This is a genomic window from Chryseobacterium sp. POL2, from assembly GCF_011058315.1.
Classification (GTDB): domain Bacteria; phylum Bacteroidota; class Bacteroidia; order Flavobacteriales; family Weeksellaceae; genus Soonwooa.
Map to the genome: position 1 here is coordinate 980,416 of NZ_CP049298.1, position 57,671 is coordinate 1,038,086.

The 57,671-nt window shown below is 34.6% G+C and carries 49 protein-coding genes (2 of these 49 only partly in view); 15 read left to right on the forward strand and 34 right to left on the reverse strand.

Annotated features, from left to right (window positions below):
- Window positions 1-91: the final stretch of a site-specific recombinase gene (locus G6R40_RS04625; RefSeq protein WP_165132172.1), read on the forward strand. Its footprint begins 1,946 nt before the window's first position; only the last 91 of its 2,037 coding nucleotides appear in the window; its start codon lies off the left edge, out of view; the stop codon is at window positions 89-91.
- Here G6R40_RS04625 and G6R40_RS04630 read toward each other — a convergent pair.
- Window positions 69-368, reverse strand: coding sequence for a hypothetical protein (locus tag G6R40_RS04630; protein ID WP_165132175.1), 300 nt, complete (start codon window positions 366-368; stop codon window positions 69-71). The two genes, G6R40_RS04625 and G6R40_RS04630, sit on opposite strands and share 23 nt — an antisense overlap.
- Window positions 369-523: 155 nt before the next feature.
- Here G6R40_RS04630 and ychF point away from each other — a divergent pair, with 155 nt between their 5' ends.
- Both ychF and G6R40_RS04640 read left to right on the forward strand, forming a co-directional pair.
- The gene (gene ychF, locus G6R40_RS04635) at window positions 524-1,615 is read left to right on the forward strand and encodes a redox-regulated ATPase YchF (RefSeq protein WP_165132178.1); all 1,092 of its coding nucleotides are present in this window, start codon (window positions 524-526) and stop codon (window positions 1,613-1,615) included.
- Between the two features lie 89 nt (window positions 1,616-1,704).
- Window positions 1,705-2,502 (forward strand): T9SS-dependent choice-of-anchor J family protein, encoded by a 798-nt coding sequence (locus tag G6R40_RS04640; RefSeq protein WP_165132181.1) that lies wholly within the window; start codon window positions 1,705-1,707, stop codon window positions 2,500-2,502.
- A 126-nt stretch (window positions 2,503-2,628) separates the two neighbouring features.
- Here G6R40_RS04640 and G6R40_RS04645 read toward each other — a convergent pair whose 3' ends face one another.
- The 6 genes from G6R40_RS04645 to G6R40_RS04670 form a co-directional block, all read right to left on the reverse strand.
- A complete protein-coding gene (locus G6R40_RS04645; protein WP_165132184.1) occupies window positions 2,629-4,125 on the reverse strand; it encodes a carboxypeptidase regulatory-like domain-containing protein in 1,497 nt (498 codons plus the stop codon).
- A gap of 22 nt (window positions 4,126-4,147) precedes the next feature.
- On the reverse strand, window positions 4,148-5,554 hold the full coding sequence (locus G6R40_RS04650) for a CsgG/HfaB family protein (RefSeq protein ID WP_165132187.1): 1,407 nt from the start codon (window positions 5,552-5,554) through the stop codon (window positions 4,148-4,150).
- Between the two features lie 27 nt (window positions 5,555-5,581).
- Window positions 5,582-6,010 (reverse strand): curli assembly protein CsgF, encoded by a 429-nt coding sequence (locus G6R40_RS04655; protein WP_165132190.1) that lies wholly within the window; start codon window positions 6,008-6,010, stop codon window positions 5,582-5,584.
- A gap of 3 nt (window positions 6,011-6,013) precedes the next feature.
- A complete protein-coding gene (locus G6R40_RS04660) occupies window positions 6,014-6,778 on the reverse strand; it encodes a CsgE family curli-type amyloid fiber assembly protein (protein ID WP_165132193.1) in 765 nt (254 codons plus the stop codon).
- An 11-nt stretch (window positions 6,779-6,789) separates the two neighbouring features.
- Window positions 6,790-7,182, reverse strand: coding sequence for a hypothetical protein (locus tag G6R40_RS04665; RefSeq protein ID WP_165132196.1), 393 nt, complete (start codon window positions 7,180-7,182; stop codon window positions 6,790-6,792).
- Between the two features lie 79 nt (window positions 7,183-7,261).
- Window positions 7,262-8,014: a hypothetical protein gene (locus G6R40_RS04670; protein ID WP_165132199.1), complete on the reverse strand. Its 753-nt coding sequence runs from the start codon at window positions 8,012-8,014 to the stop codon at window positions 7,262-7,264.
- A 380-nt stretch (window positions 8,015-8,394) separates the two neighbouring features.
- Between G6R40_RS04670 and pheA the strand changes: the two genes are divergently transcribed.
- Window positions 8,395-9,246: a prephenate dehydratase gene (pheA, locus tag G6R40_RS04675; RefSeq protein WP_165132202.1), complete on the forward strand. Its 852-nt coding sequence runs from the start codon at window positions 8,395-8,397 to the stop codon at window positions 9,244-9,246.
- A 50-nt stretch (window positions 9,247-9,296) separates the two neighbouring features.
- Here the strand turns inward: pheA and G6R40_RS04680 are convergent, their stop codons facing one another.
- The 5 genes from G6R40_RS04680 to rlmN all read right to left on the reverse strand — a co-directional run bounded on the left by G6R40_RS04680 (window position 9,297) and on the right by rlmN (window position 14,642).
- Window positions 9,297-10,577 carry a replication-associated recombination protein A gene (locus G6R40_RS04680; protein WP_165132205.1) on the reverse strand — a complete coding sequence of 427 codons (1,281 nt, stop codon included), beginning with the start codon at window positions 10,575-10,577 and terminating at the stop codon, window positions 9,297-9,299.
- Window positions 10,578-10,724: 147 nt separating this feature from the next.
- Window positions 10,725-11,702, reverse strand: coding sequence for a polyprenyl synthetase family protein (locus G6R40_RS04685; protein WP_165132208.1), 978 nt, complete (start codon window positions 11,700-11,702; stop codon window positions 10,725-10,727).
- Between the two features lie 59 nt (window positions 11,703-11,761).
- Window positions 11,762-12,538: a hypothetical protein gene (locus G6R40_RS04690; RefSeq protein WP_228455917.1), complete on the reverse strand. Its 777-nt coding sequence runs from the start codon at window positions 12,536-12,538 to the stop codon at window positions 11,762-11,764.
- Window positions 12,539-12,643: 105 nt separating this feature from the next.
- The gene (locus tag G6R40_RS04695) at window positions 12,644-13,582 is read right to left on the reverse strand and encodes a sterol desaturase family protein (RefSeq protein ID WP_165132214.1); all 939 of its coding nucleotides are present in this window, start codon (window positions 13,580-13,582) and stop codon (window positions 12,644-12,646) included.
- A 28-nt stretch (window positions 13,583-13,610) separates the two neighbouring features.
- Window positions 13,611-14,642, reverse strand: coding sequence for a 23S rRNA (adenine(2503)-C(2))-methyltransferase RlmN (rlmN, locus tag G6R40_RS04700; RefSeq protein WP_165132217.1), 1,032 nt, complete (start codon window positions 14,640-14,642; stop codon window positions 13,611-13,613).
- Between the two features lie 149 nt (window positions 14,643-14,791).
- Between rlmN and G6R40_RS04705 the strand changes: the two genes are divergently transcribed.
- The gene (locus tag G6R40_RS04705; RefSeq protein ID WP_165132220.1) at window positions 14,792-17,125 is read left to right on the forward strand and encodes a GAF domain-containing protein; all 2,334 of its coding nucleotides are present in this window, start codon (window positions 14,792-14,794) and stop codon (window positions 17,123-17,125) included.
- A gap of 59 nt (window positions 17,126-17,184) precedes the next feature.
- On the opposite strand, the gene G6R40_RS04710 is transcribed toward G6R40_RS04705, so the two are convergent.
- Window positions 17,185-18,387, reverse strand: coding sequence for a Pycsar system effector family protein (locus tag G6R40_RS04710; RefSeq protein WP_165132223.1), 1,203 nt, complete (start codon window positions 18,385-18,387; stop codon window positions 17,185-17,187).
- Between the two features lie 23 nt (window positions 18,388-18,410).
- On the opposite strand from G6R40_RS04710, the gene G6R40_RS04715 reads away from it, so the two are divergent.
- Window positions 18,411-22,085, forward strand: coding sequence for a metallophosphoesterase (locus tag G6R40_RS04715; RefSeq protein WP_165132226.1), 3,675 nt, complete (start codon window positions 18,411-18,413; stop codon window positions 22,083-22,085).
- 50 nt (window positions 22,086-22,135) lie between these two features.
- Here G6R40_RS04715 and G6R40_RS04720 read toward each other — a convergent pair whose 3' ends face one another.
- The 8 genes from G6R40_RS04720 to G6R40_RS04755 all read right to left on the reverse strand — a co-directional run bounded on the left by G6R40_RS04720 (window position 22,136) and on the right by G6R40_RS04755 (window position 32,803).
- Window positions 22,136-24,067 (reverse strand): M1 family aminopeptidase, encoded by a 1,932-nt coding sequence (locus tag G6R40_RS04720; protein WP_165132229.1) that lies wholly within the window; start codon window positions 24,065-24,067, stop codon window positions 22,136-22,138.
- Window positions 24,068-24,119: 52 nt separating this feature from the next.
- A complete protein-coding gene (gene dacB, locus G6R40_RS04725) occupies window positions 24,120-25,571 on the reverse strand; it encodes a D-alanyl-D-alanine carboxypeptidase/D-alanyl-D-alanine-endopeptidase (RefSeq protein ID WP_165132232.1) in 1,452 nt (483 codons plus the stop codon).
- Between the two features lie 150 nt (window positions 25,572-25,721).
- Window positions 25,722-28,169, reverse strand: a complete 2,448-nt coding sequence (gene priA, locus G6R40_RS04730) for a primosomal protein N' (RefSeq protein WP_165132235.1) — start codon at window positions 28,167-28,169, stop codon at window positions 25,722-25,724.
- Window positions 28,170-28,271: 102 nt separating this feature from the next.
- Window positions 28,272-28,514 carry a hypothetical protein gene (locus G6R40_RS04735; protein ID WP_165132238.1) on the reverse strand — a complete coding sequence of 81 codons (243 nt, stop codon included), beginning with the start codon at window positions 28,512-28,514 and terminating at the stop codon, window positions 28,272-28,274.
- Between the two features lie 149 nt (window positions 28,515-28,663).
- Complete coding sequence (locus G6R40_RS04740) at window positions 28,664-29,572, reverse strand: AEC family transporter (protein WP_165132241.1); 909 nt, start codon at window positions 29,570-29,572, stop codon at window positions 28,664-28,666.
- A 157-nt stretch (window positions 29,573-29,729) separates the two neighbouring features.
- Window positions 29,730-30,392 carry a copper homeostasis protein CutC gene (locus G6R40_RS04745; protein WP_228455918.1) on the reverse strand — a complete coding sequence of 221 codons (663 nt, stop codon included), beginning with the start codon at window positions 30,390-30,392 and terminating at the stop codon, window positions 29,730-29,732.
- Between the two features lie 24 nt (window positions 30,393-30,416).
- A complete protein-coding gene (locus G6R40_RS04750) occupies window positions 30,417-31,409 on the reverse strand; it encodes an isoaspartyl peptidase/L-asparaginase family protein (RefSeq protein WP_165132244.1) in 993 nt (330 codons plus the stop codon).
- 224 nt (window positions 31,410-31,633) lie between these two features.
- On the reverse strand, window positions 31,634-32,803 hold the full coding sequence (locus G6R40_RS04755; RefSeq protein ID WP_165132247.1) for a proline dehydrogenase family protein: 1,170 nt from the start codon (window positions 32,801-32,803) through the stop codon (window positions 31,634-31,636).
- A 121-nt stretch (window positions 32,804-32,924) separates the two neighbouring features.
- On the opposite strand from G6R40_RS04755, the gene aroB reads away from it, so the two are divergent.
- Both aroB and G6R40_RS04765 read left to right on the forward strand, forming a co-directional pair.
- The gene (gene aroB / locus G6R40_RS04760; RefSeq protein ID WP_165132250.1) at window positions 32,925-33,968 is read left to right on the forward strand and encodes a 3-dehydroquinate synthase; all 1,044 of its coding nucleotides are present in this window, start codon (window positions 32,925-32,927) and stop codon (window positions 33,966-33,968) included.
- A gap of 210 nt (window positions 33,969-34,178) precedes the next feature.
- Window positions 34,179-34,778, forward strand: a complete 600-nt coding sequence (locus G6R40_RS04765) for a porin family protein (protein WP_165132253.1) — start codon at window positions 34,179-34,181, stop codon at window positions 34,776-34,778.
- A gap of 75 nt (window positions 34,779-34,853) precedes the next feature.
- Here the strand turns inward: G6R40_RS04765 and G6R40_RS04770 are convergent, their stop codons facing one another.
- The 4 genes from G6R40_RS04770 to G6R40_RS04785 form a co-directional block, all read right to left on the reverse strand.
- Window positions 34,854-35,618 carry a T9SS type A sorting domain-containing protein gene (locus G6R40_RS04770; protein WP_165132256.1) on the reverse strand — a complete coding sequence of 255 codons (765 nt, stop codon included), beginning with the start codon at window positions 35,616-35,618 and terminating at the stop codon, window positions 34,854-34,856.
- Window positions 35,619-35,725: 107 nt separating this feature from the next.
- A complete protein-coding gene (locus G6R40_RS04775; RefSeq protein ID WP_165132259.1) occupies window positions 35,726-36,688 on the reverse strand; it encodes an EamA family transporter in 963 nt (320 codons plus the stop codon).
- Between the two features lie 134 nt (window positions 36,689-36,822).
- Window positions 36,823-38,601 (reverse strand): 30S ribosomal protein S1, encoded by a 1,779-nt coding sequence (rpsA, locus tag G6R40_RS04780; protein ID WP_165132262.1) that lies wholly within the window; start codon window positions 38,599-38,601, stop codon window positions 36,823-36,825.
- 249 nt (window positions 38,602-38,850) lie between these two features.
- Window positions 38,851-41,253: a TonB-dependent receptor plug domain-containing protein gene (locus G6R40_RS04785; RefSeq protein ID WP_165132265.1), complete on the reverse strand. Its 2,403-nt coding sequence runs from the start codon at window positions 41,251-41,253 to the stop codon at window positions 38,851-38,853.
- A gap of 142 nt (window positions 41,254-41,395) precedes the next feature.
- Between G6R40_RS04785 and G6R40_RS04790 the strand changes: the two genes are divergently transcribed.
- Both G6R40_RS04790 and G6R40_RS04795 read left to right on the forward strand, forming a co-directional pair.
- The gene (locus G6R40_RS04790; RefSeq protein WP_165132268.1) at window positions 41,396-41,737 is read left to right on the forward strand and encodes a MerR family transcriptional regulator; all 342 of its coding nucleotides are present in this window, start codon (window positions 41,396-41,398) and stop codon (window positions 41,735-41,737) included.
- A 148-nt stretch (window positions 41,738-41,885) separates the two neighbouring features.
- Window positions 41,886-43,214: a helix-hairpin-helix domain-containing protein gene (locus G6R40_RS04795; protein ID WP_165132271.1), complete on the forward strand. Its 1,329-nt coding sequence runs from the start codon at window positions 41,886-41,888 to the stop codon at window positions 43,212-43,214.
- 48 nt (window positions 43,215-43,262) lie between these two features.
- On the opposite strand, the gene rluF is transcribed toward G6R40_RS04795, so the two are convergent.
- From rluF to G6R40_RS04820, 5 genes are all read right to left on the reverse strand, one after another.
- Window positions 43,263-43,982, reverse strand: coding sequence for a 23S rRNA pseudouridine(2604) synthase RluF (gene rluF / locus G6R40_RS04800; RefSeq protein WP_165132274.1), 720 nt, complete (start codon window positions 43,980-43,982; stop codon window positions 43,263-43,265).
- Between the two features lie 9 nt (window positions 43,983-43,991).
- Complete coding sequence (truB, locus tag G6R40_RS04805) at window positions 43,992-44,693, reverse strand: tRNA pseudouridine(55) synthase TruB (RefSeq protein WP_165132277.1); 702 nt, start codon at window positions 44,691-44,693, stop codon at window positions 43,992-43,994.
- A 221-nt stretch (window positions 44,694-44,914) separates the two neighbouring features.
- The gene (locus G6R40_RS04810) at window positions 44,915-45,736 is read right to left on the reverse strand and encodes an undecaprenyl-diphosphate phosphatase (RefSeq protein WP_165132280.1); all 822 of its coding nucleotides are present in this window, start codon (window positions 45,734-45,736) and stop codon (window positions 44,915-44,917) included.
- A gap of 85 nt (window positions 45,737-45,821) precedes the next feature.
- Window positions 45,822-46,133: a DUF3098 domain-containing protein gene (locus G6R40_RS04815; protein ID WP_165132283.1), complete on the reverse strand. Its 312-nt coding sequence runs from the start codon at window positions 46,131-46,133 to the stop codon at window positions 45,822-45,824.
- Between the two features lie 2 nt (window positions 46,134-46,135).
- Window positions 46,136-47,035: a cell division protein FtsX gene (locus G6R40_RS04820; RefSeq protein ID WP_165132286.1), complete on the reverse strand. Its 900-nt coding sequence runs from the start codon at window positions 47,033-47,035 to the stop codon at window positions 46,136-46,138.
- Window positions 47,036-47,377: 342 nt separating this feature from the next.
- Between G6R40_RS04820 and rsmA the strand changes: the two genes are divergently transcribed.
- From rsmA to G6R40_RS04830, 3 genes are all read left to right on the forward strand, one after another.
- On the forward strand, window positions 47,378-48,148 hold the full coding sequence (gene rsmA, locus G6R40_RS04825) for a 16S rRNA (adenine(1518)-N(6)/adenine(1519)-N(6))-dimethyltransferase RsmA (protein ID WP_165132289.1): 771 nt from the start codon (window positions 47,378-47,380) through the stop codon (window positions 48,146-48,148).
- Between the two features lie 108 nt (window positions 48,149-48,256).
- Window positions 48,257-48,685, forward strand: coding sequence for a hypothetical protein (locus G6R40_RS15110; RefSeq protein ID WP_228455919.1), 429 nt, complete (start codon window positions 48,257-48,259; stop codon window positions 48,683-48,685).
- Between the two features lie 14 nt (window positions 48,686-48,699).
- A complete protein-coding gene (locus G6R40_RS04830) occupies window positions 48,700-49,545 on the forward strand; it encodes an IS3 family transposase (RefSeq protein WP_262887664.1) in 846 nt (281 codons plus the stop codon).
- A 61-nt stretch (window positions 49,546-49,606) separates the two neighbouring features.
- Here the strand turns inward: G6R40_RS04830 and G6R40_RS04835 are convergent, their stop codons facing one another.
- From G6R40_RS04835 to G6R40_RS04850, 4 genes are all read right to left on the reverse strand, one after another.
- The gene (locus tag G6R40_RS04835) at window positions 49,607-51,865 is read right to left on the reverse strand and encodes a zinc-dependent metalloprotease (protein WP_165132292.1); all 2,259 of its coding nucleotides are present in this window, start codon (window positions 51,863-51,865) and stop codon (window positions 49,607-49,609) included.
- 19 nt (window positions 51,866-51,884) lie between these two features.
- A complete protein-coding gene (locus G6R40_RS04840; RefSeq protein ID WP_165132295.1) occupies window positions 51,885-52,349 on the reverse strand; it encodes a hypothetical protein in 465 nt (154 codons plus the stop codon).
- 162 nt (window positions 52,350-52,511) lie between these two features.
- Entirely contained in the window at window positions 52,512-53,579 is a 1,068-nt protein-coding gene (locus G6R40_RS04845) for a DUF2891 domain-containing protein (protein ID WP_165132298.1), read from the reverse strand.
- A gap of 80 nt (window positions 53,580-53,659) precedes the next feature.
- The gene (locus tag G6R40_RS04850; protein ID WP_165132301.1) at window positions 53,660-54,802 is read right to left on the reverse strand and encodes an acyl-CoA dehydrogenase; all 1,143 of its coding nucleotides are present in this window, start codon (window positions 54,800-54,802) and stop codon (window positions 53,660-53,662) included.
- 165 nt (window positions 54,803-54,967) lie between these two features.
- On the opposite strand from G6R40_RS04850, the gene G6R40_RS04855 reads away from it, so the two are divergent.
- Together G6R40_RS04855 and G6R40_RS04860 are read left to right on the forward strand one after the other, a co-directional pair.
- Window positions 54,968-56,740, forward strand: a complete 1,773-nt coding sequence (locus G6R40_RS04855) for an AMP-dependent synthetase/ligase (RefSeq protein WP_165132304.1) — start codon at window positions 54,968-54,970, stop codon at window positions 56,738-56,740.
- 184 nt (window positions 56,741-56,924) lie between these two features.
- Window positions 56,925-57,671, forward strand: partial view of an AMP-dependent synthetase/ligase gene (locus G6R40_RS04860; protein ID WP_165132307.1) — the 5' portion only. 1,014 nt of this gene lie beyond the right edge of the window; the window shows 747 of its 1,761 coding nt (coding positions 1-747); it begins with the start codon at window positions 56,925-56,927; its stop codon lies beyond the right edge, outside the window.

Sequence of the window (57,671 nt, forward strand, 5' to 3'; positions counted from 1 at the left end):
CTTTTTTATTCCGATTCGCTCAAGATTGGACGGAAAAGCACAAGAACTTATGGAAAAGTCTAAAGCTCCTACAAAACCAAAAGATCTTTAAAATCGAAATTTTCCCCAAGACTATTTTTAATTTTGCTTAAATAAAAACTTTTGCGAAGTCTAAAATCATTTTTAAGAAGTGGTGATTTTATTTTGATTAAAAGATTCCCTTGGTCGATATTAACAGACTCTATCTCATTGAACAAATCTGCAGAGAGATAATCTTCCAAAAAATCTTTAATCTCAAAAGCCTGAAGTTTGGATTCAAAACCATGAATTTTTGCAAAACTTTGTACCAATTCTGACGACAAAAACTCTCTTTTCTTTTTCTTTCCCATAATTATTAATCTCGCAAATACATCATTAGAATTAGTTTTGCTAAGTAAATGTAAAATTAAAATTTAAAAAACAAAATCACTATCTTTGCCCGCGATAATTTGGTAAAAAACACTTTATCGAAACTAATTAATAACAAAACAAATATCACGATATAATGAAATGTGGCATTGTAGGTTTACCTAATGTTGGAAAATCAACTCTTTTTAACTGTCTTAGTAACGCAAAAGCACAATCTGCAAACTATCCATTCTGTACGATAGAGCCCAATTTAGGGACTGTTTCTGTACCAGATCCACGTCTTTTTGAGCTGGAAAAAATAGTAAATCCAGAGCGCGTTTTGCCAGCTGTTGTAGAGATTGTTGACATCGCAGGCCTTGTAAAAGGGGCTAGCAAAGGCGAAGGTCTTGGCAACCAATTCTTAGCCAATATCCGCGAATGTGAAGCTATCATCCATGTTTTGAGATGTTTCGATAACGGTAACATCATCCATGTGGAAGGTTCTGTTGATCCAATGCGTGATAAAGAAATTATTGATATAGAACTTCAATTAAAAGATCTTGAAACGATAGGAAAAGCAGTTGACAAAGCAAAAAAATTCATCAAATCTGGTAAAAAAGAAGATATCTTAGCTTACGAAACTTTACAAAATCTTCAAAAATTTGTTGAAGACGGAAAGAATTCTAGAGAATTTCCTGTAAATGATTTGACAGCTCCAATTATAAATGAAGTGCAATTATTGACAAACAAACCTGTACTTTATGTTTGTAATGTCGATGAAAGCTCGATCAAAAATGGTAACCAATGGATTGCTAAGATTGAAGAAATGGCAAAAAATGAAGGTGCTGAAGTTGTGGTTTTAGCAGCTCAGATTGAGGCGGATATCAACGAGCTAGAATCTTATGAAGAACGCCAAATGTTTTTAGAAGAACTAGGTCTTGAAGAGCCAGGCGTTAATCGATTAATCCGTCAAGCTTATGCTTTATTAAAACTACAAACTTATTTCACAGCGGGTGTTAAAGAAGTGCGTGCATGGACAATTGGTAAAGGTTGGACAGCTCCACAAGCGGCTGGGGTTATCCATACAGATTTTGAAAAAGGATTTATCCGTGCAGAAGTTATCAAATATGATGACTATATGACCTATGGCTCCGAGGCTAAAGTGAAAGAAGCTGGAAAGCTTTCGGTAGAAGGTAAAGAATACATTGTACAAGATGGTGATATTATGCACTTTAGATTCAATGTTTAATTGAATTTAAGGCTTCTAAATAAATTTTAAAAACACTCCTAAAACGGGTGTTTTTTTTATTGTACATTTGACCAATTAAATATTTAAATATGATTAAAAAACTACTTCTTACAGCCTCTTTGGCGACTTGTATTTCTGGATTTTCTCAAACATCAATTTTTAAAGAAGATTTTGAAACAGAAGCTGGACGCAATTCTTGGATTAACACAGACAGAGATGGAGATGGAGAAAAATGGGAATTTGACAATTCCGAAATTGATAGTTTCACTGGTTTTTATGCCACATCTTGGTCTTGGTTTTTTGATGCTTTTACGCCAGATAATACATTAACAAGCCCTAGTATTATCTTACCAAATAATGCTGACAAAAAATTAACATTAAAATTCGATATCGGCGCTTTTGATGAAGAAGTATTTCAAGAACATTATGCAGTATATGTCATCCCTGCCAACACTGAATTTGCAGGAACCGAAATACCTATTTTTGAAGAAACACTAGATGCTGGCTATATGGACGAGGCAAAACATGTGAATATTGATATTAGCGAATATGCAGGACAAGATGTGAGATTGGTATTTAGACATTATGATTGTACAGATTTGTTGGTTTTACTATTAGATAATATTGAAGTTTTGGAAGAACCAAAGCTAGCCATTTCTGATATCAACAAAACGTCTGTTAAAATCTATCCTAATCCAACTTCTGATATTTTAAAAGTTTCTGGATTAAATAAAATTGAAAAAATAAGAATTTTTGATATGAATGGACACAAAGTTTTGGAAACTCAAAATTCTGAAACTAATCTTAAAAATCTACTTCCTGGCTCTTATATTGTGAATATCTATTCTGAAAACAATGTAATATCCAGAAAGATTATTAAAAAGTAATTTTAATAAATCCTTGGATTTAATTAGATTTAATACTATCTAAATTCAAAAGACTTTTAATAAAGGTTAGCATTATAAAAAAGCGAACCTCTTCATACGAAGAGGTTCCTCTGAAAAAAATGTAACCTATTCCCAGTCGGGCATCCAGGCGTTGCTGAAAAGCAACTTTCTAGAATCCTCGTCGGTAATAGAAAGTCTATAGACATCTTTCTGAGATATTCCATCGTTAGAAGTTTGGGTAAAAATAACCTCTGCTTCATTAGGTGAGAATCTAGGATCAATGTCAATATAGCCGGCTGGGATTTTCGTTTTAGTGGATACATCCAAAACTGTATCGTCTGTTAAATCGTATATAAAAATATGTGTATTGAGTTGTCTGTAGTCACTATTTTCAAAACCAGAGATATCTCGTGTATAGAGAATCTTAGTCCCTTCAACCGAGAAGTCTAAACCTCCAGCTGCTCCAGTAACATTTTCTAATATGGTTTTGAGAACATTTCCTAACATATCTATTACATAAATCTTAACATTGTAACCATTGATATTATTAGTTTTCAATGCAATTTTTGTCCCATCAGCAGACCATGCACATTCAGAAATAAAACTGCCATCTGTAGTTTGATAAACAAGCTGTGTGCCGCTACCATCTTTGTTGACACGGTATATTTTATCAAAGCTTGGGTATAATATTTCTTTTCCATTGGCACTCCATGAAAAATCAACTTCATTAATATTAAAGCCTGAAATCGGAATTGATGTTACTTTAAACAATTCTGAGCCATCTGGTTTTACTGTAAAAATATGAGGATTACCTTCTACAACTTTAATAAATGCAATAACACCAGCTGCATTGCTCTTACGAGGTCGTATTGCACTTGTATTATCTTTAGTAAGTTGAAAATTTTTGCCAAGTTCATCTGATGAGAGAATACCTAGGTTATCACCTATTTTTCTTACAAAATGATATCTATTTTCTGGTATTTTGATGGTTGTAAACTTATTAGTTTTACTAAAAACTTCCTCGTTAATGCCATCTGATGCCACGACCTGCCAAAAATAACTTGTTCCAAAAACCAAACTATCCAATGTCAAGGATTTTTCAGTTAGATTCTTATAGGTTTTAATATCATTATTCTTATTATTTTTAAGAATAACTCTATAAGTAATCGAATCCTCATCTGGATCTGTACAATTCCAACTTAGTTTAAGGGACAAAGCTTGATTTTCTGCATTATCAGCAGGTGTTACAAGCTCCGGAACAGATGGCGGAGAATTAAGTGTATTATCATCTTTCATTTCGAATACGACACTTACGGTCTGACCATCGTCTTTTAGGTTAGCACCTTTTATTTCCATAATGTAGCCTTCTAGCTCTGCTTTAACGGAGTAATCTCCAATAGGAACATCTTTTATTATAAAACTTCCATCCGCAGCCGTAAAAATTGTTTCTGTTGTAGGTGCCGTCGTTATTTTCACATTCTGAAGAGGCTCATTGGTTTTATACTTCACTGCTACGCCTTTGATGTTTGCTTTATAGGTTTTTTCCACCAGATCTTCGCTACATCCTGTCAATATTAATATCAAAAAAAGGAATAGAAACTTTATATATTTATATGAATTCATGATTTTAAAGTTTAAGGTTTGATTAGTTTTTAGGTTTTCCAAAATAATAATTAAGACTTAGTCCTATTCTAAAAAGGTTATCATTCCTTTTACCACTAACTAAATTGTCCCAATCATCATTCATTCCGAAATCATATTCACCATACAATCTTAGTCCAAATTTTGGCATTGGTAGATATTCTATACCTGCACCAGCATTTATTTTAGTTTTAATATTATTAAAAAATGAATGGCTAGAACCTATCATTCCAACACCTCCATACACATATGGCGAGACGTTGTCATTAGGCATTATCAGGTATTCAACATTAAAATCTAGACTATTAAACTTTCGCTTGAAAATATTAGAATTCACTAAATAGAAATCGGCAACATTAGCATCCAAGCTAATATTATTGCTGACATATATTTTCATTCCAAAATTATATCCAATTTTGGCTTTTCCATCAGGATAATCTCCTTTTATGGTATTGGACATCAATCCACCAAACAGTCCAAAGCTTCCGCGTTTAGGTGCTATCAATCTGTTATCAATTCTAAAGTCTTCATTAATTTGCTCTTCTGTTTTTTGCTTTGCAATAAGACTATCCACTACTTTTTTATTAGATTCATCAGATTCCCAAAGACCATCTTTAACACCTTCTAAAACCAATGAAAAGACTGCTTTTTCAATAGCTTCTTTCACTGCAAGGTGTACAGGTTCATTTTTTGTCACACCAATTTCTGCCTCCATAAGTCTTTCTGTGTCAACATATCGGAAGAAACTACCGCTAAGAGATTGTGATAAAATAGTTTTGGAAGTATAAATGGTTTTTAAAATTTTGCCATTATTGGTAGAAACAGCGCGCAGATATACCGAAATGCGATCTTGTCGATATTGCGAACTAGCACCGATTCCAAAATAGCGCGCCCCTGCACCACCTGTCATTATATTAGTATCATAGGAAATAATTCCGCCTTCGATAATTACTCCAGCGAATAAAAGAGGTGGTAATGGCGTAGCAGAACTTTTTTGACCATTTGCTTGGTTTTGTAAAGCTGCATACTCTTGTCTTGTAGATTTTATGATTTGTCTTTCATTGAGCAAATCACTAATATTTTCTCTTTCAATTGTAGTAAACCATTTTGAGTCTTCTAAAGCTTTTAGTAGAATAGAAGTAGTACCTTGAGGAATTGCGGTACTCCAGTTAGAAATATTCTCTGATGCTTTATACTGACCTGTTTGGTCTTTAAACTTATAGACTGCTACCACTGCTTTTTCTTTAGGTTCCGGCAAAGTTTTTAGCAACTTAGTATAAGGCGTTACTTCACCTAAAGTAGAACTTTGATAACCTGTAGGAGCTTTGAATAATGCACTACAGCTATTAAGTATTAATAAAGGAATTGAAAAGAGAAAATGTACTTTTTTTAGGTTACGTTTAAAATACATTTTTTCAGATTTTGGTTATGTTAATTTTTAGTTAGTATTAGGAAGATTAATATTGGTTTGTTCTCCAGTATTCATATCTATAATACCTATGTTAAGGCCTCCAAAATATTCAGAGATTGTAACATTTAGCGACCCCATATTGTAAACACCTGGCGTTAAGTTCGAATCTCCTAAGTCTCCACCAAATAAATTTCTCGAAATTTGATTAAGCAGTTGACGATTAAGATTTTCTTGAAAACTACCTATTGCTGTAGGTTGTTTGAAGCCTGGAGTTTTATTATCATCAAACTGGTTTTGCGCATTAGCTGAATTTAACAACCAACTGTAGTTAAAATAATCTCCTCCCAAAGCAGGGTTAATTGGTTTGTAAGCCATCTGTTGGGATTTTATGGAGGTATATCCTAAAATAAAAAGGATAACTAGCAAAACCTTTGGAACAGGACAAATTGTTTTCATGTTTCAGGGAGCTCTTAACTCCTTATCTAATAGTTTGCTTTCCCTATAATAATTATTAAGATACCGCATTGTTATCTGTGCTTGTGCAATGATGTAATCATCATTTGGAACCACACGAAAACTGTAGATATTTTTATCACTTGTATCAATATTTATTATACCATTTCTACCTATTGAAGGTAATTCGTTAATATTAATTACAAAAGCGAATTGATCAGTAGAATCTTTATATATATTATAAAATGCCTCAAAAAAATCTTTTCCAATTTTACTTTTGGTATTGTCCACTACAAGACCTTTCAATTCAAAATCTTCTTCTTTAACAATTTCATCTTTCTCATTACTAAAGTTATTTTTATGGCTTAGTAACTCGTCTGACTTTACATTAAAAAACAAAGAGTCTTTGGAAACTAATTGATTTTCTTTTTCATTTCTAATAAACAAATAAATTTTTACTTGATCATCATTGGCATAATTAATTGTTATTTGTGATAAATCTTTTCTCTCATCTGGACTGATAATAAACCGCCCTTCTTGCTTGTTATTTGAAATATTGCCGTTAGAAGAACGCTTGATACTTATCAAAAGATAATTAAGAGCATGCACAATGTCGTCATTATTAATGGCCTTAGCATGAATCGAAATCATATTCTCGGCATTTTTAACTTCTATAGCAGCTTTCACATCAATAGTATTTTCAATTTGAGAAAAAAATAGTATAGGGGAAAAAATTAATAAACAAGAAAACAAGTAAAACAAATTTTTCATTACATATTTTTTTATCTGTTTTCTATAAATATACTTTTATTACTTCCAATTATTTCAACACTCATTCCATTAGAAATAGAATTGCTACCATCTACTACAATGATATTATTATTACCAATTGTTCTTATCGTCATCTCTGACATTTGGTTTCTGTTATAATCAATATAATTTGCTACATTGTTATTACCCATCTGCAAACTATAAAGCTTATCATCTATTAAGCTTGCTTCTAGCAAATTATTATCACCTAGTTGGATAACATTGCTTAAACTACCAATATCTGCCGATTGTGATGATGTGAGAAACTGTAAAACATTTTGAGAATTAAGGTCTTTAAATGATTGTGTTTTAGCAATTATAAAAAAGCTAAAACTAAACATTATAAAAAGAAACTTTGTTCTCATTTTGATAGAAATAATAAAAGATAAAAAGGAGGAAGCAGCTTATTAATAAGTCTTCCTCCTTACATACTAAACTAATCCCCTAGTTACTTTGATTAACAACCATTGAGTTGCCTACTCCAACTTGAGTTCCCACATGACTATGTGCATCACCTAGTTGAGTTACAACAGAAGAGTTAAAAAGTCCTGTTTGCATATCAAGAGCACTATTGCCATTTCCATCTTGATATTGTTCTGCATAATTTGCCAAACCATCCTGCAGAACTATAGCAATATTATCATCTCCTAATTGGGTCTGTACTGACTCATTTAAAATTCCTGTTTGGCTAGCGAATGCAATATTGCCATCTCCTAATTGTCCTTGAGTTGCTGAATTACCCAGACCATCTTGTACAGCCCAAGCAATATTATCATTTCCCATAGAAACTTGTGTGCTTTCATTAAAAGCTCCAACTTGTGATACACGAGTATCATTATCATTTCCAATTTGTACTTGGAAACTAGAGTTGAATGCTCCTGATTGAGAAACCCAAGCATAATTAGAATTACCTAGTTGACCTGAATAATTTTCGTTACCAAGGCCTACTTGAGTTACATCGATTTCGTTATCGTTTCCATAACTTTCAGACTCATTCATATTACCAATACCTGTTTGAGTTGTACTAGCAATGTTATCATCACCTTGTTGGTGAATAGAGTTGTCGTTCATTAACCCTACTTGGTTTACTGTAGCTGAGTTCCCGTTACCTAATTGTGTAGTAACATCATTGTTAGCTTGAGCGAATGCAAAACTTGTTGCAAAAACTGCACATGCAGTTAAAATTAACTTTTTCATGATAAAACGTTTTTTTAATGGTTTAACAGTCCAAAGATATGTTTGTCAACCCCTTCAAAAAATCGCTTTTATATATGATTTTTGAATATCACTATTTTCCGTTACCCCATCATATCCCCCTTGTAATTTTTGATCTTATCATAAATATCTATAAATAAAAGATTTACACAAACCCAATAAGAAAACATTTATCTAGAAAGTATAACAAAAACTTAATCTAAGTTGAAAAATTTATCCAACTAGTTAGAATTAACAATGGCTATTTTATTCAAAATGGCTAAAAAAATTATTTTTTGACTATCATTAGTAGATGAAATTCAAACAAAAAACTTAACTATGCTTAAAATTAAACAAATTTAATTTCATTAATATAATATATAATGAAAATAGCATTTCTTGGACCAAAAGCTTCTTTCACCCAGCTAGCGACAACACAATTATTTCCTAACGAGTTACTAATTCCAGAAACTAGTATTCTGGATTGCTTCAAAGCTGTCGAAAATGATAAAGTCGAAAAAGCAGTTGTTCCACTCGAAAACTCAATAGAAGGCACCGTTTCCATGACTTTGGATTATCTTTATAAAACGCCAAATGTCAAAATCGAAGCCGAAGCTGTAATGCCCATTGCACATCACCTTATGGTTATTCCTGAAAACAGAAACGAAACTGATTTTGAAAAAATATACTCGCATCCACAAGCCCTTGCGCAAAGTTTTCATTTTCTGAATAGCCATTTTCCAAATATTGTCAAACAAGATTTTTCTTCTACAGCAGCCGCAGCAAAGTATGTTTCCGAAAACAAAAATCGAAAAATTGCTGCCGTAGCCAATCAGTTTACTGCCAAACTTTATGGTTTAGAAATCATACATCGTAACATTCATGATTTTGAGCAAAACCATACACGTTTCATTATTATATCAAAAAATCAAGATACTTATCATAATATTTCGTTAGAAAATATCGGTAAAAAATCTGGCCTTTTGGTCAGCTTACCCGAAGATTATGCTGGAGGATTGCATCAAGTTTTATCGGTTTTTGCGTGGCGCAATATGAACCTCAGCAAAATCGAGTCAAGAACTTTGAAAACAGGTCTTGGTAATTATTTTTTCTTCCTAAATATTGTTGGCGAATGGCATCCTATTTTGCATGAAAATGCACTTGAAGAGTTAAAAGCTTTAGGAACTAAAGTCGATTTTCTTGGAAATTATAACGAATATCTATTGGAAAGTTAACAGCAGTATTCTATTTTTTAAGGCTTAATAAATTTCACCCAAAATATTAACTACTCATACCGATTTCCCCATTTTTTTTGGAGCTGGTCTTTTATTTTTTGCTCAGTGGAATTTTGCCCAGGTTGGTACAAATGAACACCTGAAATCTCTTCTGGTAAAAACTCCTGTTCTATAAAATTACCTGCGTGTGCATGCGCATATTGGTAATCTTTTCCATAATCCATATCTTTCATAAGCTTGGTCGGTGCATTGCGCAAATGTAATGGTACAGGAAGATTTCCTGTTTTTTTAACTAAAGCTATTGCATCGTTTATAGCGACGTAAGCAGTGTTACTTTTAGGCGATACAGCCAGATAAATAGCAGTTTCACTAAGGATAATTCTAGCTTCTGGATTACCGATGATATTAATAGCTTGGAAACAATTATTTGCTACAACCAAGGCATTTGGATTTGCTAATCCAATGTCTTCAGAAGCAAGAATCACTAGACGTCGTGCAATAAATTTGATATCTTCACCACCAACTAACATTCGCGCCAACCAATACACAGCAGCATTGGGATCGCTACCCCGAATAGATTTGATAAAAGCCGAAATTATATCGTAATGTTGTTCGCCATTTTTATCATAAAGTGCCATATTTTCTTGTAAAACAGAAAGCACATCATCGTTATTAATATGTTCGGTTTTTGAATTTTTAAATTGATTAAGAACCAACTCTATTGAATTAATCAACTTACGTGCATCGCCTCCAGAATATTGAATAAACGCGGCCTTGTCATCCAAAACGAATTGGGAAAGATTGAGTTCGTTATATTTCTTGAGACTTGTATCAGCCAGGTCTTCCAACTTTTCAAACGTCAAAGCTTTAAGAACATAGACTTGACTTCTCGATAACAATGCAGAGACCACTTCAAAACTCGGATTTTCTGTTGTCGCACCTATCAAAACAATCCAGCCTTTTTCAACAGCATGCAACAACGAATCTTGTTGAGATTTATTAAACCGGTGTATCTCATCAATAAATAGAATCGGCGATTTTCCGGAGAATAAATTTTGTTTTTTAGCATCTTCAATAACATCACGAACATCTTTAACCCCAGAAGTTACGGCACTTAATTTGTAAAACTTTCGTTTGGATTGTTCCGAAATTATTTCTGCTAAAGTCGTTTTTCCTGTACCTGGAGGTCCCCAAAATATCAACGAATTGATAGTATCATTTTGCAACATACGACGTATTGGTCCTTGTGGACCTGTCAAATGTTCTTGTCCTACAACTTCATCTAGTGTTTTCGGGCGCAAAATTTCTGCTAAAGGCGAATTGCTATTCATAGCTCAAAATTACGAAATAGAATGATAAAGAAAAATGACGATTCTTAAATTAAAAGCTTTGTATGAACTTGAATTTCTAAAAGATTTAACTATTTTAAAGTCAATAAAAAAAACTTCTAAATTGAAGGCTTTTATATGTATGAACAATTAAAGTTTTCTACTAATAACGTAATCTAGCATTATTTGTAAAGATTTTTTCGCCTCTGAATCTGGAAACTCAGCAAGTATATCCAAAGCTTTTTGTTGATAGTCTTTCATCACTTTTATGGCGTAATCCATTCCACCAGAAGTTTTAACATATTCGACCAACTCACGAACTTTTTTAGTATCGTTATTATAGCGCTTTATGGTATTAAAATATTTTTTATAATTCTCTGGTGTCGAATTTTTTAAAGTATAAATTAAAGGTAGCGTCATCTTTTGCTCTTTGATATCGATGCCTACAGGTTTTCCAATAATATTACTACTTGTATAATCGAACAAATCATCTTTAATCTGAAAAGCCATTCCTGTATAGGTGCCAAAATCTTGCATTTTCTTAGCCAAAACCTCATCAGCATTGTTTGACAAAACACCAACTTCGCAACATGCTGCTATAAGTGTGGCTGTTTTTTGACGAATAATTTCGTAATAAACCTCTTCGGTAATATCTAGTTTTCTAGCTTTTTCCAATTGAAGCAGCTCTCCTTCCGCCATCTCGCGAATCGTTCTGGAAATCACCGAAAGCAAGTCGAAATCTTTGTTATCCGTAGAAAGCAACACCGATTTTGACAACAAATAATCGCCCACCAAAACAGCAATTTTGTTTTTCCAAAGCGCGTTGATGGAAAAGAAATTTCGTCTTTTAAAACTCTCATCAACAACATCGTCGTGTACCAAAGTCGCGGTGTGGATCAACTCAATCATAGAAGCGCCACGATAGGTTTTTTCATTAACATCCCCCACTAATTTTGCACATAGAAATACAAACATCGGACGCATCTGTTTTCCTTTGGTTGTCACGATAAAACGGGTAACTTTATCCAATAAGGACACATTACTTTTCATCGATTCATAAAACTTTTCTTCAAAAAGTTTCATTTCAGAATTTATAGGACGTTTGATTTCTTCTACGATATTAGCCAATGTAAGTTATATTATATGATAGCAAAGATAATTTTTTATTAGCGAGAAACGAAATTTCGTTATTCTAATTTTTCTTTTGGGATAAAATATAGTCTAGGTTTGACCGTTCCTAGTGGCGTTTTGAATAATTCACTTGAGAGATAAACGCCTTCAGTATTTACTGCAATTCCTTCTATCTGACCAACTGATAACGCGCTGCCCAAATGGTATTTTTTAGGTATTTTACTAAAAAACATCTGATTATCCGACTCATCGAAAATCATTAAATAGACCTGCGTCATCTTAGTATAGCCAACTAGATATAGTTTTTTTTCAAAATAAGCCGCATCTGTCACGACAAAACCCGTATTGTAAGATTCTATTTTTGTAGCTTCTTGAGAATTAAAATTATCGGGATCGATTTCGTAACGCGAGACACTTCTACTCGCCCATTCTTTCGTAAAAATCTGAATTTTTTGATTATAAAAAATCATAGCTTCAGCATCAAAATCGGTATTAAGATTATTAGATATAAAATCTTTTTGTTCAGGATATTGAAATGAAATAACTTTCGTCGAATCAGTTTTAAAGTCAAAATCCTGATACGGAATTTTATATATTTTTAAATCCTTTCGTGTACCATTATTATTCCCAAAGTCTCCAATATAGACAGAAGTAGAATCCTTTGTTACGGCTTCCCAATCGCGATTTGGAAGTTGCGTCGGGATAAATTTTTCAATCTTTCCGTCTTTTGGATTTAATAAAAATAAATCGCCTGAATGCCCGCTGTCATTAAAGCTTAAAAGTTGATCTCCCAAAAAGTCTAAACCAGAGCCTTCACGAAGCGAATCTGACAAATCCGCAATTTTAAAACTTCGAATTTTAAAAACATCTGTTTGTTGGGCAAAAACAAAATTTGCACAAAAAACAAACATAAACAAAACCCGAAATCTCATTTAATATTAAGCTGTTTTGGATTCTTTTTTAGCAGTCTGAGCATTTTTCTTTGCCCAATATTCGCGTTGGTAATCTTTCACGGTTTTTCCTTTTCCGTCATGTCGCCAACCTGGTGAATTAAAAATATAATTGAATCTATCTTTTATCGTAAGATTGGGTTGGCGGAGATCATTTGCAATTTTTCGCCATTCATATAACAAAGTCGTAACTGGCCCATCATCTGGCATTTTGGGATAAATCCCAAACTTTACGGGTACTTTTGGATCTTCGGGCTCGAACGTTCCAAAAATCTTGTCCCAGATAATAAATACCATTCCCATATTTCTGTCAAGATATTTGATATTACATCCATGATGAACACGGTGGTGAGATGGCGTTACCATAATATATTCTAAAAATCCCATTTTCTTAACCGTTTGTGTATGCACCCAAGTTCCATAGACTTGTCCTACAGCATAACACACCATAATTGACCAAGGATTAAATCCTAAAAATGCCAATGGGGAAAAGAATAAATATCGGTATAATGGCTGGAAAACTGGACTTCTAAATCCTGTTGTCAAATTAAAATATTCGGAATTGTGGTGTGTAATATGGACTGCCCAAAAGGCTCTGGATTTGTGATCGACAACGTGATGAAAATAATAAGCTAAATCGGTCATCAAAAAGCACAATACCCAATAATACCAAGTTCCCATATCGAAATCGATCAATCGGAAACTATAGAAGAAAAACATAACGCCCATGGCGAAAGCTTTCATAATTAAATCAAGGCTAAAGTTCATCAATCCAAGATAGACATTGGTAAACAAATCTTTTTTACTGTAGAGTTTAGCTTGTGCCACGCTACTGTATATCATTTCTGCCAAAATAACGGTTGCATGTAACGGAATCGACCATGCATACACACTTTCTAAAGCGTTTTCTCCAAATACAAAATCCATTTTAAGATAAATTTTTATTCAATAATTATTATGTTGCTTTATTTGCTAATTGTCCGCACGCCGCATCTATATCTCCTCCACGACTGCGTCTTACCATCACCGTAACGCCGGCTTTTTCCAATTCGCGGACATAGCGTTCTTCCGCTTCAATACTACGATGGTCAAACTTTCCTTCACCAATGGGGTTATATTGTATCAAATTAACTTTGCTGGGCACTTGGCGGGAATATCTTATCAAAGCTTTAATGTCTTCATCTTTATCATTAATGCCTTTCCAAACGCAATATTCAAATGTAATAACGGAACCTGTTTTTTGATACCAATATTGCATGGCTTCCATAATCTCGGTCAAAGGAAATTTTTCCGAAAATGGCATAATCTCATTTCTTGTTTTTTCTACCGCAGAATGTAGAGATAATGCTAATTTCACTTTTATATTTTCATCCGCCAACATTTTTATCATCTTCGGTATTCCCGATGTAGAAACGGTAATACGTCGTGGCGACATGCCCAATCCGTCTGGTTCTGTAATTTTACGGATGGCTTCTACAACATTTTTATAATTCATCATCGGCTCTCCCATTCCCATAAAAACAATATTGGAAAGTGGACGATCAAAATACATTTTGCTTTGGCTGTCGATAAGTGCCACTTGGTCAACAATCTCCGCCACTTCTAGATTTCGCATACGTTTTAACTTCGCTGTAGCACAGAACTCACAATTAAGCGAACATCCAACTTGTGATGATACGCAAGCCGTAGTACGTGTTTCCGTAGGAATCAGTACAGATTCCACCATCAATCCGTCATGAAGTTTGACACCGTTTTTAATAGTTCCGTCTTTTGACTTTTGAAGCAAATCAACAGCAATTGGATTAATTACAAAATCTCGGGTAAGATTTTCTCTCAGGTTTTTCGAGAGATTGGTCATATCTTCAAACGAATGTTGGTTTTTACTCCATAACCAATCGTAGACTTGCTTGGCACGAAATGATTTTTCACCAATGCTTTCGAAGTAGTCTTTAAGTTGATCCAGAGAAAGTGTACGAATATCTTTCAAATTCTATAAATTTTACGGTGCAAAGATAAGGCTTTTCGCATAGAGCCTATCTACCCTAATTATTGATTTATAGAAAATAATCCAAATTTATTACATATTATATCGCTACAAAGTTTGTGTATCTTTGCAAATACAAACATATTGGATATATGACCTTTGATCAACCTTTTGACACACCATTTCGTATAACGTTTACATTTGAAACTTTAATTGAAGAAATAAAATCTTTAGCTAAAACAGATGCTTTATACGCTGATCAGCACAAGTTTGTGTTAAATGAGATTGAAAAAAATCCTAATCTGTCAAAGCCTTTAACAGATCGTTTACTTAGCGAAAACGATGCTTTTTACAAACAACTTCTTAAAGAACTTTTTCCGCCATTACTTTCGAATAATGAGATAAAAGCAGTCGGAATACCGTTTGCTAATTTCATTTATAATCCGACAAAACGTTTTCAAAAAATCCTTGAGAATGCGGGCGAAGAGTTTTATTTACAGATTAGTGGTTTCACGGCAGAACAATTCTATGTCCTTAGTTGTTGCGTAATTTTGGAAGCCTACTTCAACGCACCTTTCAAAATGGAGACGCCTTTCGTGTACGATATCCCAAGTAAAGAAGGCTATGTTAATCATTATCGTGTGTTGACCAATGCAGAATTTATTAAAATTAACCCAACCGAAACTTCCAAAATTCTCACCCAAGAAGAAATCGAAGAACTGGTTGACAACTACGATAATATTGATCTTTGGAAAGAAAAATTCCCGCCCAGCTCATGGGAAATCCGAGGTTTTGGGATTATCAATATGTACGATGCGACTTCAGAAGTTGCGATTTCGAATCTTAAAAGTCAACTGATTCAGGCTAAAGATGATTTTCGAAATATTAAAAAAGATGTTACCAACATTTTTCGTTCTATTTTCCGAATCGCCGATTTAGAAATTGGCTATACCGCTATTAATTATAAAGAAAATAAGTTTGAGATAACACCCATCAACACTGTTATTGAAAGCAAAATACTATCAACGATTCCCAAACAATTCTTCTCTGACAAAATCCACGAAGCTTTACTACAAAATGTTAAAGACCGTCGAAAATATTTCAGTATTTCTGACATTGATAAAATTGAACATGATAAATCCGAAGGTTTTATTATTGTTAATTTTAAAAAATTGGGAATTAAAAGTGCTGTTTTTGTACCTCTTTATAAAGAAGGGAAATTGCTCGGCATCATAGAGTTAATTTCGGCATCGAAATCCCTCAACAGTATCAATGCCAATAAGATGGATGGTTTCGTTATTTACTTAGAAGATACAATCAATCAGTTATACGAATCTATCGAAAATCACGTTGCCGCGCTTATTCAGCAAGAGTACACCTCTATCCATCCAAGTGTTTATTGGAAATTCCATGACGAGGCGATGAAGCATATTAACATCATGCACGATCAACCGGACAGGCTGCCTTACAAGAATATTATTTTTGATAAGTTGATTCCTTTTTATGGCCAATCGGATGTTAAAAGCTCGAGTAATGTTCGTAACAATGCGATTTTAAAAGACATAAAATCCAATCTGGATATTCTTATCACTTTGCTAAAAAACTTAGAATGTTGTCAAGGTTTAGATGATATTATTTCTAAAGTTAAAACCAAAAGAAGTGAATTGAAAATTGGTCTAAAAGCCAATACAGAAAGCGAAATTCAGACTTTTCTTCAAGAGGAAATTTATCCCGTTCTTAACCGTTTAAAATTTGAAAGCCTTAGCAACAACGAAGAGATAACGACTTACTACAAACAATTCGAGAGAAATTCTAATGTTGTTTATCACCACAGAAAACAGTTTGACGATAGCATTTCTATGGTAAACAAAGAACTTAGTAATCTGCTAGACAAACGCCAAGACGAACAGCAAAAACGTTTTCCATTTTATTACGAACGTTTCAAAACCGACGGTGTGGAGCATAATTTCTACATGGGTGCCAGCATTGCACCGTGGCTAAGTTTTGATGATGTTTATCTCAAAAATCTTAGAATCTGGCAACTTCGAGTGATTACAGAAAGCGAAATTATTTTCCGAAATCTTAGCGAAAAACTTCCTATGAAGTTAGAAATTACGTCCTTAATTTTGGCTTATAGTGCGCCAATTAGTATAAGATTCCGAATGGATGAAAAACGCTTTGACGTTGATGGTAGTTATAATGCGCGCTACGAAATGATCAAAAAACGCATCGATAAAGCTTTAATAAAAAATTCTAACGAACGTCTTGTACAAACAGGGAAACTGAGTATTGTTTTTTCGCAAAAAAACGAAAAACACGAGTATCTGAAATTTATTAAAATTCTTCAAAACGAAGGCCACTTGAAAGATAATATTGAAATCGTTGATATCGAAGATCTACAAGGTATTGCAGGATTGCAAGCCATACGCGTCGGTATTAATTATGAATCAAAACAAATGAACTACGAGTTTTATCCAGAAATATAGTTTAAGATTGTAAATACAAAAAAGCTGCTCAATAATAAGTGGCTTTTATATTTAAATAATTAAATAACTTCTCGAAAAGCGAGGTAAAAAGTAATCACCGACACCAAAATCCCAATTGTAAAAACAGTATAAGTCGTTCTAAGAATTTTATACTTTCGGTTAAGCACAACGCCAAGATAATAAAGGTCTTTCGACATGCTATCGTAGAGATAATTGCGGTCTTTCATCATTTCCTTCATCGCCCACATATATTCATCAATAGGCATTTTATGAAAATTTCCAAAAAATAAAAGATTGACTTTTCGCTCCTCAATTTCTTTTCTCGTAAAAGTTCCGCTAGATACTTTTGGGCGTGTTGACATAATCGCCATAACAATACTTGCCACACTAAAACCTACCATTACAAAAGTCGGAATGATTAAATGTGCATTGTTCGGCGAGTCCAATTTTGGGATAATCGTCGACAAAGCCACCGAAATTATAATCGCATTAACAGACAACAAAATGTTGGCTTTGGTATCTGCTATTTGGCTCAATCTGGTATGATTGTTCATCGTTACCCGAAACATCGTTTCAATAGCACGTTCTGGCGTTTCTATTTTCTCAAGCTTTTTCTTATTCAGTAAAGCTTTTTCATCTTCTGTTTGATTTTTTTTGTCCTTGTCTTCGATAAGTTCCGCAATTAGCTCAAAAGTTTTTTCAATATTTTTTTGCTTCTGAGCTTCCCAATTTTTCTTAGCGTAATCGGTATAAAATTGATGTGTTTGACTCAAAAAGGTCAAATTGGTGTTAGCCCAATCCAGTTTGCTAATTTTCTTTTGATAAACTTGTTTGCACTCTTGGCGCAAAGCTTCTGTAATGGCAAAAAAATCTTCCGAACCAATATGCGAGCAGTCCGCATCTTTAATAATTTTTTCTAATAAATTCTGCGGAACATAGGTTAATGATGTGGCATGGATTAATTGCTTAACAGCGTTAATTTCTGCTTGCGAAACCTGTTCTTGTTTCAAAAACTTTTCGGCTTCCTGCATACCAACATTTTCGTGTACAGAACAAGATTGACAATAACCAACATCATGAAACCACGCTGCTAATGTTAAAATTTCTTTATCTGTTGCATTAACATTTTCCTCATCAGCTAACAATTCCGTAGCCGTAACAACTCTTTTGGTATGGTCAAGATTATGAAAAGAATAAACGGGAGAAAGCTTATCTTTGAAAAATTGAATAACGTATTGCTCTGCCTTGTTAACGATGTTCATTATTAAATGTTTGATTCAAATTTATGAAAATATTTACTGCAAAATATGGAATGCTTTCTGTCCTCGCAATAATAAGTATTTCTTGTGCTACAGAAAAAGCCCAATATGGAAAAGATATAAAAAACTTTAATACTACTCAACGTATAAAAGACCAAGATATTGCCCATACTTTCTATTTAGTTGGCGATGCCGGAAACGCAGACAAAGAGCACGCAAAGAAAATCCTCAATCAGTTTCAGCAAAAATTGGATTCTGCAGATGCTAACAGCACTCTTTTATTTTTAGGTGATAACATTTATCCATGTGGTTTGCCGACAAAAGATTCCAAAAATCGTAAGTTGGCAGAAGAAAAACTAGATGACCAAATTGCTTTGATGAAAAACTTTAAAGGCCAAGGAATTTTTGTCCCAGGAAATCACGATTGGTACAGCAAAGGCATCATTGGACTAAAAGAACAACAAGATTATGTCATCGAAAAAACGGGTAACAAAAAAGCCTTTTCTCCAAAAAATTCTTGTCCTCTCGAAACCCGAAAAATCGGAAAAGATATTGCCTTAATAACTGTTGACTCCGAATGGTTTTTGGCAGATTGGGACAAAAATCCAGGCATCAACGAGAAATGCGACATCAAAACCAGAGAAGATTTCTTTACCGAATTTGAAGATCAACTCGGCAAAAATCAAAACAAAACCATCGTTGTAGCAATACATCATCCATTAATAGACCATGGCTCTCATGGCGGTTATTATTCGATGGAGAAACAGATTTTTCCTTTAGAAAATAAATTCCCATTACCGATTTTAGGAACTGGAATTAATCTGATGCGCGCAACAGGCGGCATAACCCATCAGGATTTATCCAACGCCAATTACCGAAAATTAGCCAACAGATTGCTAACGCTTATCGCAGACAAAAACAATGTTATTGTTGTTTCGGGGCACGATCACAATTTGCAGTACATCGAAAAAGGAAAGATTCGACAAATTATTAGCGGTGCAGGCTCCAAATCGGAAGCGGCTGCTGCTATTTCTAAAAATGATTTTTCGTACGGAAATAATGGTTATGCGGTTTTAAAAATTTCAAAATCGGGCGATGCTGAAGTGTCGTATTACGGTCGCGAAAATGAGAAAGAGAAATTATTATTCCGCCGTTCTGTCTTACAGGCGGACAATTATACTGTCAAAAATTACGAGAAAAACTTCCCAACAACAACGACAACTAGTATTTATAATTCGAAAGAAACCGAAAAATCAAAACTTCACAAATTCCTTTGGGGCAATAATTATCGCGAAACTTACAGCACCCCAATTACAGTTCCCACATTGGATTTGGACACATTGTTTGGTGGCGCCAAAGCCACTCGCGCAGGCGGCGGACACCAAACCAACTCTCTACGACTGGACACGCCAAAAGGCGAATACGTGATACGAGCACTTCGTAAAAGCGGCGTCCGATTTTTACAGTCGGTTGCTTTTAAAGACCGTTATGTTGTTGACGATTTCGAAGGTGGTTTTGCCGATCAATTCTTATTAGATTTTTACACATCTTCCAATCCTTATACGCCTTTAGCCATCGGCGCTTTAGCAGAGTCTATCGGCATTAAACATACAGATCCAAGTTTATATTTTGTACCAAAGCAAAATGCGCTTGGAAATTACAATCAAACTTTTGGTAACGAATTGTATTATCTTGAAATTCGCCCCGCAGAAACAGAAGAAAATCCCAACAAAATCTTAAGTACAGAAGATGTTATAAAACTCTTGGCCAAAGACGAAAAATACAAAATAGACGAAGCCACCTACATCCGTGCAAGATTATTCGACATGTTAATTGGCGATTGGGACAGACATTATGACCAATGGAAATGGGAACAAAAAAATGTGGGAGACAAAATTTATATCGCTCCAATCCCAAAAGACCGCGACCAGGCTTTCGTTAAATACGATGGATTGGCTACGCAAATGTTTTTAAATTTTCCAGGGCTACGACACATGCAAAGTTTTGGACCAAAAATTAAAAAAATTAAATGGTTCAATATGGAGCCTTTCCCACTCGATTTGGCATTTACCAACCATGCAACCGAGGAAGATTGGAAACGCGAAGCCGATTTTATTAAAACCCATCTGACCAAAACAGTGATTGATGAGGCTTTTACAAAAATCCCAAAAGAAATCCAAAATCTAGATGTAGAAAACATCAAACAAAATCTGGAACATAGAAAACAGAATTTGCAAAAATACGCTTCTGACTATTACAAAGTTTTACGAAAAAATGTCATCTTAACCGGAACGAATAAAAAAGATAAATTCGTTATCACACGACTTCCCAACCAAGAAACAGAAGTCAAAATCTATCGAAACAAGCAAGATGGCGAAGAATTGACATTTCAAAAAACCTATCAGAAAAAAGAAACTTCAGAAATTTGGATTTACAGTTTGGGCGACGATGACGAACTTATTGTCAATGGAAAACAGAATAATCCAATAAAACTTCGGCTTCTCGGCGGTCTCAATCATGATACTTACAAAATTGAAAAAGACAATCGCGTCAGTATTTATGATTATAAATCCGAAAACAATACGATCCCCGCCAATACTTCTGCAAAACTCACAGACGATTACGAGCTCAACGAGTATAATTATAGGCGTCTGAAATACAGCTTTTGGAGTGGAATGCCAAATCTCGACTACAATCCGGATGACGAAATTGTGTTAGGCATGACAACAACTTTTACCAAAAAAGGATTTAAAAACAATCCATTTGCTGCAAAACACAGTTTAAAAACCAACTATTTCACTGGTTCTAAGGGTTACGAAATCGCCTACGAAGGCATTTTTCCAAGATTGGTTGGCCATTGGTATTATGGCTTGAATACAGGATTCACAGGTTCTCATTTTATTAGAAATTATTTTGGTCAAGGCAACTTAACAATTAATGAAGAAAAAATTTATAATGAAGATTTTTACCGTATCCGTGCAAAAGAATTCTATGTAAAACCATCGATTAACTGGCGAAAAAATGCAAGTTGGTTCTCAGCAAGCCTCGTCTATGAAGCTTTAAAAGTTGAACCAACGGCAAATCGTAGAGTTAATTTACCTGGCGTTGTGGACGCGCATCTTTTCAATACACAACATTTTGGAGGTTTGGATTTTGAATTCGATTTTGAAAATTTAAATAAAAAAGTAAATCCTAGTTTGGGAATGAAATTTAAGCTTGGTTTCAATTATCGCCAAAACCTCAACAATTCTGAAAAAAAATTGCCAAGTTTGGTAACTGGTTTAGGGTTTATTCATTATTTGACCAATAATGAGAAGCTAATTCTTAGCACTTATGCTGAAACAAAATGGTTGCTTTCTAATCATTATGAATTTTACCAAATGGCAACTTTGGGAGGCAACAATAATCTTCGAGGTTTTAGGTTTGATCGTTTTTATGGAAAGACAAGCTATTTCCAAACCACCGACTTGCGTTTGGATTTAGGAACTGTCAAAAACTCATTCGTGCCGATTAACATTGGAATTTTCGGTGGATTTGACTATGGACGCGTATGGATCCCGAATGAAATTACCGACAAATGGCACAAGTCTTATGGTTTAGGATTATGGCTCAATGCTTTGGACATGCTCGGCGTAGAAGCCAGCTATTTCCGATCTAGTGATGGCGGCAGAATTGCCATTGGTTTTGGTGTAGATTTTTAAATTTAATTATAAATAAAAAAGAGAAGTTTTTAGCTTCTCTTTTTTTGTATTTATTGTTTTAAGAATTTTTGTCTTTCTTCATCAAAACTCAAGATATATTCACCTTTTTCCAATCGCGAAATATTAATGGCTTTTCCATTATTAAAAGTTCCGTTTTCCAAAAGTCGTCCATCCAAAGAGAAAATTTGGTAGTTTGTATCTTTTGTTAAACCTGAAACAAAAAGTTCGGTCTTTGCAGGATTTGGATATAATTTAATTTTTGAAGTTTTAATATCGCTGGTTTGTAAGTTATTATCACGAATAACCGTCGAATTCCTAGTTAAAATCTGTAAATCTTGGTTGAAATAAACCGCCGTTACTGGAAAACCAACTTCTTTTGTGAAATACTGATTGTTAGAAGTATGATCTAAAACCAAATCTACCGATTGACCATTGGCTCCTGTAACTTTTATAGGCAAAGGCATTTCAAAAAAACTCACCGAATTATGGCTTTGGGTTTGCGAGATTTTGAAAGTCACAGTCGTTGTCGTTGCTCCAGGTTTCCAACGCACTGTATAGCTTGGATAACCTTGCCCATAAATCCAATCATTAAAAAAATCGGTATAATCTTGCCCCGAAAAGCTATTCACAAAATCAACAAACTCAGCAGTTTTCGCATAACTATTTGCAAATTGTGGCGCTGTATGATAAGCTTTTAGCATGTTATAAAAATTAGCTTCGCCCATTTTCCACTTTAACATTCTCAACACATAAGCGGCTTTTCCATAAGACATTCGACCATTAAAAATTTGTCCGAAAGTAGGTTCTGGATCATGGATATAGACACTGCCATCCGTCACACTTGTAATATAATCCATTTCATTTTGAAGATAGCTTTTAAAGTTTGATGCTGTCATTACTAATTTTTCGTAAACCAAATGTTCTCCAAACGTTGCAAAACCTTCATTAAGCCAGATATCGTTCCAAGTTCCACAAGTCACTTTATCACCAAACCACTGATGTGCCAACTCATGCGCAATAAGACCCTGCGAGAAATACCCCATACTGCTCATGGTAGTATGCTCCATCCCGCCACCGGCATTGAACTGCATGTGTCCATATTTTTCACTTCGAAAAGGATATTCGCCAAAATGCTCTTCAAAAGTTGCCATGCAGGTTTTGGTCCAATTAATCGCTGCCATTTGTCCACTATTATTAGCTGTAGACGGATATATGTAATTAACGAAGGGAAAAGCATTTGCCCCACTTCCGAAGCTGTCAGTAAGTTTAACGTAATTTGTAATTCCTAGGGCGACAAGATAAGCTGGCGTAGGAATATTGGATTTCCAAAAGGTCGTTTTTTTTCCTGATCCTATATTGGTTTCTGAAACTAAAACACCATTCGCTGCAACACTATACTGCGTTGATGTTGTAATTTTAATATCCAGTTTTTCAATTTTATCATTAAGACTTTGCTTGGTTGGCCACCATTCTTTAGCGCCGAAAGGTTCTGACAAAGTCGCTAAAATAGGTACGCCACTTTGGGTTTGTGAGGTAAAGGCATCTTGCGAATCATCTGGAGATCCACTATAAGTAATTGATAATGAATCTAAAGTCGATGCAGGAATCGACGTTGGAAAATTGATTTTAATTTCTTTACTAGCCAATTGCTGGAAACTAAGATTTTGATTGTGGTACTTGACTTGGCTAACTGTAAGATTATTTGCTAAGTCAAAATAAATCGTACTGGATGGACTTAACATTTTAAAATGTGAAGTCACAGTACCTTTTACAAATTGTTGTGCCGGATCCAAATCCAACTCCATTCTTATATATTGGAGATCATAATTAAGTGTATTTGGATTTTCGTTCTCATTAAAAAGCAAAGATTTTGCTGCTTTTTGACGTTCGCTTTCTATTATTTTATCTTGCTGTATTCTGGTCTGGGCCTGACTTAACAACGAAATTGCAGATAAAATTAAAATGATAAAATTTGTTTTCATAGGCAAAAAAAATACTCGCGAATTGCGAGTATTAAAAATATAAAATATTGTGTTACAAATCTAAGGTTGGATCCAAAAGTTGTTCCATTCTATTTTTAACTTGAGAAACCGAACCATTGTAGTTATTGATTAATAATGAGAAAACTAAGGTTTTTCCAGTTCTTGTTTTAATATAACCTGCCAAGGTTTTCACGCGGTTTAAAGTTCCTGTTTTTGCGAAAATCTGTCCATTAGAATTGGACAAAAACATTCTTTTAAGCGTTCCTGTTTGTCCAGCAATTGGTAAGGATTCAAAATAATCTTTATAATACGATTCTTTCATCAGCTTGGATAAAAATTTAACCTGCGCCATTGGGGTAACAAGATTACTTCGTGAGTAACCACTACCATCTGCATAACTTAAATTTTCGACATCAAAAGATTTATCTTCTAAATGAGAAAGGACAACTTTTTTTCCACTTTCAGCCAATTGATCGCCTGCAACATAAAAGCCAAGACATTTCAGTAGCGATTCAGAAAGTGCATTATCACTATGTTGGTTGACATAATGCACAATTTCTGATAAAGTTGGTGACTTATAATTACTAAGTATTTCGCGAGGTTCTGGCGTTTGATCCATAAATCTCGACGTTACTTTTCCAACAACGGGAAATCCAGATTTTTGCATCGTAGCTTTCAAAGAATTAGCGACAGCCATAGGTGGCTCAGCTAATTTTGTAGTCAATCCCATCCCTTCAAACTTGTCTGCATATACCATTTTGTTATTGTATGGCGACATATAAAAATAGCGTTTCTCATTATTGAAAGGATTATTTTGTTTTACAATAAATCTTTCGTTGCGAGGATCAATATCTTTTGTTGTACCAACGGGTAAATAGTAATTATTATGGTCTAACCAAACAATATTGGCAGGCAAATCCTTTTTATTTTCTTTGAAAACCGCTGTTTCTACAATGATCTCGCCATTTACCTTTTTTATTCCTTTATCACGAATAGCAGTTATAAATTGCGAAACCAGACCAGAAGTCGTTGTAGAACCCACGCGTGCTGCTCCAAAAGAAGGATCACCACTACCAATAATGTACAGATTGCCATCCAACACACCATTTTCGTCAATTATTCCAGAATACTCCAACTGTGTGTTCCAACGGAAATTTCCTCCAAAATAGGAATAAGCCGTTTCCGTTGTCAAGAGTTTGGTTGTTGAAGCTGGAATTAATGGTGCCTCCTCATTATACGATGTAATTACTTTGTTGCTTTTCGGGTCATAAACAACAAAACCCCAATTAGCTGTTCTTAAAACAGGATCCGTAAACATTCTGTTGATGTTAACTTCAATATTCTCTTTTGGTGTCAACAAAGATTTTTCGGGCGAAATCTCTTTCGCCAAAAGACCTGGTTGCTCGTAAAATTGAGGAATTGAAGATACTGCAGATGTTTGTGCAAAAATGCAAATGGAAAAACCTAAACTAAGTATGCTAAAGCTCTTTTTAAATTTATTCATTCTCAAACATTTAGATAAAATTTTGAATAATTAATAATCCGAAATCATTAATATAACTCAACCTTTTTCAAAACGAGGTAAAGATATACAATATTGCCTCTTTGACTAAAATATGCGGTTATAAAAGCCTATAAACTTTGTTAAAAATTGTTAAAAATCAACAATTATGCCTTTTCTTATAGATTTGTAAGCGCTAATTTCGTCAAATTCTTGCAGACTTTTTAATATCAAAGTTTTGAATTCCTGATATTTTTTCCCTCTCGGAAGTTTAAGCAAAATCTGAAACTGATACATATTGTTCAATCGTGCTATAGAAGCGGGTTCTGGACCCAAAATACATTCTTCGGGTAAATATTTTCTTAGAATAGATCCCAAAAACTGAGACGCACGATTCACTTTATCTTCTCGGCGATGCTTCAACTCTATCATAATGAGCTTTGTAAACGGCGGATAATAAAACTTCTTTCTTTCTGTGAGGAAATAATTGTAAATACCCGAAATATCTTCTTTTTGAATCAGTTCAAAAACTGGATTTTGAGGATTGTAAGTTTGAATTAAAACTTTTCCTTTTCCTGAAACCCTTCCTGCTCTTCCCGAAACTTGCGTCATCAACTGATAAGCGCGTTCCTCAGCACGAAAATCCTGAACATACAACATAGAATCCGCTCTCGGAATCGCTACCAATTCAATATGATCAAAATCTAAACCTTTGGAAATCATTTGTGTTCCTACAATGATATCGGTTTCGCGGTCTTCAATTTTTTCGTAGAGTTTTTCGTACGCAAATTTCTTACGCATAGAATCCACATCCATTCTATCAACTTCTGCGTCAGGGAAAAGTTTGGACAATTCTTCATGAATTTGCTCAACACCAACGCCTCTTTCATTGAGGTTTTCCGAATGACATTTAGGACAAACTTTCGGTTTTGAAGCACGTTGACCGCAATAATGGCATTTCATTTCATTCGAAAATTTATGATACGTCATCACCACATCGCAATTGGAGCAATAATTAACGTAACCACAAGATTCACATTCTACAACATTGGCGTAACCACGGCGGTTATGAAGAACAATAGTTTGATTTTTATGTTCTAAATTCTGACGAATATTTTCCAATAAATAAAAAGAAAAATCTCCCGAAACATTCTTAGAATCCTGAGCTTCTTTAAAATTAATCAATTCAAATTTCGGCAAATCCACATTCCCGAATCTTTCACCTAGAAAAACATATTTCAACTTATCTTTTTGAGCCGCAAAATAGCTTTCTACAGAAGGTGTTGCCGAACCCAAAATAAGATTCGCTTTATATTTCTGAGCTAAAATTTGAGCCGCATCTTTAGCATTAAAAACGGGTGAAACTTCACGTGGTCTATATGCCGAATCATGCTCCTCGTCTACGATTATCAAACCTAAATTCTGATAAGGAAGGAACAACGCATTTCGAGTGCCGATAAGAATTTTAAACTCGTTATTTTTTATTTTTCTCCAAACTTCTACCCTTTCAAAATCGGTGAGTTTTTGATGATAAAATCCTAAAGCAGAACCGTATTTTTTCTCTAAACGCTGCGTAATCTGCTTGGTTAAAGCAATTTCTGGAAGCAAAAACAAAACATTTCTATCAGAATTAATACAGTCTTCAATTTTTTCTAGATAAATATGGGTTTTCCCCGAAGAAGTCACACCATGAAGAAGAACGTTTTTATGTTCAGCAAAAGCTTCATCCACAAGAATTTTAGCTTGGGTTTGGGCTTGCGTTAAAACTTCTAAATCTTCGGTTTCGCCTTCAAAACTTTGCAAACGATCTTTCTGCAAATAATATTCGTCCACCCAATTTTTATCCAACAAAGCTTTGATATGGGAGGCTCCAAAATATCCATCACCAAACAAATCCGATTTTTTTATTGCGAGATCTGGATTTTCGGTTTGCTTTTCTAAAATCGCTAAAAAAAGTTCCTTTTGTTTGGGTGCTCTTTTCAGTTGAGCCAAAATTTCTGTCAGTTGAAAATTCTGTAAAACCTCTTCTTTAATCCTCACATAAGCCACTTCTTTGGCACGGTATTTTTCCGCAACCTGCTCATCAATTTCAATATATTGCAAATCAATTAACGAGTTGATGGTTTTTATGATTTCTTTTTTTGGAATAAAAGCCTCGATATCCGTTAAATTAATCACTTGTCGGACTTCCAAAGCTTGAATAAGATACATTTCGTTCACATCCAAATTCTGAAAATCTACAACAGCATTGGGTTTTAATTTTAAATAGGTTTCACTTTCCAATTTTAAAGACGATGGAAAAGCAAAACGATAAATATCGCCTAAATTGCAGAGATAATAGTCGGAAAGCCAATTCCAAAACTGAATTTGCTCAATGGGTAAAATAGGTTTTTGATCAAGAATATTGATAATTTCTTTCGGAACAAAAGTTTCGGGGACGTTTTGATGCAAATCCCAAACAATTCCTGTGTAGATTTTTTTCCCACCGAATTGCACCAAAACACGCATTCCCAATTGGATTTCGCTCAATAATTCATCAGGAACTTTATAAGTAAAAGATCCTTCTAAATGAAGCGGCAAAATAATCTGGGCGTAATGCAAAATCTGAATTAAAGCGTAAAAATAAAGTTTAATTTAGAAAAGTGCAATTTGGTTTTTCAAAAAAGTTTTACAATGTGATATGAAGTTGTTGTCTGTGTTAATTTATTTTTCACCTTTATCCATCCCAAACATGGAATCTATCATCTTATTGGCGACTTCCCAAGTGTCTTTAAAACTATCTACAATTTCGTTCCAGCCATCAACCAAATCTTCTTTGATTAATACTTTGAACCAACCTTCCTGTGTGGCATCTTCGTTGTTTTCTCTCTGTGTTTCAATGTAATTTTTGGCATGTTCTACCAAATCTACTTTGTCTTTTTCTTGATTAGTATTTTCTGAATCCATTGTGTGTTATTTTTAAAAGTTCACATTAAAGTTACGAATCTTTTAATACATTTTTAAAATAAACTTCATTAAAAAACGAAATTTTTAATGAAATAAAATCAATGATAATTTTTGATGATAATTTAAAAAAGAATTGTTTTTAAGCTCAATTAAAAAAACATTTCAATCACTTTATACCAAATTGCGGAAGTAAAAAAGCTCACAATAATGCTTATTCCGATGATGAGATTGGTGAGTTTGGTGTTGAGTCTAAACTGTTCTGCAATGATGCTGGAAGTTACCAAAGTTGGCATTGCGGCTTCGAAAATGGTAATTTTTGCCACATCTCCTTTAATTCCGAGAATTAAAGCCAAAACCAAAACAATTGCAGGCGCCAAAATTAATTTGTACAACATAGAAGTTGAAATTTGAGGCATTAATTTTCTCCAACCATTGAATTTAAGTTGCAATCCAACAGAAAACAAGGCCAAAGGTCCAACCGTTGCTGCCAATTTGTCGAAGAACGGTTCTGCGATCGTTAAATCCACAAACTGAGAAATCACCAAAGCACTTATACAACCAATGAAAGGTGGAAAAGTGAAAAGTCTTTTCAAGATAAATTTTGCACTTACATTTCCAGACTTGCTGCCACCTTTTAACGCAGAAATAATTCCTAAAGTTGACAATCCTAAAAACATGGTTTGGTCGCAAATAATAGCAATACTCAGTAATTTTTCTCCATAAAAAGCAGAAATCAACGGAAAACCAATAAAAGAGGTATTGCTGTAACCGCTCGCCAAATCCAACGTACTTTGAGATCTTCTAGAATAGCCTTTGTATTTGCAATAGATTTTCATGAAAACCCCACTTCCTACTGCAATTAAAAGCGTTGCAAAAATGGGAAAGAGCATTTCTTTGGACCATTCTACTTTCGGTAAATATTTAAAAGAAACAGCGGGTAAAGCCAAGTAAAGAATCCAAGTATTGATGCCTTTGTGCGCATCGGGATGTATAGATTTTGTTGCTTTGAAAACCATTCCAGCAATGATGCACACTGCTATCAAAACAAAATTTACCATTTTTTAGATTTGAGATTTGAAACTTTAGACCGCAAAGTTACTTTAGCTGAAAAAAAGAGAAAAACTTGAGTGAAAAAATTTAAAAAAGATGTCGAAAATCATTTAATGACAATAATTGAAATAACTGATTCATATTTGGTGAAAGCTTCAAAAATTATTAAAGTTGTTGCAATAATTTTCTTAATTCTTGAATGTCAATTTCCTCCGAATCTTTTGAAATACACGCAGAATGTAGATAATCAAAATCTTGTTTTAAAATATCAACATTCTCTGATCTCACGCCGCCACCCACTAAAATATTAATTCTATTGTTCGCTAAAGTTTTTAACTTTTTTAAATTTTCCAAACCTTGCATTGCAGAAGCTTTGCCACCTGAAGTGAGGATGGTTTTGAAACCACATTTGATAACATCTTCTAAAGCCTGCTCCTGATTTTCTATTCGGTCGAAGGCACGATGAAAAGTACACGGAATTGCGCCTGCATGATTAATTAAGTCTAAATTTCTATCAAAATCCAGTTGGTTATTTTCATCCAAAATTCCAAAAACAAAACCATCCGCTCCCACTTCTTTTAGCATCATCAAATCGGATTTCATTTGTTCAAATTCTTTTTCGTTGTAAAAAAAATCGCCACCTCGCGGTCTTATCATCACAAAAATAGGAATATTGGTTTTGGCTTCCAATCTTTGTAAAGTTTCGATATTTGGCGTGATGCCTCCCAAAGAGTAATCTTCGCAAAGCTCTATTCTATCTACATTTTCTTGAATAGCAATTAATGCAGAAGTTTCGTTAAAACAAGCAATTTCAATTTTTGACATCATTAGATTTTTTAAATGGACCAAGGTTTATTTTAAACTAAATTCAGGTTTTTCTAGGCGATTTCCCTTTTGATCATGAACCGCAAAGCTAAAGCCATCCTGAATACAATAGGCGCCGTATTCGCCTTTTTTGTTCAGTGCGATAAATCCAACTTGAATTTCCTTCAAACTTTTCCCTCTTGATTTCGCAATGTTAACAATTCGTTCTACGGCTTCGCTACAAGCATTTTGAGGTGTATGACCTTGCCGCATCAACTCTACTACTAGATGCGTTCCTACCGTCCTTATGACTTCTTCGCCATGTCCCGTTGCCGTAGCTGCACCGACTTCGTTATCGACAAATAATCCCGCACCTATTATCGGAGAATCGCCCACTCTGCCGTGCATTTTGTAAGCCATGCCACTCGTGGTGCACGCGCCCGACAAATTACCATGAGCGTCCAAAGCAATCATCCCAATGGTATCGTGGTTTTCAATATTAACAATAGGTTTGTATTTGCTATCTTTGAGCCACTCTTTCCATTCTTTTTCAGATTCTGGAGTGAGAAGATTTTCTTTTTTAAAACCTTGCGTCAACGCAAATTCTAATGCGCCGTGGCCTACCAACATTACATGTGGCGTTCTTTCCATAACAGCACGCGCCACAGAAATTGGATTTTTGATATGTTCTAAAGCTGCCACCGAACCAATGTTATATTGATGGTCCATAATGCACGCATCCAAAGTTACTTTACCATCGCGATCTGGTCTTCCGCCGTAGCCAACGCTGCGTTCAGCTGGATCATTCTCTACTAAAATTACGCCTTGCTCAACAGCATCCAAAGCTTTTCCATTTTGGGACAGAATTTTCCATGCTTCTTTATTGGCTTGAAGCCCAAAGTCCCAAGTTGACAATACAATAGGTTTGTTAACTGACAGTGGCGTCATGCTTTCTAACAATTCGGCAGCTTTCAATGGCGCTAAAGCACTTGCTGCGGTTACAACACCTATTTTTTTTAAAAAAGTTCTTCTGCTATTCATTTTTATTTTTTCTTAACTGATTGCAAATAATATTGCAAATTGATTTTAAAGAAATTTTATTTTTTCGAATTATCAAATCAATTTTCCATTTAAACATTCGTATAAAAAAAATCAAATGGAGTGTTTATTTAAAGCTAAAATTTGATTCAATAAATATAAGAATTATTCAAAAAAAAATCTTGTCAACTTTCGCTAACAAGATTTTATATTTTGTAAAAAACAAATTAAGATTGTTTTCTACGTTTTAATTCTTTTTCGATAAGAGCCAGCTCTCGCCCTGTTTGTCCTGCCACAGAGGTGTTTTCTTGTGCTCTTCTGGTAAGGTACGGCACCACATCTTTAACAGGTCCGTAAGGAAGATATTTGGCTACATTATATCCCTTATCTGCCAGAAAATAACTAATATTATCGCTCATCCCATACAATTGTCCAAAATGTACATGTTGATTATCGTGTTGTAATCCTTTTGCTTGCATTTTGTCCATGATAAGCTCTGTTGATTTTTCGTTATGAGTTCCGAAAAATGCAGACACGCGGTCGAGATTATTCATCATAAAATCAATTCCCGCATTGTAGTTTCTATCAGAAGCATCTTTGTTGGGCTGGATAGGATCTGGATAGCCTTTTTCCGCAGCTCTCTCTCTTTCCTTCTCCATATACGCGCCACGAACGATTTTGTAGCCAATGAAATAGCCTTTTTCTTTCGCACGTTGTAGATGTTCTTCCATATATTCTAGACGGCCAGTTCTGTACATTTGGATGGTGTTCCAGACAATTGGTTTTTCTTTGTTGTACTTCTCCATCATCTCTTCGCACAATTGATCCGCTGCGTCTTGCATCCAAGTTTCTTCGGCATCAACCATTACTTTTTTGTCGCTTTCGTAACAAAGTTTACAAACTTCATCAAAACGATTAACAACGCGTTGCCATTCTTCCTTTTGACTGCTTGTAAGCTCTACACCTTTTCCAACTTCTTCATACAAATCAATTCTACCAAAAGCAGTTGGCTTGAACACCACAAACGGAATTGCAGGATTGCCAATAGAAAAACGAACGATATCTTTAATCTCTTTGCAAAAAGCATCGAAAGTCTCCTCGTCAACTTTTCCTTCAATAGAATAATCGAAAATACTTCCTATTCTATGTTTAAATAAAGTTTTGACAACCTTCATACTTTCTTCGCGCGATTCTCCACCACAGAACTGCTCGAACAAAGTTTGTTTAACAATTCCATCTGCGAAAGGAAAATTGTTTTTTACAACAAAATTAAGCATAGAAACGCCAACATTCGTCAATGTCGGGTTTTCGATAGCTTTGAACATCCAATAAGCTTTTTTGAGCTGGTTATCGGTTTTGTCTGCAAAAGCTAGTTTGGTATCATTGAAAATACTCATGTCTCGAATAAAATTAGATTGCTCAAAATTAAGTAATCCTAATCATTAATTCTTAAAAAATAAAACATTTTGAAAGCCTCGCATTGCTGAAAAATCTCATACTTTTGCAAAAATGCCTTTTATGATAAGTTTACTAGACGAAAATTTCAGCAGTTTAAATATATTTTTGAAACAAAACATCGCGAGTAAAATCTTTATTCTTGTTGATGAAAACACGCATGAACATTGCCTTCCGACTTTGTTGGCCAATATGGAAACAGATTTAGCTTTCGAAATTATAGAAATCGAAGCTGGTGAAGAGAACAAAAATATTAACGCAAGCGTTCAACTTTGGGAAATACTTGCTGACTTGGAAGCTGACAGAAAAGCTTTAGTCATAAATCTGGGTGGCGGCGTTGTTACCGATATGGGCGGTTTTGTTGCATCAACTTACAAACGTGGCATCCCATTCATTAATATTCCGACAAGTCTTTTGGCAATGTGCGATGCGTCCATAGGTGGGAAAACGGGCATTGACCATCAATATTTAAAAAACATTATCGGGACATTTGCTGAGGCCGAGCATGTTTTTATTTATCCAGATTTTTTAGAAAGTCTAGATTTTGTACAGCTAAGAAGTGGTTTTGCAGAAATGCTAAAACACGGTTTAATTGCTGATGCCAAACATTGGAAACAATTGGTTGCAATTTCTGAGTTGTCTGTGGAAAATCTTCGTCCACACATTCTAAGAAGTACAGAAATAAAACAAGAAATTGTTGAAAAAGATTTTAAAGAGCAAAACATCCGCAAAAATCTAAACTTCGGACATACTGTTGGACACGCGATAGAAAGCCTTTTCCTTGCCAACAACCAACTTCTTCCGCATGGTGAAGCTGTGGCTTTAGGAATGATTATCGAGACGCATATTTCTTATTTAAACCAACTCACCACCGAGGAAACGAGTTTTGAAATCATTACGAATATTCAGAAGTTTTTTCCATATATCGATATAACTTCATTTAGCAATAACGACATTATCGCTTTGATGCTAAATGACAAAAAAAATGCAAATGGAGCTATTAATTTTTCGTTGATTGAAGGGGTTGGCATTGGCGTTTTTGATCAAAAAGTGAGCGAAAAGCATTTAATTTTGGCTTTAAACTACTACCGAAATTTAAAAAAATAGCGATTAAAAAACAGATTTTTTAGATGTTTTAAAAAAAACGACATAAAGCACATAACAATTTAAAAATCAATAATTTAAAACATAACATTTAACATTTATAATAAAAATAAAGTCTATAAATTTCGAATAATTTAAACGTTTTGGCAAAGAATTTGAAAGTACTCTTGGCGTAAAACAAAAAATTAAAATTGAAATTTAAAATTTAATATTATGAAAAAGTTATTTGTAGGATTAGCAGTTGTAGTTGGATCAATGTCGTTCGCACAACAATTCGGGATTAAAGCAGGAGCAAATATTTCTTCAATTTCAAAAGATGGCTTCGAGGATACAAAATCAAAAGTGGGTTTCAACGCTGGTGTGTTCATGAATGCTCCTTTATCTGAACAATTCAGTATTCAACCAGAGGTGATGTATAGCCAAATGGGATCAAAAGTTAACTTTACAGATAATACGTCTGCAACACTAAAGTTAGATTATATCACAGTACCTGTTATGTTCCAGTTTAATGCGACGCCGCAATTCTATCTAGAAGCAGGTCCTGAGTTTGGATTCTTAGTAAGTTCTAAAGCGAAAGGTGAAGTTAATGGAAGTGGTGAAACAACCGTGGAGCTAGACAAGGATAGATTTAACAGCTTTAATATGGGTGCTGGATTGGGTCTAGGATTTAACTTCAATAAAAATATCGGTATCAACGCGCGTTATGTAGCTGGCTTTACTGATATTAATAAAAACGGTAACACCTCATTAGAAAATAATGATAACAAAAACAGAAATAATACGTTCCAAGTTGGACTGAATTATAAATTCTAAGCTGTTATACTAATCAAATTTAACCTAAAAAGACCGAGAAAATTCTCGGTCTTTTATTATTTAAAAATAAGTTGATTATTTTTTCACGAATTTTTGATTGGTAGATTTACCGTTTTTATCAATAATTGTAATGATATAAGTTCCTGATTTTAATTCTGTTAAATTAACTCTATTATCAAGCAACTGGGTTTCTTTGATTTGACGTCCTGACAAATCGGTAATTTTGACCAAAGTTTTAGCATCAGCATTGTTGACATATAATATGTCTTTCACTGGATTTGGATAAATCGTCACATCAGATTTTTTAATATCCGATGTTGCTAAAGTGCCTTGCGAAAATTTGAAATCATCTAGAATAAGGTAAAAATCGCCACTATTAAGCTGTTGTCCAGAAACTCTTAGTTTGAAAGCTGCGTTTTGAGGAACTTCACCCGCAGGAATTGTATAGCTAAAATTAGCACATGTGATAATCTGATTAAGAGCAATAGTACCAATATTAGTATATGTTGTACCGCCGTCAATCGAATATTCTACAAACATTGTCCCGTCTACAACATTATTGCTTTGAGCAGGGAAATTGTAAGTTCTATATTTAAAAGAAACATCTATAGATTGTCCATTGGAAGAAAAAGACGAAAAGGTCGTAGAGCCCGTTTTTCCGCCTGACCAAAAATTTCTGATTAGCCCATAACTCCCTTCACAAACTGGTGTGGTTTTACTTCTAAAAAAAGAAGCATTGGCGAAATCACCATTATCAACTTCAAAACCTTGACTTTTATTAATTTGACCAAAAGATAAAGCAGCAAATCCAACTGCTAAAGAACATAAAACTTTTTTCATAAAACTATATTTAAAATTTAGGATTGCAAGAATAATCAAAAAATTAGAAATAAAAAAATTCGCTACCAAAAGACAACGAATTCAATAATTTTTAAAGCAATTTGTTATTATTTCAGTTTTTTTCGAGGCAAATTCATTAATACAATTGCAAATAGGATTAATACAATCCCACACCATTGGATAAACTCGACACGTTCTTTTAATAAAATATAAGCCATCATTACAGAAACCGGTAATTCCATAGAACTAATGATGCTTCCCAAGCCTAAGCCAGCTTTTGGAAAACCAGAATTAAATAAAATCGGTGGTAAAATGGTTCCGAAAAGCGATAAGATTAAACCATATTTCCAAAAAATACTAAAATCAAATGCTCGAATATTATCTGGATTGTCGGAGAACATTGCATAAATTGATTTTAAACCATCAAAATAAAAAGGTCCTATTTGTCCAAAAAATAAAAACAAACTAACGATAATTGCACCGCCTAATAGCATAAACAATGTCTTACGAAATGGCGATGCATAAGTCGCAATACTATTTGCCGCAAACATGGTTGTAGAGAAGGATGATGCTGCAAGAAGTCCCCACATAAGACCTCTCCAATCCATCTCAATATCTTGGTTCAAAATATTTGTTGCTAATAAAGTTCCTACTAAAACAATAATTACCGAAATTATTTTTCGGACTCCTGGCATTGTTTTTTTTAGGAAAGCTTCGATAACAACGCTGATCCAAACGGACTGCATTAATAATACAATAGCCACCGAAACATTGATATATTGTACTGCTAGGTAATAAAACAAACTGGTACATCCCATTGAGGTTCCTGCCAGGATGAGTTTTTTCTTGTCAATATTCGTAATATTTGGATAAGCTTTCTTCGAGACTTTGGATTGGTAAATGTTTAGCAATAACATTCCTAAAATCCCCAAAACAAATTGTGAGGCAGTTACTTCTGCGGTTGTAAATCCTTCTTTATAAGCCAACTTAACAAATGTGGCTAACATTCCGTAAAAGCTGGCACCTAGTCCGACTAGGATAACACCTTTTAATACATTATTCTGTTGCATAAAATCTTTCTTTAGTTTCTCAGTTTTTGAGAAAGGGAGGCAAAAGTACGGCTATTTTTTGAATCGTGAAAAGCCTAAACAAAAAAACCACTTCTTTTGGAAGTGGTTTCGTATGTTAAGATGTGAAAGTTGGATTATTTACCTTCTTCCATTCTCTTTTTCAATTCTGCTAAAGCATCGATATCTCCAAGAGTTGATTTTTCTTCACCAGAAGTTGCAGCAGGCTTAGCCTCTTTTGCAGCTTTTTTCTCCTCATCTCTGAAGATTCCTGTGTGAGATACAACTACTCTTTTGAATTCTTTGTTGAATTCGATTACTTTGAACTCAGCAGTTTCACCTTTCTTGATTTTAGATCCGTCTTCCTTCTCTAATAATCTTGATGGGCAGAATGCTTCAACCTCAGCATCTTCGAACTGTACAGAAGCACCTTTGTCATGTACTTCTACTGCATTACCAGTGTGAACTGTTCCTTCAGCATATTTAGTTTCGAATTTATCCCAAGGGTTTTCAGTAAGTTGTTTGTGACCTAAAGATAATCTTCTCGCTTGAGTATCCAATTCTAATACTACAACGTCTAATTTATCTCCAACAGCACAGAACTCAGATGGATGCTTGATTTTCTTAGTCCAAGAAAGATCAGAAATATAAATTAATCCATCGATACCTTCTTCTAACTCTACGAATACACCAAAGTTAGTGAAGTTTCTTACAGTACCTACATGCTTAGAACCTACTGGATATTTAGCTTCGATATTTTCCCATGGATCTTTAGAAAGTTGCTTCATACCTAGAGAGATTTTTCTCTCTTCTCTATCTAGAGTAAGTACTTCTGCTTCTACCTCGTCACCAACTTTCACGAAATCTCCTGCAGATCTTAAGTGTGTTGACCAAGACATTTCAGAAACGTGGATAAGTCCTTCTACACCTGGAGCGATTTCTACGAAAGCACCATAGTCAGCAAGAACAACTACTTTTCCTTTTACTTTATCACCAACTTTAAGGTTAGCATCTAGAGCATCCCAAGGATGTGCTTCTAATTGCTTCATACCCAATTGGATTCTTGTTTTCTCATCGTCGAAATCAAGGATAACCACTTTCACTGTTTGTCCATCTTCAAGGATTTCTGATGGGTGGTTAACTCTAGACCAAGAAAGGTCAGTAATGTGGATAAGTCCATCAACACCTCCAAGATCGATGAATACACCGTAAGAAGTAATGTTCTTAACAGTACCTTCAAGAACTTGACCTTTTTCAAGTTGAGCGATAATTTCTTTTTTCTGACCTTCGATGTCAGCTTCGATAAGCGCTTTGTGAGATACAACAACGTTTTTGAACTCAGGGTTGATTTTAACCACTTTGAATTCCATTGTTTTACCAACGTACTGATCGTAATCTTTAATTGGCTTAACATCAATTTGAGAACCTGGTAAGAATGCTTCGATGCCGTGTACGTCAACGATCATACCACCTTTCGTTCTAGACTTAACAAAACCGTTAACGATTTCTCCAGTTTCGTGAAGTTCGTTTACTTTATCCCAAGCTTTAAGCGTTCTTGCTTTTCTGTGAGAAAGTTGTAATTGTCCAGATTTGTCTTCTCTTCTGTCAACCATTACTTCAACCTCATCACCTACTTGTAATCCTTGGTTGTAACGGAATTCGTTAAGAGAAATAACACCTTCTGATTTGAAGTTGATATCAACGATAGCTTCTTTGTCTGTTAATCTTACAACTTTACCAACGATAACGTCGTTTTCTGCAAGATCGTTAAGAGAACCATTGTAGATTTCTTCTAATTCTTTTTTCTCTGATCTGTCATTAGCATCAAGACCTGACTCGAAAGACTCCCAATCAAATTGTTCTGGTGCTACGTTTTGGTTTAATAAAACCTCTGCTGAATTTGTCTCTTTTGACATAATTCTAATTTTAATTTGTATTCCGTTTTTCTAAAAGCTTCGGCTAAATATAGACTTTCCGAAAAAATGGAAGATGTTAGTTTTGAATAATTTAAGCCTGCCGAATTCACACTATAAAAAGTGGTGCAAAATTACAAATAAATATTAAATCTAACTAATTTTTGTACAATTTTATCAAAGCTATTTTCATTCCTAATAAAATAAAAAAAAGTAACAGCAATATTAAATTGTAAGCATCCTTTTCTAGCTTTAAAATTCGAAAATAAATCCTAAATATGGTAAGGTTGATTGATTATCTTGATTGCTAGAGATCAATTCATATTTCTGATCTTGCAACGGTGCATTAGGATTAGAAATCACACCTGTACCATCTGCATTTCTTAGGATATTAACGACTGGTAAATTACTTGGATTATTGGATCCATAAACATTTACAACATCCATATAAGCGGTAATTTGCCATTTATTAAACACCCATTTCTTTTCTACACGAATATCCAATTGATGAACTACTTTTCCTCTAATTGTGTTTAGCAAAGTAGTATTATAGATAGGTCCGTTTGCTATGTCCCATATTGTAACTAGAGAACTTCTGTTAAAATCATATGGTGTTTCGGGAAATCCACTTTGCAGCCTAAACCTAGCACCAACGTTCCAATTTTTTTTAAAATATTTCCCAGCAGTAACGCTCGCAATATGCCTTGTATCCCAAGCAGAAGGAATTAGTCTGTTATCTTCATTTGAAAATTTTGAATAACCAAAAGTATACGAAACAATTCCATAAAAATCATTAGCGGTTCTCTTTTGTGCTAAAAATTCTACACCATAAGTTTCACCTCTGGATCGAGCATCTAATGGTTCTGCACCCACAACACCATAACCTCCCAAAGTATTGGCTAAGCTGTAGGAATTTCTTAAAGAAAAAGGATAATTAGAATATTTTTTGTAATAGCCTTCCAATGTCAATCTTACATCATTTTTCGCATTATATTCAGTGCCGAAGACGATTTGTTGATTTTTAATATATTTTAATGTCTTTTTATTCGTTAAGTCATCATCTATACGAAAGCCTAAAGCGGTAAAAGGTGGCAATTGGTAATAAATCCCTGTATTGAAATTCAATGCCCATCTTTTACTGATCTCATAACGCATCGATAATCGCGGTGAAAACTGCTGTAATGGATTTTCCATTAATTTTGAATAATCGCTAGCATCCCATCTCGCCCCAAAGGAAACATTGAGAGCATTGTCAAAAAACTTATTAGATACTTGGACAAATGCTCCATACTGCATCAAATTTAATTTTGTAGTATAAACATCATCATAGACGCCTGTAGTTGTTACATTTTTGTTGTAGGATTTATTAAAATAATATGAATACCCAACATTAATCCCTGTACTCCATTTATAACTTCCAACACTCCAATTCCTGTCGAGTCTTAGCTTGTGCTCTATTTCTTGAGAATGGTAATCTAAAAGCAAATTTTCTGGGCTTTCAATATTTCTAAAATATTTTTCCGATTTATTATCCAACGTATTTCTACTGAGAGTGAAAAGCCAATTGCCATTATTCACCAAATGCGAATAGCCTAATCCAAATGTATAATTCCATTGTGGAGAAACAGGAATCCTATCAAGTAAGACTAAATTGAATGCCGTCTTTTCGGCATCGAGATTTAACTTAAATTGATCAATAGCACCAATTCCGAGAAAATAAAGCTCGTCACCTGACCTAAATTTTTTTGAAATTTTAAAATTCGAATCATAATAAGACGGTAAAAAAGGCAGTCCAATAGCTTTGAAAAGCAATTGCAGATTAGATTTTCTGATAGAGAATAGACCTGTCCACGATTGATCTTTACTCAACGGTCCATCAGCCATGAATTGCATATCATCAATTCCTAAAACAACTTTATAACCTAATTTATCTTTTCTGGCTTTTTTAAAATTAAATTCGAACAAAGATGACATTACAGCATTTCGTCTAGCAGGAAAGGCACCACTATAGAAATCTACATCTCTAATAAAATCAACGGTGATAATGCCGCGTGGTCCCCCAGAAGCCCCTTGAGTCTCAAAATGGTTAATCGTAGGAACCTCAATTCCGTCAATATAAAACTTGTTCTCTAACGATGAGCCTCCCCGAATCAGCAGATCATTTCTAAAACTAGAAGTATTGGCAACACCAGGTAGTGACAACAAAGCTTTGGAAATATCCCTGTTAGAGCCTGCATTTTTTTGAACTTCTTCACTAGTGATATTCCTTAGCGATACTGGACTTTCTGATGTTGTTTTATATTTTTTAGCATTTACTACAACTTCAGAAATCTCGTTAGCCTTGTCCAAATTATTAATTAGTCCAATAGAATAATTTAATTTTTGATTTGGAACAATATTAACATCGTAGAGATAAGTGCTTTCATAACCTACAGCTGAAATCGCAAAACTAAAATTTCCTACTTGTAGTGAATCAATACTTATTTCTCCATATCCTGATTTTTCTGATTGGGTGTTAATTACGCTAACTTTACCTTCTAATGCTTTCTTAGAAAACTGATCATAGAGCGAAATTGTAATACCTCCTATTTGTGCTTTAATACAAATTGACGATAAAATTACACATATAAAAATGTAAAATTTATTATTCAACATGCTTATATATTTTTATTATATTAACCACGATTATTACTTATCAATATGCAAATATACATCTACTAGGACGAAAAGGCATTTATAAAATACGACTTGTCACTTACAGATAAAATTATTTATCTTTGAAAGCTCGATTGAACCAATGAAAATTAATCTTCCTGACAAACTCTATTATTCTATAGGCGAAGTTGCCAAAGCATTTGACGTCAACACCTCTCTCATCAGATATTGGGAGCAAGAATTCCCTATTATAAAGCCTAAAAAAAATAAAAAAGGAAACCGATACTTCACACCAGAAGATATTAAAAACCTGAAAATGATTTATCATCTCGTTAAAGAAAAAGGCTATACTCTCGATGGTGCGCGCATCGCTTTAACAACAAATACCAAAATCTCGGAAACCATCACTTTAATCGACCGACTCGAGTTTGTAAAAGCGGAGCTTAAAAAACTTAAAAAATCTTTGGACAATATCCCAGAATAAAGAACGTTAAGCAAAGGCTCTTTTTTCATATAAAACTCAAGCATTTATCATAATAATTTCTTATTCAATCTTTTACATAGAAAAATATTATAGAAATTAAAAGTTTTCATTAAAATATTGTGTATTTTTATTACTAAACACAAACGACATGAAAACGCAACTTCCCTATCAAATGAGACGCAAACAAATTTTTGCTTTAATATTAAGTGGTTTGTTTCTTTTAGGCTTTCAGATAACATTTCATTTTTATAAAAAACATTCTTATCTAAATAAGGACAATATTGATAATCTTCAATTTGTTACTACAGAATTTTTAGAAAAACCAATTAAAAATTTTGACCCAAATGCATTGGACGCAAAAGATTGGCAAGATTTGGGATTCTCCGAAAAACAAACTGCCACGATTCTGAAATACAAAGATTTGGTCGGAGGAACTTTCACATCCAAAGATCAACTTAAAAAGTGCTATGCAATTTCTGAAGAAAAATTCAAAAGTCTAGAAGCCTATATTGTATTAGAAAATGCTGATTTTAATGAAAAAACCACGAAACATTCGACCTCAAAAAAACTAAATATTTCTGGAAAATTCAATCCTGACCAATTATCACAACAAGATTGGCAAAAGATGGGATTTTCTGAAAAACAAGCAGCTGCCATTCTCAAATATAAAAACTATCTCGGCGGCAGTTTTGTAAGCAAGGAAAAACTAAAAGATTGTTTCATCATCAATGACGAGCAGTTTTCTCAAATGAAATCCTATCTTATTCTTCCAGAAAAAACGCCCGAAAATTTCAATAAGTTTGCGAATCATTCACCTTCAAAAACAAAAATAAATTATCAGAAATTCGACCCTAACCTCTTAGATGTTAAAGCTTGGCAAAGTTTGGGCTTCTCTGAAAAACAAGCACATGTCATCGTTAATTATCGCGAGAAAAACCTGAAAGGAAGCTTCCGAACATTAGACGACATTAAATCTTGCTTTGTGATTTCCGAAGAAAAATTTGAGGACTTAAAACATTACATTATTCTGAATCCCGATAATTTTAAAAATTCAAATACCGAAAAAACATTTGATAAAATTGTGCAACAAACGGATTTTACAAGTTTAGATTTAAATAAAATTAGTTTTAAACAGCTTATTGAATTTGGCTTTGATGAGCGTGCTGCGGGAAGTTTTGTAGGATTTCGGAAAAAACTGGGTGGATTTGTCAACACACAACAAATGCTAGATACTTATAATATTGATAAAGATTTGATGCAAAAATTGATTAATACTTGTAAATTTTCTACCGATGATGTCCAAAAATATTCCTTAGTGGACGCACCAGAAGATTGGTTAAAAAGTCACCCTTACTTTAAATATTCTGCAGATAAGATCATTTTTTATCGAACAACTTATCCGAATGACGACAAAATTTGGAAATTCCTGAAGCTAAAACCAGAATACGAAACCCGAATGCGTTGGTATATCAAATAATTCTTGATTCTTGATTCTTGATTCTTGATTCTTGATTCTTAAAATAACTTATAAAGTTTTTGAAGATCCTTCAAGAAGTTGATTGAGTTCTGACAGTTCCTCTTTTGTCAAATCGCGCCATTTTCCCAAAGGCAAATCGAGGTTGATATTAAGAACACGAATACGTTTCAGTTTTTTCACATCATAGCCAAGATATTCACACATGCGACGGATTTGTCGATTAAGACCTTGTGTCAAAATAATCCTGAATGTCATGGTATCGATCTGGTCAACCACACATTTTTTTGTTACAGTATCAAGAATCGGAACGCCATTTCTCATTTTATTAAGAAAAGTTGGCGAAATGGGCTTGTCAACACGCACAATATATTCTTTCCCGTGGTTGTTTTTGGAACGAAGAATTTTATTAACAATATCGCCATCGGACGTCAACAAAATAAGACCTTCGCTCGGTTTGTCAAGTCTACCAATTGGGAAAATACGTTTGGGATGATTAATATAATCGATAATATTATTCTTTTCGCGCTGCGTATCGGTTGTACAGACAATTCCGACAGGCTTATTGAACGCGATATAGACATGCTGTTCTTCGGTTTTGCGGATTGAAATACCATCAACAAAAATTTCATCTTCGTCCGAAACTTTTGTTCCCATTTCTGGAACTTTCCCATTAATTGTAATTCGGCCTTCTTCTAGAAGTTTGTCCGCTGCTCTTCTAGAACAATAACCAACCTCTGACAAATATTTATTAATACGTGTTTTTTCCATTTTTTTTGTTTATAAATCTTCAAATTTATAATCGTTATCCAGGTATTTTTCGGAGGCATTTTCAATTAAAAAATCACCAATTTTTGTTCTTCTTAATTGTGTTAAATAAGCGCCAACACCCAATTCCTTGCCAATATCGTGTGCCAAACTACGGATATAGGTTCCTTTGGAACAACCTACGGTAAAACTTACCAAAGGAAAATCAATATGGATATCTATAATATAATGAATCGTAGTTTTTCTGGATTTCATTTCCACTTCTTCTCCTGCTCTTGCGAGATTGTAGGCACGTTCGCCATCAATTTTTATAGCAGAAAAAATGGGTGGTTTTTGCTCTATTTCTCCAACGAATTTTGATAATGCTTCATGAATATTTTCTTCTGTGATGTGTGAAAAATCCTGATGTTGTATTTCTGGTTTTTCGGTGTCGTAGGATTCTGTCTGAACACCGATTTTTATTTCGGTCCAATATTCTTTTGGGGCATCTTGGATTTCGGGAATTTTTTTGGTAAACTTTCCGGTGCAAACAATTAAAAGTCCTGTAGCACGCGGATCCAAAGTGCCTGCATGTCCAATTTTAAATTTTTTGGGAAGTTCTTTAAACTCTCTTTTTAGTTTGTATTTGAGTTTATTAACCGCTTGAAAAGAAGTCCAATCCAAAGGTTTGTCCACTAAAAATATATAACCTGATTGTAATTGTTCGGAAGTCACTTTTGGAAACTTGATAAATATTAATAATTATGTCTTAGCTCTTGATCTTGGCTCTTGGCTCTTGTTTCTTGATTTTTGTTTCTACAACTTCTCAAGTGTTTTGCAATCTGCAGCCCGACTTGAGCGGAGCTCTTTCTAATATGGGGTGGCTGAGCGGAGCCGAAGCCTCTCCAATATTAGAAAAGCGGGAGCGGAAGGCGGAAAAGCTGCCCAAAAAAAAATTATTTACTAAAGAATTGGAAATAAATCAACAATGCGATACCAACAAATATCCTGTACCAACCCCAAGGTCGGAAACCGTATTTATTAAGCAAACCTATGAAAGATTTTATGGCGATAAGCGCTACAACAAAGGCTACAACATTCCCCACTACAAAAGCTATAATGTGATCTTGTGACGACAATATCATCTCGTAGCCCTTCATCGCATGGTCTGTACCTTTACCCCAAGTTTTTACAAATACCGAATAAACGGTCACTGCCAACATCGTAGGAACTGCCAAAAAGAATGAAAATTCTGCCGCTGCTTTTCTTGTTAAACCCTGTGTCATCCCACCGATGATAGATGCTGCGCTGCGGCTTGTACCAGGCATCATCGCCAGACATTGCCAAAAACCAATAATAATTGCTTTTTTGATGGTAATTTCTTTTTCGTCATTTATTTTTGGATTTTTGAACCAACTGTCAGCAAACAATAAAATAATTCCACCCAAAACTAAAACTGATGAAATCGCAATTTGGTTACCCAAAACAGCTTCAATTTTATCATCGAATAAATATCCTAATGCCAAAGCTGGAATTACTGCGAAACCAAGTTTTAAATAAAATTGTAGATTGTTAAGATCAAAAAACTTTTTCCAATAAGCTACCACAACGGAAAGAATTGCCCCAAACTGAATGGAAACCTGGAACATCTTGAGAAATTCTGTTTCCTCCATACCCATAAGATTGGCAGCAAAGCCCATGTGGGCGGTTGAAGAAATTGGAAGATATTCGGTAAGTCCTTCTACAATAGCTATAATTATTGCTTTTAATAATTCCATCCTTTTGTTTTAATTAAATTGAAAAAACTTTGAAAAAGAATAGACTTCTCCAAAGTTTTTGATGTGGTTATAATTGTAATAAAAATTATTTTTTGTCACGTTTCAAAATGGCGTACACCTGAATTACAAATCCTGCAATTACCAAAAGTGGCGCAATTCTTATTCTACGAACTGAGAAAATCCCTTCGTTCCAGTAGTTAGGATCGAATTTGCCTTCTGGTGTTGTATTGGCATCTGCGCCCATCATCAGAACAAATCCTAAAATGATGCAAGCCAAACCGATTAACATCCATTTGAAGTTGGATTTTCCGAAGTAGAAATTATTTTCTTTTGGCGTAGTCGGCGTGGAAGCTGGGCTCCCGTAATTGTCTGCCGAAAGTTTATTTTTTTTTGCCATAATTATGAGTAATACAAATCATCAACATGAGATCTCAAAAATCTCCAAGTTGCAAAGATAGTACTTAGAACCGTTATTAAAATACCGACACCTAATACACCTAAAGCTAATAATAAATACTGATTAGAATCATTCACAAAAGAAGTCCCAATTTGGTCTGTGAAGAAATACCAAAGTCCTCCCAAAGCTGCAAGTCCTATGAATGAACCTAGTAATCCTAAAACTACTGCTTCGATGATGAAAGGTTTCAAAATAAATCGACGCTTCGCACCAACCAACTGCATGGTTTTAATAATAAAACGTTTTGAGTAGATTTTTAGACGAATAGAATTATTAATCAACACCATTGCCAAAACTAAAAACAATATTGAAAATCCAAGAATCCATTTGAGAATTCTATTCAGATTATTGTACACATATTTGGTCAACGTATCGTCGTTTTTCACTTCTTTGATGCCTGGTACTTTTGACAGTTCCAAAACCACCTGATCCATCTTCGCAGGATCAACATATTCAGGCTTCAACGATACTTCAACAGAAGCTGGAAAAATATGAGCATCGAACAAAGCTTCGGAATCGATTCCCATACTTTTTTTGGCTTCAACAGAAGCTTGCTCACGCGAAATAAAAGTTGCTTTTTTCACAAAAGGTAGTGCCTTTATAAGTTCGTAACTTACCGCGTTGTCTTTTGCAATTTTAGCAGAATCTTTAACATCGAGTTGTTCGTCAAAATAAGCCTGAACAACCAATTGTTCTTTAATATAATCCGAATATTTTTGAGCATTTATAAGGATTAACCCAAATAAGCCCACAAGAAAAAGAACTAAAGCAATACTAATAACTACGGTAATGTTACTGGATCGTAATCTACTTTTGTTAATATCCTCTACAGTCTTTGGCATTAATGAAATTTTTCTGCTAAAATAGAAAATTATATTCACTTAAGCCTTGAAAATAGGGCAAAGTATTGTTAATAAAATCATAAAAAGAAAATTATAACTTCAATTTCTAAGATTTTTAATTGGGGCAATCCCGCAAAATCCCAGTTTTAATCCTGGCTATTTTACGGTCGGGCTGTCCGCTATTATCTTTTGGTTTTGTCGTTCGGACGGCTCCGCTACGCTCCGCCGCCTCACGCCAAACCCAAAAGGATAGCCGCTACCATCCCTATTGCGGGATTTGTCAACAGAAGAAAAATTCTGTGATTCAATAAAAATATCAGTTAATTAAAATATCTTTGCAACATGAATGTACGCGCCAAAAAACACCTCGGTCAGCACTTTTTAACCGACCAAAATATTGCACGAAACATTGTAGATGGACTTTCCTACCAAGGCTACGACCAAGTTTTGGAAGTTGGTCCTGGTATGGGTGTTTTGACCAAATTTTTATTAGACAAACCCACAGAAACTTTCGTTGCCGAAATCGATACAGAATCTATCGACTATCTCAAAATACATTATCCAAAACTGGAAGAACAACACTTTGTAGGTGATTTTTTGAAGATTGACATACCAACAGTATTTGGAAAACAATTGGCGGTAATCGGTAATTTCCCTTATAATATTTCGTCGCAAATTTTGTTTAAAATTGTTGATAATTACGAGTATGTTCCTGAGATGGTAGGCATGTTCCAAAAGGAAGTTGCTGAGAGGACTGCCGCAAAACCAAGAACCAAAGATTACGGTATTTTGTCGGTAATGATACAAGCTTATTATGATGTGGATTATATGTTCACGGTTCATGAAAACGTTTTCAACCCACCACCGAAAGTAAAATCTGGCGTTATTCGTATGCTGAGAAATCCAAAAGAAGGATTAGCAGGACATGAGGAATTGTTCAAAAAAATTGTGAAAGCTGGTTTCAACCAAAGAAGAAAAAAATTGAGCAATGCTCTTAAAGTTCTGAACATTCCGGAAGCAATAAAATCACATGCTTTTTTGGACATCCGCGCTGAGGAATTATCGGTTGCTGATTTCATCAGTTTCACCAAAGAATGGAAAGAGGCTTTGTAATTTTTACTACAAGTTTTAAATAAAAAAAAAACTTCTCGAATTGAGAAGTTTTTTTTATCGAATATATGTCCCGTCCTGAAATAGCGATACAAAAAAGAAATCGTTATTATGGAAGAAAGAAGCAATTATGTCAAACGCACTCAGCGCGATTACAGTATGTCTTTTAAGTTGAGTGTTGTAAAAGAAATCGAGTGTGGGGAGTTATCTACTGTGGGTGCTTGCCGTAAGTATGGCATCCAATCTCGAAGCACAGTTGTGAGTTGGCTCAGAAAATTTGGTACCTTTGATTGGGAGAACCAAACACCCTCGAATATGCCAAAGTCACCAGAACAAAAGATCATGGAGCTTGAAGCCCAAGTAAAGCTTTTGCAAAAGCAGAAGGCTTTCCTTGAGAAACAGGCTTATGTGGCTGATAAAAAAGCCATTATTTTCGATATGATGATTAACCTTGCCGAAGAGGAATATCAAATTGATATACGAAAAAACTCACCACCCGAACTATCGAATCTTTCCGAAGGGAACAAAAAGAAACCATAAGTTTCTCCTGTGAATTGTTCGGGGTTGATCGACAGGTTTATTATCGTCATTTGAAACGAAGAGCAAAGCGGCAACAAAATGCACAGCAGGTTGTGGATTGGGTAGCAGAGCTGCGAATGATTCATCCAAAAATGGGTGGAAAGAAACTGTATTTTCTTTTGAAAGAGAAACTTGAAAATTTAAGAATTGGCAGAGACAAATTCTTTGACTTCTTAAGGGCTAACCATTTGTTAATCATTCCCAAAAGAAGTTATCACAAAACTACCAATTCGTATCATCGTTTTAAAAAACATAAAAATTTGATTAAAGATTATCAATACAAAAAGCCTAATAATGTTTGGGTATCAGACATAACTTACTTGGGAAACAGAGAAAACCCAGCCTATTTAAGCTTGATAACCGATGCTTATTCTAAGAAAATCGTAGGCTTTGATGTGTCGGATTCTTTGGCAACGGAATCTTGTTTAAATGCTCTAAAAATGGCATTGAAAAAAGAAAACCCGAAGAGTCTTATTCATCACTCAGACAAAGGTTTACAATATTGTTCCGATGATTATCAAAAGCTATTGAAAAAGCATAAAATCCGTTGTAGTATGACACAAGAATCAGATCCTTATGAGAATGCCATAGCCGAAAGAATCAATGGAATTTTAAAACAGGAATATGATATTGATAAATTTAATGTAGATTTGAATACAAGAAAGATTTTGGTCAAACAAACCGTAGAGATTTATAATGAGTTCAGACCGCATTTGTCAAACTATTATTTAACACCGATGCAAATGCACCAACAACAAGATTTAATACCAAAATCGTACAAAAAGAAAAACAGTACAAATACGAATATATGTACTGTTTAAAATAAAATTTTATTGGTCTAATCCTGTATCATTTTTTCAGGACGTTACAAACATTTAAAAATTATTTAGTAATAATTAATTTTTTCGAAGTTGATTTGCCATCATGGTCAACTTTTAAGAAATATACGCCAGAGCTTAAGCTTGACAAATCAATTTTCTCAGTTTGCTTACCTGCAGCTTTCAAATCTTTTTTAGCAGTTACTAGACGCCCTTCCGCTGTGAAAATGCTGTATGAAACATTTTTTGCATTAATATCTAAAGTGAAGATACCATTCTTAGACGGATTTGGATGAACAGCGACTACATCTTTAGCAGTATTAACATCTGTTGTCGCTAAATCTGAATTAATTTTAAACTTCGTTTTATTAACGTTTAAGAATACGTTATCAATTGCTTTAATCATAATTCTTGCATTATCAGTAAGTCCCCAACCTCCTGGCACTGTGAAGGTATATGTACCATTGTTTGGTGTACTATCTACTACAATATGCGGGAACGTTAATCCTCCGTCTGTAGATAATAATATCGTAACATTTGCTGTATTAACAGGCGCTACGTTGGTATTAGCAACATCCCATGTTATGGTTTGTGAAGAGCCTAAATTCCACACCACATCATTTGCAATCTGAGATGTTACAACGAACGGACCTGATGTTGCATCTACAGTTAATTTGATATCATCTCTTGCTGATTGTCCTCCAACTGGATTGTTATCTCTTACCAAGAGCGAAAAAGTAAGCGTTCTTGCTACCGTTGATAATTTTTCCCATGCTCTATAATTAGAAGCTGTATTTATGCCGCCATTATAACCTTCAATAATTGTTGATAGTCTTGGGAAATATCTGTCGGGAGAAGTACTTGCAAATAATGATCTAAACATAGGGCCAACCGTGTTAGCTGGACGAGGAGGCATTGTTGCCGATCCATAATCAATCTGTTCCCAATTGTATGTTATCGCATCACCATCTGGGTCAGAAGCTTCACCCGTCAATACAAATGGTGTTTCTTTTGGAATAGTTCTGTCTGGTCCTGCATTAGCAACTGGTTCGTTATTACCTGTTGGTGTATTAGCGCCACAATTCCCTGACGTTGTTATGTGATTATACATTTCTCTAATACTTATTGCATGGAAATAGGCATCACTATTATTTTGTACATTTGGAGAGCAGATACCAGCATATCCCATAATTGTGCTAGCACTTCCAGGCTCAATTGATGTTGAGTTATTTCTGTTACAATTATTATTTTGGGTATGATTTGCTCCAAACTGATGTCCCATCTCGTGCGCAACATAATCAATAACAAATGGATCTCCAACAGGGGATGCAGAACCAGTTACCCCACCAGCTTTATAGGTATTGCTACATACAGATGGACGGTATGCCACACCGTTATCATTCCCTTGTTGTGCTTGGAAATAAACGTGTCCGATGTCATAATTAGCAGAGCCAATTGTATTATCCACTACAGTTTGATTAGCACCAAGCATTGAACTTGCATTTAATGGATTGTAAGAATCCGAATGAATAAAAATTAACAAGTCATTATTAGGGACCAATTCTAATTTAACAGAAATATCGTTGCCATAAACTTCATTAAGTCTATTAACCGTTAAGTTAAGCGCAGCCATAACCGCAGTTTTCTTCTGTTGATCTGTACCATTACCAACCCCTGCAGCATTAGCCGTAAAGGCCGTATATTCAATCGTTGTAGCGAGTGCTAGTCTATACTTTCTCATTAGACCATCTACAACCGTTTTTTGATCACCAGCTGATTCTAAACTTTGCTGAATTTGTTTTTCATTAACCTCATCGAACAGACATTCAAAATTACGCTTAGAGGATGCACCTTTTCTGTTATACATCATATAGACTTTATTATCTTTTGAATAAGAATCTATATAAGATATGTTCGCATTATTTCTAATAATCGCATTAAATCCAAAATATGGATCGTAAGTGAATGAAATTTTAGTTAACGGATCTCCAACTTTAACGCCTGTGAAAGAGCGCACGTCAGCATATTTGGCCTGTAAGTCAGGATGCATCGTTGAAGATTCTATAACTTCAAAGGTATCTGTTGTACCATGTTCGTTTGGAAATTTCATTAAAGTTTTTCCACTATTCTTTGAAATAGCCGATAATTGGGATACGAATTGCGACTCATTAAGTCCTAACAATTTGTAATCTTGTACACTAATGACTCTTTCTCTCGTGTTATTAATATTTCTATTCGAAATATTTGACCATGAATTTTGCTGAGCAAAAATCCCTCCAGATAAAAGGCTAATCCCTACTCCTAGGAATAATTTTGATTTCATAAATATTTATTTTTTGCGATTAATTTATTTTTTCTAGTTTAATTTGTTTGGGTTGGCTTTGGATTTTAAGAATCAAAACGGGATGCGTTTTCTTATCTTCTTGATATTCCGAATTTTCGATTTCTTTATATTTAACAAAGATACTTTTGGCATCAGCTTTTAGGCTAACAACTTCTAAGTCAGCATAAGGCATTTTAGAACTCAGCCTCGGTTTCAAAACCAACAAGCTTTCATCAGTATTTAAAGCTGGTATTGGCGCGGATCTTTTAAAACTGGGATCATTAAGTTTCACATATAAGGCCATAACCTCCTCGATAGAATTTATGATAAAAACATCTTTGGAACTGAAATCTTTATTAAGTCGTCGCTCTTCTTCGAATTGGATATCTCTCATTTCTTTACTATCTTGGATATTTATATTGGATGATATTGCATTACAAGACAATACAAAAACGAATAGAAATATAGGTGCTAATATTTTCATCTTTTCGCCCAAAGATAGAAATAACATTCTAAAAAGAAAATTATATGGTGAAAACTATTAGAATTTAACAATTATAATCCATTAATTACAACAACTTATTAAAATCCTTTTCTAACTTATTTCATTAAAAACCAAAACTATAAAACATCATTTTATAAAAAATTAATCTTGATTCATTATTGCAAAAACCGCAAAACTCGCAAGCCAATGGTCGCCACCATAATTACTTTTAGCCATCATGGGCAATGCTTTTTCTAAGAAATGTTCTGAAGTTTCAGCAAATGCGTTCTTCAGCGGATGCCTTTCTGGCAAAGCTTTAGAAATGGATTTCATACACCAAGCTTTACTAAAGGAAAGCCCCACCAAATGCACAGTTTGGTAATCTTCCAAATCGCTGACAATCGGTATTTTAGAAATATTATCGATGCTTTTTTTATCATAAAAATTGTTGATCCAAACTTCAAAATCTTTTTGAGAGAGTACACGGCGCATAAGATCTGCAATTTCTAAACTCGGTGAGAAAAAATCCGAACCATCGGGCTCCAAATACGCTGGTGTTTTTTCATCTTTTAAATAAAAGTCTTTGGCTTTTTGTACAAGTTGATTTTCAAAATCTTTATCACCCACTTTCCTTGCCCAATCTATGGCAAAACCCATTGCAAAAGCAGAATTAGAATGTACACCTGTTCTGTTAGGATAGGTCTGCTTGGGAAGGTAAGTTTTCCACAATCTAAGAATCTCATCGGTCAACAGCTTCATATTTTGATGCCAAACTTTGGCTTTTGGATGCTGCCAAGTTGCGAGTTCTTCATCCAATTTTAATAACCAAGCCCAGCCGTAGGTGCGTTCAAAATTTTTTGCTAAATCATATTTGGTGAAATAAAGCGCTTCCTTTTTTAAAGCTTCGGCAGTAAAACTTTGATCCAAAATTCTTTCAATCTTTGAGGTTTGAAAAATATTAGGTTTCTCTTTTAAAATTTTTACCAACATCCAATGTCCATGCACCGAACTGTGCCAATCGAAACAGCCATAAAAGGAAGGATGCAAATCGCTTGGGCGCAGGCTAACCTCATGTACAGAATTAATGATATGTGCCGTTTTGTTAGGATATTCTTGCTGAATGCATTTGAGGGGCATCGTTGCTAATTGGTTTGCCAATTGATCTGACAATTCTGTTTTCTGAGCGGCCAGAGTGGAAGGTATTAATAAAAGGAGTCCTAGATATTTCATGTCAAGATTTATAAAAGTTCTAAAATACAAAAATCCCCTTCGTTACCGAAAGGGATTTTAAATATCTCAAAAAAGTTGGATTATTTTTTAGCGATACTTCTTGAAATTACAATTTTCTGAATTTCTGAAGTGCCTTCGTAGATCTGAGTGATTTTTGCATCACGCATGAATCGTTCTACGTGGTATTCTTTAACATAACCGTATCCACCGTGTACTTGTACAGCTTCAACCGTTGTATCCATCGCTACTTGTGACGCGTATAACTTCGCCATGGCACCACTTTCAGAAATATCCAGACCAGCATCTTTCTCTGCAGCCGCTTTAAAACAAAGCATTCTCGCCGCTGTAATATTAACATGCATATCTGCTAATTTGAAAGCAATAGCTTGGTGGTTGATAATTTCTGTTCCGAAAGCTTTTCTTTCTTTTGCATATTTTAACGCCAATTCGTAAGCACCAGAAGCGATACCTAAAGCTTGAGAAGCGATACCGATTCTACCACCATTCAACACAGCCATCGCAAAGTTGAACCCGAAACCGTCTTCACCAATTCTGTTTTCTTTTGGCACTTTCACATCTGTGAAAAGTAATGAGTGTGTATCACTACCTCTAATGCCTAATTTATCTTCTTTTGGTCCAATTTCGAAACCTTCCCAACCTCTTTCTACGATAAAGGCGTTGATACCTTTATGCTTCTTCTCTGGATCTGTCTGTGCAATAACGATATAATAAGATGCGTTACCACCGTTAGTAATCCAGTTTTTAGTACCGTTTAATAAATAATAATCACCTTTATCTTCTGCAGTTGTACGTTGAGATGTTGCGTCAGATCCAGCTTCTGGCTCAGACAATGCGAAAGCACCGATAACTTCTCCACTTGCAAGAGGTTTTAGATACTTCATTTTTTGCTCTTCACTAGCAAATTTTTCCAAACCTGCACAAACCAAAGAGTTGTTAACAGACATTACTACTGCTGCAGAAGCATCTACTTTTGCTATTTCTTCCATAGCTACAACATAAGAAACACTGTCAAGACCAGCTCCGCCGTATTTTGGATCAACCATCATACCTAGAAAGCCTAGCTCTCCCATTTTCTTAACTTGTTCTGTTGGGAATTTTTGATGCGTATCTCTTTCAATAACGCCAGGAAGCAATTCAGTCTGAGCGAAATCTCTTGCTGCTTGCTGAATCATCAGTTGTTCTTCTGATAAATTAAAATCCATATCAATTAAAAGTATTGTTTGCTTGTAAAATTACGATTTTTTAGGAAATTTAAAACGATATGTTATGAATAAAAAACAGCTTTGTTATTTTAAGAAAAAAAACTATATTTACGAAAATCAATAATTTATTTAAATTAATTAAAAACTTATCAAACTTTCAACTATATGTCTGTCAAAAGAACATTCGATTTTGCTCATAAGGCTCTAAATCAATATCCTAAAAATGATGCGTTGGTCACCAAAAAGAACGGAGAATGGAGAAAAACATCCACCTTAGAGTTTATTAACCAAGCAAACAAAATTTCGCGAGGACTACTAAAGCTAGGCATTAAGCCTGGTGACAAAATAGGATTGATAACTTCCACCAATCGTACAGAATGGAGCATCCTGGATTTGGGAATTTCCCAAATTGGCGCCATCAGCGTTCCTGTCTATCCAACAATTTCGGAGGAAGATTACGTTTATATTTTTAATAATGCAGAAATTAAATATTGTTTCGTTTCTGATGCTGAACTATATAAAAAAATAAAAATTGTGAAGCCAGAAGTCTCCTCATTGGCTGGCGTTTTTTGTTTTGACGATGTTGATGCCGCTCCCAATTGGAAAGAAATTCTGGATCTTGGTGAAGATGATGCCACACAAGAAGAAGTTAATGATTTGTCAAAAGGCATTCAGGAAGATGACGTGGTAACTTTGATCTATACTTCAGGAACCACAGGCCGACCAAAAGGTGTGATGCTGACCCATAAAAATATTGTTTCAAACGTATTAGGAAGCGATTCCAGAATTCCGCGGGATAAAAGTATTAATTACAAAGACCTTCGCGCACTGAGCTTCCTCCCAATCTGTCATATTTTCGAAAGAATGGTTTATTATATTTTCATTAATAATGGTATTTCTGTTTATTATGCGGAAAGCATCGAAAAAATTGGTGAAAATGTCAAAGAAGTAAAACCTCATTATATGACTGTAGTTCCGCGTTTGGTAGAAAAAGTTTATGACTCTATTTATAATAAAGGAACAGCTGCTGGAGGTTTAAAATCAAAAATATTCCTTTGGTCTATTTCCATTGCTGAAAAATACAACTTACAAGCGCCAAAATCTTTCGCACATATTATCGTGGATAAACTGGTTTTTAAAAAATGGAGAGAAGGTTTGGGCGGTAATTTAATAACATTAGTTTCGGGATCTGCCGCGCTTTCGTCCAGACTTAACAGAATGTTTCAAGCTGCAGGAATTCCAGTTTTGGAAGGTTATGGTTTAACAGAAACCTCGCCTGTAATTTCGGTAAATAGTTTCGAAAAAATGAGACTAGGCTCTGTGGGAGTTCCATTAGAAAACGTCACTGTCAAAATCGCTGCAGACGGCGAAATTATAGTAAAAGGACCTTCTGTCTTTAATGGTTATTATCAAGATGAGGAAAAAACCAAAGAAGCTTTTACCGAAGACGGCTATTTCAAAACTGGAGATATTGGACATATCGACGACGATGGATTCTTGTTTATTACCGATCGTAAAAAAGAAATGTTCAAAACTTCGGGAGGGAAATTTATCGCGCCTCAGGTCATTGAGAACCATGCAAAAGCTTCAAAGTTTATAGAACAAATTATGGTGGTCGGCGAAGGCGAAAAAATGCCAACAGCTTTGATACAGCCAGATTTCAATTTTGCGCAAAATTGGGCCAAACTTAAAAATATCACCATCGGCACAACACCAGAAGAAATTGCTAATAGTCCAGAATTAAAAGCTCGTATTTTGCAAGAAATGGAAACTTTAAATAAAAAACTGGGCAAATGGGAACAAATCAAAAAAATTGAATTGACACCAAAAGTTTGGAGTATTGATGATGGTCTATTGACGCCAACACTCAAATTAAAAAGAAAAGCGATAAAAGAAGCCTTCAACGATTTGTACGAAAGATTATACGACAGAAAATAAAATTAATTTTCTTCAACCTAAAAGAGGCTGTCTCAAAAGATAAACCAATGCTCTGAGAATCTTCTAAATGACAAAAGTTGTCAAACAGGAGTCCGAGAGAGGGGGTACTTTTGAAACAGCCTCTTTATTTTTTTGAAAAAATTGATAATCCTTATATTTGCATCCAACCTTTGTTACAAACAACATGACATTAACTCGAATTTTCGACATACCCTATATAACATTAAAAAAATACGCCAAACCCGATTACATCAATGACAAAATTGATGGCAGTTGGCGACATTACAGCACCGCAGAATTCATAGCAAAAAGCGACCAATTCTCGCGTGGACTAATAAAATTGGGACTAAAAAAGGGCGATAAAATAAGCTTAATAACCTCAACCAACAGAACCGAATGGTGTGTTATCGACCAAGCGGCCTTGCAATTAGGAATTATCACAGTTCCTATCTACCCTTCTATTTCTCAAGCAGATTGTGTGTATAATCTGGGAGATTCGGATTGTTTTTATTGTTTCGTTTCCGATGAAAAACTTTACAACAAAATTGATGAAATACGTAAAGATCTTCCATTATTAAAAGACATCTATACTTTTGACAAAGTTAAAAACGCTAAAAGCTGGAACGAGATTTTAGACTTAGGAAAAGATGAAAGCTCACAAGCAGATTTAGAGCAAATTAAAAAAGAAATTTACCCCGAAGATTTGGTGTCAATCATTTACACTTCTGGCACGACAGGAACACCGAAAGGCGTTATGCTGACACACAACAATATCGTACAAGATATGATTGGCTGCGAAGATAGAATTCCGCGTCGAGAAGGTGATGACAGCCGTGCGCTGAGCTTTTTGCCGATGTGTCACGTTTTTGAAAGAATGATTTTCTACCTTTTCACCTACAATGGTTTTGCAATCTATTTTGCCGAAAGCACC

Excerpts from the sequence above, each read along its gene's own strand:
- G6R40_RS04630 (WP_165132175.1), bottom strand. The coding sequence starts at position 368 with ATGGGAAAGAAAAAGAAAAGAGAGTTTTTGTCGTCAGAATTGGTACAA.
- ychF (WP_165132178.1), top strand. The coding sequence starts at position 524 with ATGAAATGTGGCATTGTAGGTTTACCTAATGTTGGAAAATCAACTCTT.
- G6R40_RS04640 (WP_165132181.1), top strand. The coding sequence starts at position 1,705 with ATGATTAAAAAACTACTTCTTACAGCCTCTTTGGCGACTTGTATTTCT.
- G6R40_RS04645 (WP_165132184.1), bottom strand. The coding sequence starts at position 4,125 with ATGAATTCATATAAATATATAAAGTTTCTATTCCTTTTTTTGATATTA.
- G6R40_RS04650 (WP_165132187.1), bottom strand. The coding sequence starts at position 5,554 with ATGTATTTTAAACGTAACCTAAAAAAAGTACATTTTCTCTTTTCAATT.
- G6R40_RS04655 (WP_165132190.1), bottom strand. The coding sequence starts at position 6,010 with ATGAAAACAATTTGTCCTGTTCCAAAGGTTTTGCTAGTTATCCTTTTT.
- G6R40_RS04660 (WP_165132193.1), bottom strand. The coding sequence starts at position 6,778 with ATGAAAAATTTGTTTTACTTGTTTTCTTGTTTATTAATTTTTTCCCCT.
- G6R40_RS04665 (WP_165132196.1), bottom strand. The coding sequence starts at position 7,182 with ATGAGAACAAAGTTTCTTTTTATAATGTTTAGTTTTAGCTTTTTTATA.
- G6R40_RS04670 (WP_165132199.1), bottom strand. The coding sequence starts at position 8,014 with ATGAAAAAGTTAATTTTAACTGCATGTGCAGTTTTTGCAACAAGTTTT.
- pheA (WP_165132202.1), top strand. The coding sequence starts at position 8,395 with ATGAAAATAGCATTTCTTGGACCAAAAGCTTCTTTCACCCAGCTAGCG.
- G6R40_RS04680 (WP_165132205.1), bottom strand. The coding sequence starts at position 10,577 with ATGAATAGCAATTCGCCTTTAGCAGAAATTTTGCGCCCGAAAACACTA.
- G6R40_RS04695 (WP_165132214.1), bottom strand. The coding sequence starts at position 13,582 with ATGGATTTTGTATTTGGAGAAAACGCTTTAGAAAGTGTGTATGCATGG.
- G6R40_RS04705 (WP_165132220.1), top strand. The coding sequence starts at position 14,792 with ATGACCTTTGATCAACCTTTTGACACACCATTTCGTATAACGTTTACA.
- G6R40_RS04710 (WP_165132223.1), bottom strand. The coding sequence starts at position 18,387 with ATGAACATCGTTAACAAGGCAGAGCAATACGTTATTCAATTTTTCAAA.
- G6R40_RS04715 (WP_165132226.1), top strand. The coding sequence starts at position 18,411 with ATGAAAATATTTACTGCAAAATATGGAATGCTTTCTGTCCTCGCAATA.
- G6R40_RS04720 (WP_165132229.1), bottom strand. The coding sequence starts at position 24,067 with ATGAAAACAAATTTTATCATTTTAATTTTATCTGCAATTTCGTTGTTA.
- dacB (WP_165132232.1), bottom strand. The coding sequence starts at position 25,571 with ATGAATAAATTTAAAAAGAGCTTTAGCATACTTAGTTTAGGTTTTTCC.
- G6R40_RS04735 (WP_165132238.1), bottom strand. The coding sequence starts at position 28,514 with ATGGATTCAGAAAATACTAATCAAGAAAAAGACAAAGTAGATTTGGTA.
- G6R40_RS04740 (WP_165132241.1), bottom strand. The coding sequence starts at position 29,572 with ATGGTAAATTTTGTTTTGATAGCAGTGTGCATCATTGCTGGAATGGTT.
- G6R40_RS04745 (WP_228455918.1), bottom strand. The coding sequence starts at position 30,392 with ATGATGTCAAAAATTGAAATTGCTTGTTTTAACGAAACTTCTGCATTA.
- G6R40_RS04750 (WP_165132244.1), bottom strand. The coding sequence starts at position 31,409 with ATGAATAGCAGAAGAACTTTTTTAAAAAAAATAGGTGTTGTAACCGCA.
- G6R40_RS04755 (WP_165132247.1), bottom strand. The coding sequence starts at position 32,803 with ATGAGTATTTTCAATGATACCAAACTAGCTTTTGCAGACAAAACCGAT.
- aroB (WP_165132250.1), top strand. The coding sequence starts at position 32,925 with ATGATAAGTTTACTAGACGAAAATTTCAGCAGTTTAAATATATTTTTG.
- G6R40_RS04765 (WP_165132253.1), top strand. The coding sequence starts at position 34,179 with ATGAAAAAGTTATTTGTAGGATTAGCAGTTGTAGTTGGATCAATGTCG.
- G6R40_RS04770 (WP_165132256.1), bottom strand. The coding sequence starts at position 35,618 with ATGAAAAAAGTTTTATGTTCTTTAGCAGTTGGATTTGCTGCTTTATCT.
- G6R40_RS04775 (WP_165132259.1), bottom strand. The coding sequence starts at position 36,688 with ATGCAACAGAATAATGTATTAAAAGGTGTTATCCTAGTCGGACTAGGT.
- rpsA (WP_165132262.1), bottom strand. The coding sequence starts at position 38,601 with ATGTCAAAAGAGACAAATTCAGCAGAGGTTTTATTAAACCAAAACGTA.
- G6R40_RS04785 (WP_165132265.1), bottom strand. The coding sequence starts at position 41,253 with ATGTTGAATAATAAATTTTACATTTTTATATGTGTAATTTTATCGTCA.
- G6R40_RS04790 (WP_165132268.1), top strand. The coding sequence starts at position 41,396 with ATGAAAATTAATCTTCCTGACAAACTCTATTATTCTATAGGCGAAGTT.
- G6R40_RS04795 (WP_165132271.1), top strand. The coding sequence starts at position 41,886 with ATGAAAACGCAACTTCCCTATCAAATGAGACGCAAACAAATTTTTGCT.
- rluF (WP_165132274.1), bottom strand. The coding sequence starts at position 43,982 with ATGGAAAAAACACGTATTAATAAATATTTGTCAGAGGTTGGTTATTGT.
- G6R40_RS04810 (WP_165132280.1), bottom strand. The coding sequence starts at position 45,736 with ATGGAATTATTAAAAGCAATAATTATAGCTATTGTAGAAGGACTTACC.
- G6R40_RS04815 (WP_165132283.1), bottom strand. The coding sequence starts at position 46,133 with ATGGCAAAAAAAAATAAACTTTCGGCAGACAATTACGGGAGCCCAGCT.
- G6R40_RS04820 (WP_165132286.1), bottom strand. The coding sequence starts at position 47,035 with ATGCCAAAGACTGTAGAGGATATTAACAAAAGTAGATTACGATCCAGT.
- rsmA (WP_165132289.1), top strand. The coding sequence starts at position 47,378 with ATGAATGTACGCGCCAAAAAACACCTCGGTCAGCACTTTTTAACCGAC.
- G6R40_RS15110 (WP_228455919.1), top strand. The coding sequence starts at position 48,257 with ATGGAAGAAAGAAGCAATTATGTCAAACGCACTCAGCGCGATTACAGT.
- G6R40_RS04835 (WP_165132292.1), bottom strand. The coding sequence starts at position 51,865 with ATGAAATCAAAATTATTCCTAGGAGTAGGGATTAGCCTTTTATCTGGA.
- G6R40_RS04840 (WP_165132295.1), bottom strand. The coding sequence starts at position 52,349 with ATGAAAATATTAGCACCTATATTTCTATTCGTTTTTGTATTGTCTTGT.
- G6R40_RS04845 (WP_165132298.1), bottom strand. The coding sequence starts at position 53,579 with ATGAAATATCTAGGACTCCTTTTATTAATACCTTCCACTCTGGCCGCT.
- G6R40_RS04850 (WP_165132301.1), bottom strand. The coding sequence starts at position 54,802 with ATGGATTTTAATTTATCAGAAGAACAACTGATGATTCAGCAAGCAGCA.
- G6R40_RS04855 (WP_165132304.1), top strand. The coding sequence starts at position 54,968 with ATGTCTGTCAAAAGAACATTCGATTTTGCTCATAAGGCTCTAAATCAA.